The sequence below is a fragment of the Halogeometricum sp. S3BR5-2 genome, from assembly GCF_031624635.1.
GTDB classification, from domain to species: Archaea; Halobacteriota; Halobacteria; order Halobacteriales; family Haloferacaceae; genus Halogeometricum; species Halogeometricum luteum.
In genome coordinates, this window is sequence record NZ_JAMQOQ010000002.1 from 56,855 (window position 1) to 110,759 (window position 53,905).

Annotated in this window: 59 protein-coding genes, 1 tRNA gene and 1 other RNA gene (2 of these 61 cut by a window edge); 34 read left to right on the top strand and 27 right to left on the bottom strand. The window is 69.1% G+C overall.

Translation table 11 applies throughout. The annotated features are described in order from the left end of the window. The 5 genes from katG to NDI79_RS06670 form a co-directional block, all read left to right on the top strand. Positions 1–1,117 carry the 3' portion of a catalase/peroxidase HPI gene (katG, locus tag NDI79_RS06650; protein WP_310927699.1) on the top strand. 1,028 nt of this gene lie to the left of the window's left edge, so 1,117 of the gene's 2,145 nt are visible here — the last part of the coding sequence; its start codon lies beyond the left edge, outside the window; it ends in the stop codon at positions 1,115–1,117. Positions 1,118–1,564: 447 nt separating this feature from the next. Further along, entirely contained in the window at positions 1,565–2,713 is a 1,149-nt protein-coding gene (locus NDI79_RS06655) for a BMP family lipoprotein (RefSeq protein ID WP_310927700.1), read from the top strand. A gap of 42 nt (positions 2,714–2,755) precedes the next feature. Continuing rightward, the gene (locus NDI79_RS06660; RefSeq protein ID WP_310927701.1) at positions 2,756–4,375 is read left to right on the top strand and encodes an ABC transporter ATP-binding protein; all 1,620 of its coding nucleotides are present in this window, start codon (positions 2,756–2,758) and stop codon (positions 4,373–4,375) included. Next, positions 4,372–5,505, top strand: coding sequence for an ABC transporter permease (locus NDI79_RS06665; RefSeq protein WP_310927702.1), 1,134 nt, complete (start codon positions 4,372–4,374; stop codon positions 5,503–5,505). Before NDI79_RS06660 ends, NDI79_RS06665 begins: the two co-directional genes overlap by 4 nt. Further along, complete coding sequence (locus NDI79_RS06670; protein ID WP_310927703.1) at positions 5,502–6,557, top strand: ABC transporter permease; 1,056 nt, start codon at positions 5,502–5,504, stop codon at positions 6,555–6,557. Before NDI79_RS06665 ends, NDI79_RS06670 begins: the two co-directional genes overlap by 4 nt. 85 nt (positions 6,558–6,642) lie before the next feature. On the opposite strand, the gene NDI79_RS06675 is transcribed toward NDI79_RS06670, so the two are convergent. The 3 genes from NDI79_RS06675 to NDI79_RS06685 all read right to left on the bottom strand — a co-directional run bounded on the left by NDI79_RS06675 (position 6,643) and on the right by NDI79_RS06685 (position 8,537). Beyond that, positions 6,643–7,257, bottom strand: a complete 615-nt coding sequence (locus tag NDI79_RS06675; protein ID WP_310927704.1) for a DUF2238 domain-containing protein — start codon at positions 7,255–7,257, stop codon at positions 6,643–6,645. Beyond that, entirely contained in the window at positions 7,254–7,841 is a 588-nt protein-coding gene (locus NDI79_RS06680; protein ID WP_310927705.1) for a hypothetical protein, read from the bottom strand. The genes NDI79_RS06675 and NDI79_RS06680 overlap by 4 nt, the downstream gene beginning before the upstream one ends. Before the next feature lie 171 nt (positions 7,842–8,012). After that, a complete protein-coding gene (locus NDI79_RS06685) occupies positions 8,013–8,537 on the bottom strand; it encodes a hypothetical protein (RefSeq protein WP_310927706.1) in 525 nt (174 codons plus the stop codon). A 154-nt stretch (positions 8,538–8,691) separates the two neighbouring features. Here NDI79_RS06685 and NDI79_RS06690 point away from each other — a divergent pair, with 154 nt between their 5' ends. Continuing rightward, positions 8,692–8,913, top strand: a complete 222-nt coding sequence (locus NDI79_RS06690; RefSeq protein WP_310927707.1) for a helix-turn-helix domain-containing protein — start codon at positions 8,692–8,694, stop codon at positions 8,911–8,913. A 49-nt stretch (positions 8,914–8,962) separates the two neighbouring features. Further along, entirely contained in the window at positions 8,963–10,297 is a 1,335-nt protein-coding gene (locus tag NDI79_RS06695; protein WP_310927708.1) for a hypothetical protein, read from the top strand. A gap of 233 nt (positions 10,298–10,530) precedes the next feature. Here the strand turns inward: NDI79_RS06695 and NDI79_RS06700 are convergent. Both NDI79_RS06700 and NDI79_RS06705 read right to left on the bottom strand, forming a co-directional pair. Next, a tRNA-Arg gene (locus NDI79_RS06700) sits at positions 10,531–10,603 on the bottom strand. 81 nt (positions 10,604–10,684) lie between these two features. Next, positions 10,685–11,683: a hypothetical protein gene (locus NDI79_RS06705; RefSeq protein ID WP_310927709.1), complete on the bottom strand. Its 999-nt coding sequence runs from the start codon at positions 11,681–11,683 to the stop codon at positions 10,685–10,687. Between the two features lie 206 nt (positions 11,684–11,889). Between NDI79_RS06705 and NDI79_RS06710 the strand changes: the two genes are divergently transcribed. Further along, positions 11,890–13,518, top strand: coding sequence for a DNRLRE domain-containing protein (locus NDI79_RS06710; RefSeq protein WP_310927710.1), 1,629 nt, complete (start codon positions 11,890–11,892; stop codon positions 13,516–13,518). A gap of 34 nt (positions 13,519–13,552) precedes the next feature. Here NDI79_RS06710 and NDI79_RS06715 read toward each other — a convergent pair whose 3' ends face one another. The 4 genes from NDI79_RS06715 to NDI79_RS06730 all read right to left on the bottom strand — a co-directional run bounded on the left by NDI79_RS06715 (position 13,553) and on the right by NDI79_RS06730 (position 17,581). Continuing rightward, on the bottom strand, positions 13,553–14,971 hold the full coding sequence (locus NDI79_RS06715; protein ID WP_310928696.1) for an MATE family efflux transporter: 1,419 nt from the start codon (positions 14,969–14,971) through the stop codon (positions 13,553–13,555). 213 nt (positions 14,972–15,184) lie between these two features. Further along, positions 15,185–15,391, bottom strand: coding sequence for a hypothetical protein (locus NDI79_RS06720; protein ID WP_310927711.1), 207 nt, complete (start codon positions 15,389–15,391; stop codon positions 15,185–15,187). Between the two features lie 191 nt (positions 15,392–15,582). Further along, a complete protein-coding gene (locus NDI79_RS06725) occupies positions 15,583–16,170 on the bottom strand; it encodes a 2Fe-2S iron-sulfur cluster-binding protein (RefSeq protein ID WP_310927712.1) in 588 nt (195 codons plus the stop codon). Positions 16,171–16,306: 136 nt separating this feature from the next. Next, positions 16,307–17,581: an Nramp family divalent metal transporter gene (locus NDI79_RS06730; protein WP_310927713.1), complete on the bottom strand. Its 1,275-nt coding sequence runs from the start codon at positions 17,579–17,581 to the stop codon at positions 16,307–16,309. A gap of 280 nt (positions 17,582–17,861) precedes the next feature. On the opposite strand from NDI79_RS06730, the gene NDI79_RS06735 reads away from it, so the two are divergent. Beyond that, a complete protein-coding gene (locus NDI79_RS06735; RefSeq protein WP_310927714.1) occupies positions 17,862–18,638 on the top strand; it encodes a sulfite exporter TauE/SafE family protein in 777 nt (258 codons plus the stop codon). A 36-nt stretch (positions 18,639–18,674) separates the two neighbouring features. After that, positions 18,675–18,902 (top strand): hypothetical protein, encoded by a 228-nt coding sequence (locus NDI79_RS06740; protein ID WP_310927715.1) that lies wholly within the window; start codon positions 18,675–18,677, stop codon positions 18,900–18,902. 27 nt (positions 18,903–18,929) lie between these two features. On the opposite strand, the gene NDI79_RS06745 is transcribed toward NDI79_RS06740, so the two are convergent. Next, a complete protein-coding gene (locus NDI79_RS06745) occupies positions 18,930–19,700 on the bottom strand; it encodes a sulfite exporter TauE/SafE family protein (protein ID WP_310927716.1) in 771 nt (256 codons plus the stop codon). 98 nt (positions 19,701–19,798) lie between these two features. On the opposite strand from NDI79_RS06745, the gene NDI79_RS06750 reads away from it, so the two are divergent. Next, on the top strand, positions 19,799–19,972 hold the full coding sequence (locus NDI79_RS06750) for a hypothetical protein (RefSeq protein WP_310927717.1): 174 nt from the start codon (positions 19,799–19,801) through the stop codon (positions 19,970–19,972). Positions 19,973–20,000: 28 nt separating this feature from the next. On the opposite strand, the gene gnd is transcribed toward NDI79_RS06750, so the two are convergent. Further along, positions 20,001–20,897 (bottom strand): phosphogluconate dehydrogenase (NAD(+)-dependent, decarboxylating), encoded by an 897-nt coding sequence (gene gnd / locus NDI79_RS06755; RefSeq protein ID WP_310927718.1) that lies wholly within the window; start codon positions 20,895–20,897, stop codon positions 20,001–20,003. Positions 20,898–21,045: 148 nt separating this feature from the next. Here gnd and NDI79_RS06760 point away from each other — a divergent pair, with 148 nt between their 5' ends. The 3 genes from NDI79_RS06760 to NDI79_RS06770 all read left to right on the top strand — a co-directional run bounded on the left by NDI79_RS06760 (position 21,046) and on the right by NDI79_RS06770 (position 23,704). Continuing rightward, a complete protein-coding gene (locus tag NDI79_RS06760) occupies positions 21,046–21,444 on the top strand; it encodes a CBS domain-containing protein (protein WP_310927719.1) in 399 nt (132 codons plus the stop codon). Between the two features lie 49 nt (positions 21,445–21,493). Continuing rightward, positions 21,494–22,627 carry an aminopeptidase gene (locus NDI79_RS06765; RefSeq protein WP_310927720.1) on the top strand — a complete coding sequence of 378 codons (1,134 nt, stop codon included), beginning with the start codon at positions 21,494–21,496 and terminating at the stop codon, positions 22,625–22,627. A 180-nt stretch (positions 22,628–22,807) separates the two neighbouring features. Next, positions 22,808–23,704 carry a DUF4397 domain-containing protein gene (locus tag NDI79_RS06770; protein ID WP_310927721.1) on the top strand — a complete coding sequence of 299 codons (897 nt, stop codon included), beginning with the start codon at positions 22,808–22,810 and terminating at the stop codon, positions 23,702–23,704. A 178-nt stretch (positions 23,705–23,882) separates the two neighbouring features. Here the strand turns inward: NDI79_RS06770 and NDI79_RS06775 are convergent, their stop codons facing one another. After that, positions 23,883–24,017: a rubrerythrin-like domain-containing protein gene (locus NDI79_RS06775; protein WP_310927722.1), complete on the bottom strand. Its 135-nt coding sequence runs from the start codon at positions 24,015–24,017 to the stop codon at positions 23,883–23,885. Between the two features lie 133 nt (positions 24,018–24,150). Between NDI79_RS06775 and NDI79_RS06780 the strand changes: the two genes are divergently transcribed. The 3 genes from NDI79_RS06780 (at position 24,151) to NDI79_RS06790 (ending at position 25,574) form a co-directional block, all read left to right on the top strand. Then, positions 24,151–24,561 carry a 30S ribosomal protein S6e gene (locus NDI79_RS06780; RefSeq protein ID WP_310927723.1) on the top strand — a complete coding sequence of 137 codons (411 nt, stop codon included), beginning with the start codon at positions 24,151–24,153 and terminating at the stop codon, positions 24,559–24,561. A gap of 13 nt (positions 24,562–24,574) precedes the next feature. Further along, the gene (locus NDI79_RS06785; RefSeq protein WP_310927724.1) at positions 24,575–25,009 is read left to right on the top strand and encodes a DUF7112 family protein; all 435 of its coding nucleotides are present in this window, start codon (positions 24,575–24,577) and stop codon (positions 25,007–25,009) included. Between the two features lie 73 nt (positions 25,010–25,082). Further along, a complete protein-coding gene (locus tag NDI79_RS06790) occupies positions 25,083–25,574 on the top strand; it encodes a DUF5807 family protein (protein ID WP_310927725.1) in 492 nt (163 codons plus the stop codon). A 16-nt stretch (positions 25,575–25,590) separates the two neighbouring features. Here the strand turns inward: NDI79_RS06790 and NDI79_RS06795 are convergent, their stop codons facing one another. Further along, a complete protein-coding gene (locus tag NDI79_RS06795; RefSeq protein ID WP_310927726.1) occupies positions 25,591–25,800 on the bottom strand; it encodes a DUF4177 domain-containing protein in 210 nt (69 codons plus the stop codon). A gap of 126 nt (positions 25,801–25,926) precedes the next feature. Further along, positions 25,927–26,316: a hypothetical protein gene (locus tag NDI79_RS06800; protein ID WP_310927727.1), complete on the bottom strand. Its 390-nt coding sequence runs from the start codon at positions 26,314–26,316 to the stop codon at positions 25,927–25,929. A gap of 255 nt (positions 26,317–26,571) precedes the next feature. Here NDI79_RS06800 and NDI79_RS06805 point away from each other — a divergent pair, with 255 nt between their 5' ends. Next, positions 26,572–27,648, top strand: coding sequence for a DUF7972 family membrane protein (locus NDI79_RS06805; RefSeq protein WP_310927728.1), 1,077 nt, complete (start codon positions 26,572–26,574; stop codon positions 27,646–27,648). A 27-nt stretch (positions 27,649–27,675) separates the two neighbouring features. Here the strand turns inward: NDI79_RS06805 and NDI79_RS06810 are convergent, their stop codons facing one another. Then, on the bottom strand, positions 27,676–28,923 hold the full coding sequence (locus tag NDI79_RS06810; protein ID WP_310927729.1) for a DHH family phosphoesterase: 1,248 nt from the start codon (positions 28,921–28,923) through the stop codon (positions 27,676–27,678). Positions 28,924–29,151: 228 nt separating this feature from the next. On the opposite strand from NDI79_RS06810, the gene NDI79_RS06815 reads away from it, so the two are divergent. Then, positions 29,152–29,607 carry a hypothetical protein gene (locus tag NDI79_RS06815; RefSeq protein WP_310927730.1) on the top strand — a complete coding sequence of 152 codons (456 nt, stop codon included), beginning with the start codon at positions 29,152–29,154 and terminating at the stop codon, positions 29,605–29,607. Positions 29,608–29,629: 22 nt separating this feature from the next. On the opposite strand, the gene NDI79_RS06820 is transcribed toward NDI79_RS06815, so the two are convergent. Continuing rightward, positions 29,630–30,091 (bottom strand): universal stress protein, encoded by a 462-nt coding sequence (locus NDI79_RS06820; protein ID WP_310927731.1) that lies wholly within the window; start codon positions 30,089–30,091, stop codon positions 29,630–29,632. A gap of 116 nt (positions 30,092–30,207) precedes the next feature. Here NDI79_RS06820 and NDI79_RS06825 point away from each other — a divergent pair, with 116 nt between their 5' ends. Continuing rightward, positions 30,208–30,666, top strand: coding sequence for a universal stress protein (locus tag NDI79_RS06825; RefSeq protein ID WP_310927732.1), 459 nt, complete (start codon positions 30,208–30,210; stop codon positions 30,664–30,666). 56 nt (positions 30,667–30,722) lie between these two features. Here NDI79_RS06825 and NDI79_RS06830 read toward each other — a convergent pair whose 3' ends face one another. After that, the gene (locus NDI79_RS06830) at positions 30,723–31,262 is read right to left on the bottom strand and encodes a GNAT family N-acetyltransferase (RefSeq protein WP_310927733.1); all 540 of its coding nucleotides are present in this window, start codon (positions 31,260–31,262) and stop codon (positions 30,723–30,725) included. Beyond that, on the bottom strand, positions 31,259–31,627 hold the full coding sequence (locus NDI79_RS06835; RefSeq protein WP_310927734.1) for a universal stress protein: 369 nt from the start codon (positions 31,625–31,627) through the stop codon (positions 31,259–31,261). The genes NDI79_RS06830 and NDI79_RS06835 overlap by 4 nt, the downstream gene beginning before the upstream one ends. Positions 31,628–31,748: 121 nt before the next feature. On the opposite strand from NDI79_RS06835, the gene NDI79_RS06840 reads away from it, so the two are divergent. Continuing rightward, positions 31,749–32,528, top strand: coding sequence for a DUF5806 family protein (locus tag NDI79_RS06840; protein WP_310927735.1), 780 nt, complete (start codon positions 31,749–31,751; stop codon positions 32,526–32,528). Positions 32,529–32,544: 16 nt separating this feature from the next. Here NDI79_RS06840 and NDI79_RS06845 read toward each other — a convergent pair whose 3' ends face one another. Continuing rightward, a complete protein-coding gene (locus NDI79_RS06845; protein WP_310927736.1) occupies positions 32,545–33,072 on the bottom strand; it encodes a DUF7529 family protein in 528 nt (175 codons plus the stop codon). A gap of 87 nt (positions 33,073–33,159) precedes the next feature. Between NDI79_RS06845 and NDI79_RS06850 the strand changes: the two genes are divergently transcribed. After that, complete coding sequence (locus NDI79_RS06850) at positions 33,160–33,450, top strand: hypothetical protein (protein ID WP_310927737.1); 291 nt, start codon at positions 33,160–33,162, stop codon at positions 33,448–33,450. Positions 33,451–33,572: 122 nt separating this feature from the next. Here NDI79_RS06850 and NDI79_RS06855 read toward each other — a convergent pair whose 3' ends face one another. Together NDI79_RS06855 and NDI79_RS06860 are read right to left on the bottom strand one after the other, a co-directional pair. Then, positions 33,573–34,871, bottom strand: a complete 1,299-nt coding sequence (locus tag NDI79_RS06855) for a dihydroorotase (RefSeq protein ID WP_425499584.1) — start codon at positions 34,869–34,871, stop codon at positions 33,573–33,575. A 57-nt stretch (positions 34,872–34,928) separates the two neighbouring features. Then, positions 34,929–35,642, bottom strand: a complete 714-nt coding sequence (locus NDI79_RS06860) for a lipoate--protein ligase family protein (protein ID WP_310927738.1) — start codon at positions 35,640–35,642, stop codon at positions 34,929–34,931. 52 nt (positions 35,643–35,694) lie between these two features. Here NDI79_RS06860 and NDI79_RS06865 point away from each other — a divergent pair, with 52 nt between their 5' ends. Further along, positions 35,695–36,627 carry a DUF8155 domain-containing protein gene (locus tag NDI79_RS06865; RefSeq protein ID WP_310927739.1) on the top strand — a complete coding sequence of 311 codons (933 nt, stop codon included), beginning with the start codon at positions 35,695–35,697 and terminating at the stop codon, positions 36,625–36,627. Between the two features lie 17 nt (positions 36,628–36,644). Here the strand turns inward: NDI79_RS06865 and NDI79_RS06870 are convergent, their stop codons facing one another. Further along, on the bottom strand, positions 36,645–37,118 hold the full coding sequence (locus tag NDI79_RS06870; RefSeq protein WP_310927740.1) for a DUF4385 domain-containing protein: 474 nt from the start codon (positions 37,116–37,118) through the stop codon (positions 36,645–36,647). A gap of 150 nt (positions 37,119–37,268) precedes the next feature. On the opposite strand from NDI79_RS06870, the gene NDI79_RS06875 reads away from it, so the two are divergent. Further along, positions 37,269–37,769: a PaaI family thioesterase gene (locus NDI79_RS06875; protein ID WP_310927741.1), complete on the top strand. Its 501-nt coding sequence runs from the start codon at positions 37,269–37,271 to the stop codon at positions 37,767–37,769. 6 nt (positions 37,770–37,775) lie between these two features. Here NDI79_RS06875 and NDI79_RS06880 read toward each other — a convergent pair whose 3' ends face one another. Continuing rightward, the gene (locus tag NDI79_RS06880) at positions 37,776–38,381 is read right to left on the bottom strand and encodes a cysteine hydrolase family protein (protein WP_310927742.1); all 606 of its coding nucleotides are present in this window, start codon (positions 38,379–38,381) and stop codon (positions 37,776–37,778) included. 110 nt (positions 38,382–38,491) lie between these two features. On the opposite strand from NDI79_RS06880, the gene NDI79_RS06885 reads away from it, so the two are divergent. The 4 genes from NDI79_RS06885 (at position 38,492) to NDI79_RS06900 (ending at position 43,080) form a co-directional block, all read left to right on the top strand. Then, positions 38,492–39,958: an Hvo_1808 family surface protein gene (locus NDI79_RS06885; protein WP_310927743.1), complete on the top strand. Its 1,467-nt coding sequence runs from the start codon at positions 38,492–38,494 to the stop codon at positions 39,956–39,958. Positions 39,959–40,031: 73 nt separating this feature from the next. Beyond that, entirely contained in the window at positions 40,032–41,402 is a 1,371-nt protein-coding gene (locus NDI79_RS06890; RefSeq protein WP_310927744.1) for an Hvo_1808 family surface protein, read from the top strand. Between the two features lie 34 nt (positions 41,403–41,436). Continuing rightward, complete coding sequence (locus NDI79_RS06895; RefSeq protein ID WP_310927745.1) at positions 41,437–41,820, top strand: DUF7979 domain-containing protein; 384 nt, start codon at positions 41,437–41,439, stop codon at positions 41,818–41,820. A gap of 102 nt (positions 41,821–41,922) precedes the next feature. Next, positions 41,923–43,080 (top strand): nicotinate phosphoribosyltransferase, encoded by a 1,158-nt coding sequence (locus tag NDI79_RS06900; protein ID WP_310927746.1) that lies wholly within the window; start codon positions 41,923–41,925, stop codon positions 43,078–43,080. A 108-nt stretch (positions 43,081–43,188) separates the two neighbouring features. Here the strand turns inward: NDI79_RS06900 and NDI79_RS06905 are convergent, their stop codons facing one another. Next, positions 43,189–43,791 carry a TIGR00296 family protein gene (locus NDI79_RS06905; protein ID WP_310927747.1) on the bottom strand — a complete coding sequence of 201 codons (603 nt, stop codon included), beginning with the start codon at positions 43,789–43,791 and terminating at the stop codon, positions 43,189–43,191. Between the two features lie 154 nt (positions 43,792–43,945). On the opposite strand from NDI79_RS06905, the gene rnpB reads away from it, so the two are divergent. From rnpB to NDI79_RS06930, 5 genes are all read left to right on the top strand, one after another. Further along, an RNA gene (gene rnpB, locus NDI79_RS06910) (RNase P RNA component) lies at positions 43,946–44,480 on the top strand. 110 nt (positions 44,481–44,590) lie between these two features. Then, the gene (locus NDI79_RS06915) at positions 44,591–47,410 is read left to right on the top strand and encodes a heavy metal translocating P-type ATPase (protein ID WP_310927748.1); all 2,820 of its coding nucleotides are present in this window, start codon (positions 44,591–44,593) and stop codon (positions 47,408–47,410) included. 64 nt (positions 47,411–47,474) lie between these two features. After that, positions 47,475–48,581, top strand: a complete 1,107-nt coding sequence (locus tag NDI79_RS06920) for a matrixin family metalloprotease (protein ID WP_310927749.1) — start codon at positions 47,475–47,477, stop codon at positions 48,579–48,581. A gap of 58 nt (positions 48,582–48,639) precedes the next feature. Further along, positions 48,640–49,509: a hypothetical protein gene (locus tag NDI79_RS06925; RefSeq protein WP_310927750.1), complete on the top strand. Its 870-nt coding sequence runs from the start codon at positions 48,640–48,642 to the stop codon at positions 49,507–49,509. A 49-nt stretch (positions 49,510–49,558) separates the two neighbouring features. Next, on the top strand, positions 49,559–49,867 hold the full coding sequence (locus tag NDI79_RS06930; protein WP_310927751.1) for a WNWW family protein: 309 nt from the start codon (positions 49,559–49,561) through the stop codon (positions 49,865–49,867). On the opposite strand, the gene NDI79_RS06935 is transcribed toward NDI79_RS06930, so the two are convergent. Beyond that, the gene (locus tag NDI79_RS06935) at positions 49,864–50,172 is read right to left on the bottom strand and encodes a DUF8152 family protein (RefSeq protein WP_310927752.1); all 309 of its coding nucleotides are present in this window, start codon (positions 50,170–50,172) and stop codon (positions 49,864–49,866) included. The two genes, NDI79_RS06930 and NDI79_RS06935, sit on opposite strands and share 4 nt — an antisense overlap. Then, positions 50,165–52,057, bottom strand: coding sequence for an ABC transporter ATP-binding protein (locus NDI79_RS06940; RefSeq protein WP_310927753.1), 1,893 nt, complete (start codon positions 52,055–52,057; stop codon positions 50,165–50,167). The genes NDI79_RS06935 and NDI79_RS06940 overlap by 8 nt, the downstream gene beginning before the upstream one ends. 116 nt (positions 52,058–52,173) lie before the next feature. Here NDI79_RS06940 and NDI79_RS06945 point away from each other — a divergent pair, with 116 nt between their 5' ends. Further along, the gene (locus NDI79_RS06945) at positions 52,174–53,406 is read left to right on the top strand and encodes an MBL fold metallo-hydrolase (protein ID WP_310927754.1); all 1,233 of its coding nucleotides are present in this window, start codon (positions 52,174–52,176) and stop codon (positions 53,404–53,406) included. Positions 53,407–53,434: 28 nt separating this feature from the next. On the opposite strand, the gene NDI79_RS06950 is transcribed toward NDI79_RS06945, so the two are convergent. After that, positions 53,435–53,905: the 3' end of a YihY/virulence factor BrkB family protein gene (locus NDI79_RS06950; RefSeq protein WP_310927755.1), read on the bottom strand. Its footprint extends 642 nt past the window's final position; the window shows 471 of its 1,113 coding nt (coding positions 643–1,113); the start codon falls outside the window, past its right edge; its stop codon occupies positions 53,435–53,437.

Below are 53,905 nucleotides of genomic sequence, written 5' to 3' on the forward strand. Positions count from 1 at the left end.
CTCGAAGAAGGTCGACCCGATGATGCTGACCACCGACGTGGCCCTGAAGCACGACGAGGACTACCGCGAGGTCCTCGAGGACTTCCAAGAGAACCCCGAGAAGTTCCAGGAGTCGTTCGCGAAGGCGTGGTACAAGCTCATCCACCGCGACATGGGCCCGCCGTCGCGGCTCCTCGGTCCCGAGGTGCCCGACGAGGAGATGCTGTGGCAGGACCCCATCCCGGACGCCGACTACGACCTCATCGACGAGGAGGACGCCGAGGAGCTCAAATCCGAGATTCTCGACTCCGACCTGACCGTCCCCCAACTCGTCCGGACCGCGTGGGCGTCCGCGTCGACGTACCGCGACAGCGACAAGCGCGGCGGCGCCAACGGCGCCCGCATCCGACTCCGCCCGCAGCGAGACTGGGAGGTCAATAACCCCGAGGAACTCTCGACGGTGCTCGACACGCTCGAAGAGATCCGTTCGGAGTTCAACGACTCGCGGTCCGACGGGACGCAGGTGTCGCTCGCCGACCTCATCGTGCTGGGCGGTAACGCCGCCGTCGAAGAGGCGGCGGCGGACGCCGGCCACGACGTCGACATCCCCTTCGAGCCGGGCCGAACCGACGCCTCGCAGGAGCAGACCGACGTCGAATCCTTCGAGGCCCTCGAACCGATGGCCGACGGCTTCCGCAACTACCGCTCGGAGGAGGCCGACCAGCCCGCGGAGGAACTGCTGGTCGACAAGGCGGACCTGCTCAACCTGACGGCGCCCGAGATGACGGCGCTCGTCGGCGGCATGCGCGTGCTGGACGCGAACTACGACGGCTCCGACTTCGGCGTCTTCACCGACAGCCCGGGGACGCTGACCAACGACTTCTTCGCGAACCTGCTCGGTATGGAGACCGAGTGGGAGTCCGTCTCCGAGGACGACCAGCTCTTCGAGGCGTACGACCGCGACACGGGCGAACTCGTCCGGAAGGGCACGCGCGCGGACCTCGTGTTCGGGTCGAACTCCCGGCTCCGCGCCATCGCCGAGGTGTACGGCGCCGACGGCGGCGAGGAGCGGTTCGTGGACGACTTCGCGGACGCGTGGCACAAGGTCATGACCCACGACCGCTTCGACCTCGAGTAAGCGTCCAATCGGCGCCACTCGAGACGAACGCCCGGATTCCGACCCGGCCGCGCGCCCCGACGTCGCGTCTATCGCCGTCGGTCGGGTTTTGCGGCGACTGTTTCTACCGGGGAGGCGCGCACCGCGTGACCCATCGGCATCGGCGGAACGACGCGACGGCTCCACCGGGGTTTTCGGGCGCGGATTCCGCTCTCCTCCCCCTCCTTAGCGGGTACCGAACGCGGACGAACGGCGTCCGCTCGTAGCCGTATCCGCGTGTCGTCGGGGGTGCTTCGCCCGACGAACAACTCGCCCGTCCGTTTCGGCCCCATCGGCCGCGGCGTTTCCGGCCAGTTACCCGATTGTCCCAGCGAACTACGCTACCGAGAGAAATAAATGTAACTCAAACGGAATAATTTTCCTGGGCACGCGCCAACATAAGACAGGGTGCTGTCAATACCCTCGGACATGTTCGACGAATCACAGGACGGCGCTACCGAGCGGACGATCTGCCGACGCGGGTTCCTCGCGTCCGGTACGGCGCTCGCCGGCGCGGCAGCGCTCGCCGGGTGTCTCGGCGGCGGAGACGACGGCGGTGGTGGCGGCACCGGTGAGACGGACGGCGGTGGCGGGAATGGCGGCGGCACCGAGACGACGAACATCGCCATCGTCTCCAGCCCCGCCGGTTTCGACGACAACGCGTTCAACGACCTCGCGTTGGAAGGCTTGCAGACCGCGAGCGAGGAGTACGATATCGAGATCAATCAGGTCGAAGAGACCGAGCAGGCGCAGTACCAATCGACGCAGGCCAACCTCGCTCAAAGCGGCGACTACGGCCTCATCGTGCTGGTCTCGTACAACCACACCGAGGCGTTGACGCAGAACGCGGCCGACTACCCCGACCAGAACTGGATGCTCATCAACGACCACGTCGACCAGCCGAACGTCGCCGGCTACACGTGGGCGAACCATCAGATGTCGTACCTCGCGGGCGTCCTCGGCGGGACGATGACGACCGAAGAACTGACCGGCGGCGGCGGTTCCACGAATCCCGACAACGCTCAGATCGGGTTCGTCGGAGGCGTAGACGGCTCGCTCATCAACGCGTTCGAGCGCTCGTACGTGGCCGGAGCGGAGTGGGTCAACTCGGACGTGCAGGTCAACGTCGGCTACATCGGCAACTACACCGACACGAGCACGGCCGCTGACATCGCGAGTTCGCAGTACGACGACGGTGCGGACATCGTCTACCACGCCGCCGCCGCCGCGGGTCGCGGCGTCTTCGAGGCCGCACAGGAGAACGAGCGCCTCGCCATCGGCGTCGACGCCGACCAGTCGACGACGCTCCCCGACTTCCAGGACGTCATCATCGGCTCGGCGGTGAAGTACATCAACGAGGGAACCCGCGAAGTCGCCGTCGCCGTCGCGGAGGACGACTTCCAGAGCGTCGCCGGGGCGAACACGCTCGGACTGGAGGACGAGGCGGTCGACTGCGTCATCGGGCAGGCCTACGAGGGCCAACTTCCCGACGCCGTCCAGCAGAACCTCGACGAGGCGAAGCAGGCGATCATGAACGGCGATATCACCGTCCCCTGTACCGCCGCCGGGTGTAACTGACCGTCCATCGTCCCTCTTCGATGGATACCCGTCTCACTTCCCATGCCAGATAACGCACAGCATCCGGCCGTCCGACTCGAGGGTATCACCAAACGCTTCGGCGACGTGGTCGCCAACGACGGCGTCGACTTCGCGCTGGAACGCGGGACGGTTCACGCTCTGCTCGGCGAGAACGGCTCGGGTAAGACGACGCTGATGAGCATCCTCTACGGCCTCTACGAGAAGGACGCGGGCGACATCGTCGTCGACGGCGAGCGACGCGAGTTCGACTCGCCGCGGGACGCGATGGACGCCGGCGTCGGGATGATTCACCAGCACTTCCAACTCGTCGAACCGATGACCGTCCTCCAGAACATCATCTTGGGCCACGAGCCGACCGAGAACGGCCTCGTAGACGAGTCTGTCGCCCGCGAGCGAGTGACTGACATCTGCCGCCGCTACGAGTTCGACGTCGACCGGCACCTCGACACGCCGGTCCGAGACTTCGACCTCGGTTCCCGCCAGCGCGTCGAAATCGTCAAGAGCCTCTATCGAGGTGCCGACATCCTCGTGTTCGACGAGCCGACGGCCGTCCTCACGCCCCAAGAGGTCGACCGCCTCGCGGACGTGATGGCCGAACTCACGGACTCGGGTCGGTCGCTCGTCTTCATCACGCACAAACTCGACGAGGCGTTGACGGTCGCCGACGAGGTGACCGTGCTCCGAGACGGCGAGGCGGTCGGCACCGTCGCCGCCGCCGACACGACCGAGCAGGAACTCGCGCGGATGATGGTCGGCCGCGACGTCCTCACCGAGAGGCGCCCCCGCGAACGCGAGACCGGCCCGCCGAAACTCGGGGTCGAGGGACTGTCCGTGGACGGCGACCGCGGCCGAGAGCGGGTGTCCGACGTCGACCTCACGGTCCACGAGGGCGAAATCCTCGGCGTCGCCGGCGTCCAGGGCAACGGCCAGACCGAACTCGTCGAGGCCGTCACCGGTCTGCGGTCGGCGTCGTCGGGACGTATCACGTTCGACGGCGACGACGTCACCGACGCGAGCCGTCGCCAGCGCATCCGAGCCGGTATCGCCTACGTCCCCGAAGACCGTCAGACGGAGGGGCTGGTCCAATCGTACGACCTCGTCCGAAACGCGTTGCTGGGGAACCAGACCGTCGGTCGGTTCGTCTCCCGGCGGTTCATCGACTGGGCGGCGGTCCGCGACCACGCCGCGGACATCGTCTCCGAGTACGACGTTCAACCGCAGAACCCGGAGGCGCGTGCGCGGTCGCTCTCGGGGGGCAACCAGCAGAAGTTCATCGTCGGTCGCGAAATCGAACACGACCCGGCCGTCATGGTGGCCGCCCACCCGACTCGCGGGGTCGACATCGGCTCCATCGAGTTCATCCACGACCGACTGGTCGCCCTCCGCGAGACGGGCTTGGCCGTCCTGCTCGTCTCCTCGAAACTCGAGGAGATTCGGGCGCTGTCGGACCGAATCGCCGTCATGTACGAGGGCGAGTTCATCGACGTGGTCGACCCCGACGACGTGACCGACGAGGACCTCGGCTTGCTGATGGCGGGTCGTCGCCTCGACGGCGAACGCGCCGCCGAGGGGGACGCCCCCGACTCCGAGCGCTCGGAGGGGTCGGACGACGCGGTCGAGAGCGGGGGCGTCGCGTCGTGAGCGACGCCGATTCGAGCCGCGCGCGCGCCCTGCTCGACCGGGCGGCCGACCGCGTGTTCGACCTGACGGTCCTCGAACGACTCGCGCTCGCCGCGGCGTCGACGGCGCTGGCGCTCCTCATCGGTCTCGTCGTCGTCGCGGCGGCGGGCTACGACCCGGTGCAGTTCCTCCGATTCGTGTTCGTGGGGTCGTTCGGCGACGCCAGCGCGACGGCGCGGACGCTCAAGTTCACGACGATTCTCACGCTGACGGGGGTCGCCGTCGCCATCGCCTTCCGCGCCGGCGTGTTCAACATCGGGGTGCAGGGTCAGTTCGTCGTCGGCGGATTCACCACCGTCGTCACCATTCTGTGGCTCGCACCGATGTTCCCCGCGGGGACGGTCGGCGGCGTTCTCCTGATGGTCTTCGGGACGCTCGCGGCCGTCGTCGCGGCCGGTGCCTACGGCGCGCTTCCGGGGATACTGAAGGCGTACGCCGACGCCAACGAGATCATCACGACCATCATGCTGAACTTCGTCGCCGTCGGCGTCGTCGGCTACCTCGTCGAGGGGGCCTTTCGCGGCGAGGGCAACCGAGCCCCCAACACCGAACGACTGCCCGAGTACGTCTCGCTCCCGCGAATCGTCTACGACAACCCCGACTTCTCGATTCTCGGGTTCGCGGCGGCGCTTCTCGTCGTCGCCCTCGTCGCCGTCGTCATGGCCCGAACCACCGTCGGCTACGACATGGTGACGAGCGGCTTCCAGCAGGCCGCCGCGACGTTCTCCGGGGTCGACGCCGAGCGAACCATCGTCACGACGATGACGCTCTCGGGGATGGTCGCGGGCGTCGCGGGCGCGGTGTTCGCCATCATGATTCAGGGCTACTACAGCGACCCCGCCGGCGTCGGGACGTACGGCTTCGACGCCATCGCGGTGAGTCTGCTCGCCGCGAACAACCCGCTGGGGGTCGTCCCCGCGAGTCTGCTGTTCGGCGGTCTCGACTCCGCGGCGTCCTACATCAGCATCAACAGCGACGTCCCCGTCCAGTTGATCGACGGTATCGTCGGACTCGTCGTGCTGTTCGTCGCCGCGCCGGAACTGTTCCGGATGGCCGCCGAACGAATCGGTCTCGGAGGTGCGGACCGATGAGCGGTGCGACGCTCCGTACCGACGAACGGTCGCGGCTCCTCGTCGGGACTGTCCTCGTCGTCGCCGCGCTGGCGGTCGTCTCCACGACGGTATTCGACCTGCCCGTCGGGGCTATCCTCACGGTCGGATTCGTCGAGAGAGCGCTGCAAGCGGCCTCACCGATCGCTCTCGCGGCCGTCGGCGGACTCTACGCCGAGAAGAGCGGCGTGTTCAACATCGGACTGGAAGGGTTCATGATATTCGGCGCGGTCGCCGCCGCGACGTTCACTTACCTCTTCGGCGGGGACGCACCGAGCCAGACCACCCTCTGGCTCGGCATCCTCGGAGCGACGTTCGTCTGTGGCCTGCTTTCGGTCGCGTTCGCCGTGTTGCTCGTTCGATATCAGGCCAATCAGATCGTCGCGGGGCTCGCCGTCTGGTTCATCGGTCTCGGGTTCGGCCCGTTCACCGCCGTCCTGCTGTGGGGCAACCGGAACAGTCCCGGGTTGACGAGCATGAGCAGCGTGACCGTCCCGGGACTGTCCGAAATCCCGATTCTCGGCCGCGTCCTGTTCGACACGTCGCCGCTGGTGTGGCTGGCCGGCGCCCTCGCCGTCGCCGCGTGGGTCGTCCTCTTCCGCACGAAGTACGGGTACTGGGTACAGGCCGCGGGCGAGAACCCGGAGGCGCTCGACACGGCCGGCATCGACGTCACCCGCATCCGCTACGCGGCCGTCATCTTCTCCGGCGTGATGGCCGGACTCGGCGGAGCCGTGCTGATGGCGCACGCCGGGTCGTTCACCGGAACCGGCGACACGATGGTCAACGGCCGCGGGTGGATCGCCATCGTGGCCTACCTGTTCGGGAACTACAACCCTATCGGCGCGGCGCTCGCGGCGCTCCTGTTCGGCGGTCTCGACATGCTCCAGATTCAGTTCCAGACGGCGGGCATCGAACTCCCGAACCGACTCGTCAACCTGTTCCCGTACGTGGCCGTCATCGTCGTCCTCACCGTCTGGGGGTCGACGCGAATGCCGTCGTCCGTCGGCGAACACTACGAAAGCGAGGAGTGAGCGGCCGAGACTCGCCGGAGCCGTTTCCTCCGCGGTTCGACGCCTCTCCTCGTTCGCTCGCCGGTGACCCCCAGTTCGCGTCGTCTCACCCGTCGTCGCCGTCCCGGAGGCGGTTGCCGAAGAAGCCGACCAGTCCGTCGACGCGGCCGGTTCCGTAGAGCGCGACGAGTATCGCGCCGACGCCGTTGAACATCAAGTCGGTGACGATGTCGTCGATGCCGTAGACGGTGACGAGACCGCCGAGGGCGAACTCCAGCACTTCCCAGAAGACCCCCGCCGCGAGGACGAACACGACGATGAACACCGTTCTGAACTCGGAGGGGACCTCGATGTCGGCCGAGTGGAGTTCCAACGCCCGGAACGCCGCGTAGCCGAGTCCGGCGACGACCGTCGCCGAGAGCGTGTGCGTTATCTCGTCGTACCACTGGTACCTGTCGTAGAACCCGAGGAAGCCGACGACGTGGAGGAGCATCGAGAGCGTGACCCAGACGACGAGGCCGGCGTCCATCCGGTAGCCGTACTCGCGGCGGAGCAGCGCCGGCAGGAACGTCACCCCGAGTCCGACGGCCCCCGACGCGACGAGCGGCGCTCGCAGGGTCGCGAGACCGTAACCGAACAGTCCCGCGAGGACGGCCTGCAGAACCCGCACGAGGGCTCGCTCGTGGGATTCGGACAGTCCCAGCGCGCCGCCGAGAGTCACGACGTCTCCCCCTGGTCCGCCGACTCGCCGACGGCGCCGACCGGTTCGTACCGCGCGAAGTACAACTCGCAGAGGGCGCCCAGAACGGCCCCGACGACGGTGACGGCGACGATATCTCGCTGGAGCTCGGTCTGCGTGCTCAGGAACGCGCTCCCGAGCCACCGGTCGGAGTAGAACTGGGCGACGACCCACACCGCTTGCAGCGCCATCGTGGTCAGGACGCCGAAGACGACGGCGAACCGGCGACTCAGTTCGACCGCGGTGAACACGTCGAGTTCGACGACGAGGGCGAGCGCGAGCGTTGCGAGGGCGAGGTGGCCCGCGATTTCGCTCTGGAACCCCGTCTCTCTGGCGACCACTGCGACGGCGGCGACCACCGGGAGCGGCCACGAGACCATCGCCGTCCACTCGCGGGTCGCGAGCGCAGGAACGGCGAGGACGGCCGCGATGACCAGCGAGAAGACGCCCCAGAGTGCCGCGCCGGCGACGAGGTTCTCGACGCCGCCCGACGCGACGACTCCCGTTGCTACCCATGCGATAGCGGCGTTCGTCCGTCGACCGCGAACGAGTCGATGAAGCGACATCGTGTCACGTTCGTCCGCCGTTCCTCGAAGGCGTGACCGCGGCGACCGGCGACGAACGGGCCGGTCTCTGGGTCTCCCCCGCTCGAACGGAGGGACCCGACCGCGGACGCGGGGCCGAATATTCGCCGCCCCCACGAGCGACGCCCGCTCGGAGACGCGAGGGTCCGCCGGCTATTCCTCGTCCTCGTCCTCGTCCTCTTCGTCTTCGTCGTCGTCGCCGTCGCTTCGCTCGTCCGCCTCCGACGACTCGGCGAACCGGTCTTCCCCCTCGCCGGTCGCCTCTCCGTCCCCATTCTCGTTCTCGTCTTCCTCGTCGTCCTCGTCCGTTCGTCTGGCCTCCACTTCGACCTCGGATTCGACCTCGAGTTCGTTCTCTCCGGTCCGCTCCAGTTCCGTCTCCGCTTCGACCTCCACTTCTACGCCTTCGCCCGTCTCGATTTCTACCTCGGTTTCGACCTCCGTCTCCTCTTCTCGGCCGTCCGCCCCGTCGACGGCCGGAACCGACGCTCCGGACCCCGCGGAGCGAGTGGCGAAGTACGCCAGCGCGGCGCCCCCTCCGACGAGGAGGGCCGTGCGCGCGAGGCCGCACTTGGACGACTCGTCCGACTCGACGGACTGCGCGTTCGTCGCCGGGGCCGACTGTTCGTCGGTTCCCGCTCCGGTTTCCTCGCCGCGGAAGAGCGCTTTCAGACTCATGACATTCCCCGTTGTGCTCGCCCGAGGAAGTGCGTTTGGGCCTCGTCGGGTGGCGTCTCCGCTCTCGTGGGTCGAACGGGGACACTCACTCGACGGGGATTCGGTACCGCCGAGACGGATTTCGCTCGCACGTACATCCCACAAAACGGACCCGATGGGAGTCACGCGAGCGTCAGCGACGGACAGGTTTGCCCGCAAATTACTCGAAGTTCCGTACTTCACAGCGAACGACATCGTGCGAGAACTCGACGTATCACGCGGGACGGCGTACAACGCCATCGAGAACCTCGAAGATGCTGGCCTCATCGAGGGAGTCACCGGGGCGGAGTGGGGCCAAGAGTACAAGGCAGTGGAAGTGTTCGACGTGTTCGAGTAGACCGATTCGGCGCGAAGGTTTAAGTCATAAACCGGGACCATCCCGGTTTATGCACCGTCGAACGTTCCTCACCTCGCTCGCACTCGCATCGACTGCTGGTTGTACGACGACGAAGTCTGACTCGGCCGTTGCATCGTCTGGGGAGGACACGTCTCGTCCCTCCGAGACGACGACTGCGACGAGTGGACCAGTACAACGCTCGGTCGGAGAGTCGTACTCACGGCCCGACGGTGCTACCATTGCGGTTGCATCCGCTCGGTTCACCGGCGCAGCGCGGCTGGACGATGGAACCACAATTACTCCAGAGCAGGGTAACGCTTTGATCTTAGCTGACGTCCGGGCAGCGAATACGGATGAATCGGTCGTCGACCTCCCTTCTCGTGACTCTCTGGCACTTATCACCGGTGGGAGCCAGTACCGGCCTCTCAGACCGAAGGGGAAACCGGGTGGGGAACCGACGCTGTCGTTCCCGCTCGGTGGAGCGCTTTACGAGACAGTCGAAGACGCCCATCCTAACGTCACCGCGCGGGGCTGGGTTTTCTTCGAGGCCCCGGCTGACTCGACGGAGTTCCGTATTTCGCTCTCCGATTCACAGTCGTCGACCTTGGAAGCGTATTGGGATGGAACGGTCGACCCGAGTTCGCTTCCAGACGTGGAACTCACGTCTCTCGACGTTCCGGAAGAACAGATCAACGGTGATCCAATACAGCTCTCGGTGTCCGTGACGAACACCGGCGGGAGTGCTGGATTGTTCAACCAGCGGTTCTCTATCGTACGAAGCAACGAACCGAATACACCGGGCGGCACACTTGATGCGACAGTTGAGCCTGGCGAAACAGTAACAATCGAAAAGACGCTTCCGGCACAAGGGGTTCAAGACGTGACGGTCGCAGTACCTCCCGCGTTCGAGAAAACGACTCACGTCGTTCCCACGAAGGCACAGTTTGGAAGCTCTCACGAGCTACCGAATGGTGTCCAACTTCGGGTAAGCAAACCGACCGTCAGTGATACGGTTTGGGTCGACCAAAACGGAGGTGGATCTGAGATCTACTCGATCGACAGGCGCTCGTTCGCTGTCTTCGAGATAACCGCGTGGAACCCGACGGAGTCGACTATCTCGGAGCCTGACGAGGACTGGTTCGAGGTCGAAGGGAACGGGTTTGTCGATTCGAATTCGAATCGTGGATTTGCACGTGGACTGCGCGAACCAATCGAGATGCCATACTTCCGTGGTTCACGTGAGCTCACCCCCGGAGAAACGACGAATGGTGTCCTCTACTTCGACGTTCCGAAGAACACGAGTGTTGGCGAGATCGCCTGTCGAGTGAAATGGCCTGTGACCGAACGTACGAACCAGGTCTGTGAATGGAAGGTGGGTGAATAATCCAGACACACAGTTGCGTCCCCCGGAACTCACGATGGAATCGGTGGAGAGTGAAGCGAACGAAATCCCCACGAGTTCGTCACGCGTTCATCTCGAGTCGCCGTAGTCTGTCGATTAGAAGCGGAACGGACCCGACGGGATTGAACCACGGTCGCTCGCTTCGCTCGCTCCCCGATTCAAATCCCGCGGCTGTCGCTGATTCGTTCTCCACTTCGTTCCGAACAGAATCGTAGCGGACCCGACGGGATTTGAACCCGCGACATCTTGGTCCGGAACCAAGCACTCTGTCCACTGAGCTACGGGCCCTCGGAGTGAGTTACCGGCCGCCGGCGTATAACGATTGTGAACCGTTCGGACCCACTCGACGCGCCGCCGAGCGGTCTCCGTTCAGGGGGTCCACTGCACGGCGTGCTGTTCCTGGTCGTCGGTGCCGCTCTGTCCGACGACGACGCCGCTGGCGTTTACGGCCGAGGCCCGACTCCGACCGATTCCGTCCGCCCGGAGCGTCCCGAGGTCGCTCAGTCGGCCGTCGGCCCAGTAGCACGCGTGCCCGACGCCCGCGTCGACCTGGCTCTCGCCGACGACCACGTCGCAGGCGACGTCGTACGCGTCGCTGTAGCCCGAGTTGTCGGCGCGGAACGTCCCGAGTTCGACGCGTTCGCCGTCGGTCCACATCGTCGCCGTCCGCGAGGCGAACTCCGCCGACCGCAGACTCCGCCCTACGACCGTCGTCGGGGTGGCGCCGAACGCTGCGCTCGCGTCGTCGCCGTCGAGTGCTCCGAGGTCGGTCATCCCTCCCCGCTCGGTCCACCGGAAGGCGTGGACGGGGCCGTCGTCCGTCTCGCTGTACCCGACGACGCTCCCGTCGTCGACCGCCGCCGTGGCGGCGCTCCGACCCTCGCCGTCCGAGCGGAGCGTCCCGAGTCCGTGCATTCCCTCGGTCTCCGTCCAGCGGAACGCACGGACGACGTCGCCGTCGGCGGCGGCGTGTCCCACGACGGTCCCGCGGTTGTCGACTCCGTGCGCGCGGCTGCTCGTCGGTCCGTCCCCGAGGGACCCGAGAGGTTCGACCGTTTCGTCGTCGACCCAGCGTACCGCCCGCCACTCCCAGTCGTCGTCCTGCGCGCTCCCGACGGCGGTGCCGCGGGCGTCGACGGCGGTCGCCTCGCTGTTGCCCCGCCCGTCGGAACGGAGCGCCGGCAAGGGCGTGGGTACGGGCGTCTCGTCCGGGTCCCGGTCCGCTTCGGCCGCCCAGCGGACCGCCCGCGTGAAGACCGCCCCCTCGACCCGACCCTCGCTCGACCCGACGACGGTTCCGCGTTCGTTCAGGTCGGCCGCGTCGCTGATCTCTCCGCCCTCCAGCGTTCCGAGGTCTACGAGGTCCACCGTGACTCCCGTCTCGTCTTCGGGGCGTCGCTCGGACGTTCCGACCGACTCGACTGGCGTTCGACTCGTCCGCGTGGGTCTCCGCTCATCTCGATAGTGAACTCCGTGCGCGCATATAACGATTGAGAATCTCACGCACGGACGACCGTACAGCACCCCTGAAAAAGAACTTTCCCAGAGAGGAGTCTTCTGGAGAGAGTACGTATATGCGACAACAGCATCACGGGGGCGGTTCGCACTCGGTCTCCAGACGGAACTACCTCCGGGCGGTCGGCGCCGCCGGCGTCGCGGGACTCGGCGTCCGCGCCGGTAGCGCCGAGGCGGCCGCGGCGAGTCCGTGGACGGTTGTCGCCATTCCGGACACGCAGAAGTACGCGGAGAGTTCGTCGCTCATCTCCCGGGCGCACGCCCAGACCGACTGGATTCGAGCCAACAGAAGCGCCGAGAACATCGCCTTCGTCAGCCACGAGGGCGACCTGGTCGAACACGGCAGCAGCACCACCGAGTGGCAGCGGATGGACGCCGTGATGGACAAACTCGACGGGGTGGTGCCGTACGGGACGACCATCGGGAACCACGACTACGCGACCACCAGTAACCGCTCGTCGAGCCTCGCGAACTACAGCAAGTACTTCGGGAAGGCGCGCTACTCCGGCAAGAGTTGGTATCTCGGAGCAGGGCCGGGCGACCGAGCGCACTACCAGCGGTTCTCCGCGGGCGGATACACCTTCCTCCACGTGAACTTGGAGTGGGGCGTCCCCGGCACCGTCTCGGACTCGGGGACGCTGATGGGGTGGGCCGACGACCTGCTCGCGAGGTACGCGAACACGCCGACTATCGTCACCACGCACTCGTATCTCTGGGACAAATCGGGCGCCGAGGGGCACGGCGGACAGCGGAGCGGAGCCAACTCCGGACTGGACATCTACCGGAACCTCGTCCGGCGGCACCCGCAGGTGTTCATGGTGCTCGGCGGGCACTTCCACTACACCGACGGGCAGTGGAAGCAGACCTCGACGAACGCCGCGGGGACGGCGGTGTACGAGATGCTCGCCGACTACCAGCACTACGCCAACGGCGGCGACGGCTGGATGCGACTGATCAAGTTCGTCCCGGACGGCGGGTCGGGGTCGCTGGACCGCGTCTCGGTGCGAACGTACTCGCCGAGTCGGAAGCAGTACAAGACCGACGGCCGCAGCCAGTTCTCCTTCGATTTCGACTTCGCCAGCCGGTTCGGCCAGCCCTCCTCCGGGTCGGACTCGGGGTCCTCGGGCGGGACCACCGGCACCGCGACGTTCCAGCAGGGGTCCGGCGGCTACGCGGGGACCCAGGACACCTACCTCCGGGAGGCCTCCCCGACCACCGGGTACGGCTCCGCGACGACGCTCACCGTCGACACGGACGAACCGTCGAAGTCGGGGAGACGGACGCAGGGGCTGCTCCGATTCGACAGCATCGTCGGCACCGGGTCCGGACAGATTCCGGTCGGGTCGACGGTCACCTCCGCGAAGCTGTCGTTCCAGACCGTCGACCCGGGTAACGGGGCGTCGCTCCACCGCATGCGGACGAAGTGGACCGAGTCGGACACGTGGTCGTCGCTCGGAAGCGGCGTGCAGACCAACGACGTGGAGGCCGCCTCGACCGCCGACGCGAAGACGGGGACGACGACCGCCGGCGCGACCACCGTCGACGTGACCAAGAGCGTCGCCGCGTGGGCCGCCGGAGCGGCGAATCTCGGGTGGGTGCTCGTCCCCTCGGGCAGCAACGGCTGGGACTTCTACTCCTCGGAGGGGTCGACGCCGCCGAAACTGATCGTCACGTACCGGCGTCCGTGAACGTCCGACCTCGACCGAACCTCACGCTCGCTCGTCACTTCGGGGCGGCGTCCGCGCGGTCGATGACGGACTGCTTCCACGTCCCGCGGGTGAACCACGCGGCGGCCGCGACGGCGCCGAGAATCTGCCCGACGGCCATCCCGATCCAGATGCCCGACTCCCCGAAGTCCAGGACGAACGAGAGGTAGTAGACGATGGGGACGCGACCGACCCAGAGAGCGAACAGCGAGAACGCCAGCGCGGTCTTCGTGTTGCCCGCGCCGCGGTAGGCCCCGAGGACGGTCTGGAGGACGCCGATGAAGCCGAACTCGAAGGCGCGGACGCGGACGTACTCGGCGCCGAGTTCGATGGTCCGCGCGGCCGAGTCGGTGCCGGTGCCGATGAAGACGCCGACGATGGGTTCGGCGAAGACGTAGGCGACGACGCCGATGAGGAGCATCACCGCGGCGCCCACCTTCGCGGCTAGCCACACCGCCCGCTCGGCTCGGTCCGGTTTCTGCGCGCCGAGGTTCTGCCCGACGATGGTGTCGGTCGCCCGACCCAGTCCGAGCGCCGGGAGGAAGACTAGCGAGGTGAGTCGGTTGCCGAGGCCGTAGGCGGCGACGACTTCGGGCGTGAACGTGACGACCATGGCGGTCAGGGTGATGAAGCCGAGGGCGCTCGCGGACTGTTCGAGGGCGCTGGGAACGCCGAGGCGGACGATTTTCTCGATGTACTCGCGCCGGGGGACGAAATCGCCCAGCGAGACGTCGGGGCCGGCGTCGGTCCAGAAGATGACGTAGAGACCGACGACCGTCGCCACCAGGCGCGACAGCACCGTCGCCACGGCGGCGCCCGTGACCCCGTAGCCCGCGAAGCCGGTGAGGCCGAACAGCGAGGCTTCGAGGCCGGGGACGCCGAGCATCCCGAACAGGGGGTTGTTCTGAAAGCCGAAGATGAAGATGGGGTCGACGACGACGTTGATGGCGACGCTGATGAACATCACGACCATCGGCGCGCGCGTGTTGCCGTACCCGCGCATGAGCGAGGAGAACACGAAGAAGCCGAACAGGAAGGGGAGGCCGAGGAAGAACACCCGCATGTAGTCGCCGGCCAGCGGGATGACCTGTCCGGCCGTCGCGGCCGAACTCGGCAGGACGCCGAGCATCAGGTCCGTCGCGAAGAAGCCGAGGAGGCCGACGGCGACGGCGATGGCGGTGATGAACGTGAACGTCTGCCCGGCGACGACGCCGGCCGAACCCTCCCGCTTCGCGCCCGTGTACTGCGCGACGAGGATGGTCCCCGCGACGGTGAACCCGCCGCCGACCGAGATGAGAAGGAATATCAGGGGAAACGCGAGGCTGATGGCGGCGACGGCGTCCGTCGAGAGGCGGCCGAGCCAGACGGTGTCGGCCAGGTTGTAGGCGACCTGGAGCAACTCGGTGACGATGATGGGCCACGCGAGCGCGAACATCGGTCGTTTCAGGTCGCCCTCGGTGAGCGACGCACCGTCGGGCGATGTTGGAGGCACTGAACGTGTAGCAGGACGTAACTTCTTGTTAAGCCGTCGAAACGGGAACAGACGGCCGGATATTTCGAATCGAAACGGTATCCTCGCGCGTCGACCGCGCCGCGTCGAGGCGGGCGGTCAGTCGGAAACGACCCGTTCGGAACTAAACTTTCGGTGTCAGAGCGGATGCGTCTCGTCGGCGCCCGTCGCGCCGTCGACGGCCTCGCGAATCGCCTCGACGTCCCCCGCGTGGAGCAGTTCGTCCAGTTCCGCCTCCGACACCCCGTCGGCGAGTCGGGCGACGGTGTCCGCGAACGTCTCCGCGGGACGGTTGCGCGCTTCGATGAACTCGTAGACGTCGTCGTCGAGGCGACCCGAACTCATATTCTCGACAGTCTGAATGTATTCTGTGTACTTAAATCTCTAGGAGAAATTCAGTTTCAGACACGTCGTCGCTCGGTCGGATCAGCTCGGAGGTCACTAGAGTCGAAATCGACGGAGAACGGCCCGAATCTCGAAGCGCTCTTCGAGAAGGCCTCGCACCGCGAGAACGAGCGAATTCGGGAGGCCGATTCTCAGGGCGCTTCGCCGGTTTCGAGCGTGAGGTCGGCCTTGGGGTAGGCGACGCAGGTGAGCGTGTACCCTTCGTCCATCTCGGCGTCGTCGAGCATCTGTTGGTTGTCGTGGACGACGTAGTCCTCGGAGTTGCCGCCGGAGGTGACCTGCCCGGCGCAGGAGACGCACTGACCCTGCCGGCAGGCGTACGGGAGGTCCCAGCCCTCGTCCTCGCCGGCTTCCAAGAGCGTCTGGTTGTTGGCGACTTCGATGGTGCTGCCCTGCTTCGCGTACTCCACCTCGAAGTACTCGACTTCGTCCTCGGGGATGTCGGCGGGACTCGTCGACTCCTCTTCGGCCTCGCCTTCGAGTTCCCCGCCCTCTTCGCCTTCGCCGACGGCGCCCGCGGCGACGCCGCCGCCGCCGATAGAGCGGTTCATCGGTTCGGGGAAGTCCGTCTCGGGGACGGTGCTCGCCCGGCGTTCGAGGACGTCCTGTGAGATGTCCGCCGTCGGCGTCCACGCCGTCCCGCGCGAGAAGTGCAGGGAGACGGCGAGGAGCGTCAGGGTCACGCCGAGACCCAACCCCAAGAGACTGATTTCGACCATGTCGGCGGCTACGGAGTCATGGGTTAAGGGAATTTTGATTGACCTCACTCGAACGGGCGGTCTGCGGGCGTTCGTCGCCGTCTCGGACCGCGACGGAACGCGGCGAGACGCGACGGTCTCGCCTCCCGCCGGCGGGTCAGAACCCGCCGGTGGTGAGCGTCTCGAAGAATCCGGGGGCCGAGGTGGCCGAGAGGAAGAGCGCCAACACCACGAGCACCAGGTTCGCGGCCGTCAGCGCGAGGCTGTTCGTCTCCTCGCCCATCGTCTCGGAGTCGTTGAGCGCCCAGAAGAGGAACAGCACCGTCACCGGGAGCCCGACGATGCCGTTGTACGCCGGGAACAGCAGAATCATGTCGACGACGCTCAGCCCGAAGAGTATCGTGACGAGCGGCGACAGGCAGCCGATTCCCGTCCCGATGGCGTAGATGATCTTGAAGTCGCGGCTCCCGCTGTCGACGTCCTTCCCGCGGGCGTTCTGGATCATGTACGCGGGCGCCCACATGATGGGGATGATGCTGTTGAACGCGGCCGCGACGGCGCCGAGCAGGAACAGCGTCATCGCCCACTGTCCGAGCACGTCGGCGAGCGCGCGGCCGGGGGTGATGAACGTCTCCAGGGACGTGTAGCCGGCCGGCCGGAGCACCGCCGCGGCGGCGATGAGGATGGCGATTGTCGTGACGCCGCCGACGGTGTAGCCGATGCCGAGGTCGCGCCGCATCGTCGAGACGTCGGCCTTCTCCGTCCAGCCCTTCTCGGAGACGAGGTTGGATTCGAGGAAGAAGTTCGGCCACAGCGCCGTCGTACCGACGATGCCGGCGGCGGACGTGAGCACGGCCGCCTCCCCGAACGACCCGAGTGCGGGGACGAACCCGGACGCCAGTGCGCCGACGTCGGGTCCGCTCGCGCCGGCGACGACGAGGTAGATGACGAGGAGGCCGAGCATCATCGCCGTCATGACGCGCTCGATGCCCTCGTAGTTGAGGACGCCCGTGACGATGGCCGCCAGACCGGTGAGGACGGCCAGCGGCATCCAGCCGACGGCGCCGCCCATGAGGATGGAGATTCCCTTCCCGACGGCGGCGGTGAGTTCGAGCGCCCACGCCACGCAGCCGACGGAGAGCAGCACCGCGACGGCGAGCGCGCCGGTCTGCCCGAGTTTCGACCGGATGAACGACATCAGCGACTCGCCGAAGATGCCGAGTCGAGCGCTCATGTCCTGTCCCATGAAGCCCAGCAGCGCCGCCCCGACGACGGCCCACGCGAGGGTGTAGCCGTACCGAACGCCGGCCGAGGAGGCGATGAAGACGGACCCGGACCCGAAGTAGCTCGCAACCATGACGAACGCGAGGCCGTACTCCTGGAAGAAGCCGCTCACGGTGTCCCGTAATCCGCTCTGCGACGTGGCCGCCATCTCAGTTCCCCCGCCGCTTCCGCGCCGTCCCTCGACGGCGTTCGATTCCGCGTCCGCCCGGCGACGACCCTCGACGGATCGGTACTCGCCGGAGCAGACGCTCGGCGCTACGACTGACTAATCGCATATATTCCCGCGAAATCACTACAAAAATATAGTATCTCCTGATACGGTTAAATCCGTGGACTGACGGGCGTGCGAGTGACTCTCAGCCGCTCTCGGCGGATTCGACCGGTCGGCCGCCGCCGGACTTTCCCGACGCACGCCGCAACTCCTCTCGATGGTCGCCTCGCTGTCGCCCGCGGTGCTCGCGTCGCTCGTCGCCGTCGCCTTCCTCGCCGGCGTCGGGAACACCGGCGTCGGCGTCGGCGGCGTCTTCGTCACCGCCGCGCTCTACGCGTTCACGGACCTCCCCTCCGAGGCAGTCGCCGGGACGGCGCTCGCGACGTTCGCGGCGACCGGCGCGCTCGGAAGCTACTCGTACGTTCGCTCGGGCGAACTGCGGGGTGAGGGCCGTCGGCTGGCGGCGCTCCTCGGCGCCGGCGGCGGCGTCGGCGTCCTCGGCGGCGTCGCACTCAACGACCTGCTTCCGACCGCGACGGTCGAGTCGCTGTTCGGCGCGGCGGTCGCAGTCGTCGGGGTCGTCGTCGCCGCCCGCGAACTGGCGGGGCTCCGGCCGGTCGCCGAGTTGGACCCCGAGACGGCGACCGGCGGGGCGTCGTTCGTCGCCATCGGCGCCGGCGTCGGCCTCGTCAGCGGTCTGCTCGGCATCGGCGGCCTCGCGGCCGTCGTCCCCGCTCTCGCGCTGCTGGGGGTTCCGCTCCTCGTCGCCATCGGCGTCGGACAGGTCGTCTCGGGGCTGCTCTCCCTCGTCGGCGCCGCGGGGTTCGCGCTCCGCGGCGCGGTCGAACCCGCCCTCGTCCTCGCCGTCGGCGTCCCGGAACTCGCGGGCGCCCTCGTCGGCTGGCGCCTCGCTCACGTCCTTCCGGAACGCCCGCTCTCGCTCGCGCTCTCGGCCGCTCTCGTGCTGTCGGGGGGATACGTGCTCCTCGGGTGAGCGGTCGGCGGTCCGCCGGTCGTCCGACAGATTCTCGTGGCCGAGGGAGCGACGGTCGGACGAGCGATGGAACTCACCTCGTGGATGCGGTCCGTTCGGAGCGCGCGCTCCGCGCTCGGCCGACACGTTCGAACGCGCCTCCGAGCGCGAACCGCCGACTCTCCCCGCCGCCTCTCGCGGACCGGGCTCCCGCCGAAGCCGTACGACGGGACGGACGCCACCGTGAGCGGGCTCTCCACGGGGGACGACGCCGACGGGGAGTAAACGGAGCGACGTTGGGCCGCCGCGGCGTCAAACCATCAGATAGACCCCCAAGACCACGAGCACGCCGCCGAGCGCGATTTTCAGTATCCGCGGCTCGATGCGCCGAGCGACCCCCCACCCGACGACGATGCCCGCGAGTTCGGGCACGGCGATGAGCGCCACCAGCGGGACGGACACCGCGCCGTCGAGGAGGTAGGCGGCCGTCGCCGGGGCGGCGACGAACACCGACTGCACCTGCGCGGCGGCCACCGCCGGCAGCAGGGGGACGCCGAGCGCTATCAGCAACGGAACGGCCAGCACCGGGCCGCCGACGCCGAGCAGGCCGCCGGGGACGCCGACGGCGAACCCGACGGCGCCGACGGCCAGCGCCCCCCTTCGAGTCGTGGGGTCGACGAGCGTCCGGCCGACGCCGTAGCGCTCGCGGTACCACGTCAGCAGGCCGGCGAAGACGACGAACGCGCCGAGCAGGACGGAGAACTCGTCGGCGGAGACGAGCGCGTTGATTCGCTTGCCGACGAGGGCGCCGACGCCGCCCGGGACGCTGAGCGCGACCGCCATCCGCTTTCCCGCGGCGGTTCGGAGTTCGCCCGAACGGGCGTACACCGCGGTGCCGAGCAGGCCCGCCGCGATGTTCGTCGCGCCGGCCGTCCCCGCCACGACCGCCGGCGACGCGGCCGTCAGTGCGAGCGCGATAGTGATGAAGACGCCGCCCGGGCCGATGGCCGTGATGCCGACGCCGGCGAGGAACCCGACGACGGCGAACAGGAGCACCGCGGACGCGGCGAGACCGAGGAACACGTCTCCTCTCAGACGCTTCCGGCGAAAAGACCCCTCGATTCGCGACGCCGCGGACCCCCCGACCGAACGGTTTTCTCCTCGCTCGTCGTTCCCCCCTCATGGCGAAGATAGTGTACGACGACGGCTCCGGCGTGGTCGAGTACGAAGCGCCGGCTATCGAGTACGACAAGACCCGCCGCGCGTGGGCGATTCGACAGGAGGGGGAGGCGCCCGTCACGGTGTACATCCCCGAGACGCGCGTCTTCCGAGTGGAGAAGCGCGGCGGCGCGTGAATAGGGTAGCTCCGTCGTCTCGCTCCCGCTACTCCTCTCGCACTATCTCGTGTCGGCCGAAGCCGTAGCGCAGACGGTTCGCCAGCCGACGCGAGAACCGGGCGTCGTCGCGGCTTCCGAACCGCTCGGCGAGCGCCTGGTAGATGAGCGGCACCGGCACCTCCCGTTCGAGCGCCTCCTGCACCGTCCACGTGCCCGTCGACCCGCCGGAGACGTGGTCGGCGACGGTTCCGAGGTCGGTCCCCTCCTCCCGGAAGGCCTCCTCGCAGAGTTCCAGCAGCCACGAGCGGATGACCGCGCCGTTGTTCCACGTCTTCGCGACCGATTCGAGGTCGAGGTCGTAGCGGCCGTTCGCCAGCAGGTCGAACCCCTCGCCGTACGCCTGCATGAGGGCGTACTCGACGCCGTTGTGCACCATCTTCACGTAGTGGCCCGACCCGACCGGCCCCATCCGGTCGTGGCCGTCCGGCCCGGTCGCCACGGCGTCGAAGACGGGCGTCATCGCCTCGTAGGCCCACTCGGGGCCGCCGACCATGAGCGAGAAGCCGAGTTCGGCGCCCGCCGGGCCGCCGGAGGTGCCGCAGTCGAGGTAGGCCGCCTCGACCGTCTCCGCGCGGCGGACCGATTCCTCGAAGTGGGAGTTGCCGCCGTCGACGACCACGTCGTCGTCGTCGAGGAGGGGGCCGAGTTCGTCGAGCGTCGCGTCCACGGCGTCGCCCGCCGGCACCATGAGCCAGATTCGCTTCTCCTCGCCGAGTCTGTCCGCGAGGTCTTCGAGGCCGTCGGCGGGCGTCGCACCCGCCCCGGCCGCGGCGGCCGTCGCCTCCTCCGAGAGGTCGAACGCCACCACGTCGTGCCCGGCGTCGAGCACGCGGTTCACCACTATCTGCCCCATCCGCCCGAGTCCGACGACGCCTATCTGCATGCGTGGCCGTCCACCCGCGGGGGAGGTAGTGGTTCCGATTCGACGGACGCGCTCTCCTTCTCGGCCTCCGCTCTGCCCCCGACGCTCCTGTCTCGCCCTCGACACCCCCCGACGCGCCTTTGTACCGTGCCACTGTATCTCACGAACGATGCTCGACGAACTCCTCAGGACCGACGCACCGACCGCAGCACCGGACACGCCCGTCGCGGACGTCGCGGCGGCGATGCGCCGGGGGGACGACGACGCCGTCGTCGTCCTCGCCGAGGACCGTCCGCTCGGCGTCGTCACGCCGGCGACGCTCGGTCGGGCCGTCGTCGCCGGCGACGACCTGAGCGGGGAACTCGTCGGCGAACTCCTGCCCGAGGACCCGGTGACGATTCGGCGCGTCGCGACGCGCGCGGACCTCGTGGCCGTCTTCGGTCGGGAGGGCGTCCGGGAGGCCGTCGTCGTCGACGACGCCGACCAGTACGTCGGCATCGTCACCTTCGACCACGTGCTGGCCGCCTACGCCCGCGAGTTCGACGCCCTCCTCGACTTACTGGAGTGAGCCGGGTCGCAGACGCGACCGTTTTCCGCCTCCCCGCCGAACCGCCGCCATGGACCAGCGAACCCGAGAGCACGCCGAGGTGCTCGTCGACTGGAGCGCCCGCATCGAGGCGGGCGACGACGTGGTCGTGAGCGTCGCGGAGGGCGCGCACGAACTCGCCGTCGCCGTCGCCGAGAAACTGGGCGACCGCGGCGCGAACGTCGTCACCACCTACGCCTCCGAGGAAGTCTCCCGCGCGTACCTCCGCGCGCACGACGGGGAGTTCGAGACGGCCGAACACGAACTCACCCTGTACGAGAACGCCGATTCGGTCCTCTTCCTCGGCGGCGGCCGCAACACGTTCGCCACCGCCGACGTGCCCGGCGAGACGCGGCAGGCCGCCGCGCGCGCGGCCGAATCCGTCCGCGAGGCGCGCATGGCCACCGACTGGGTGTCGACGGTCCACCCGACGCGGTCGCTCGCCCAGCAGGCCGGGATGTCCTACGAGGCGTACCGGGAGTTCGTCTACGAGGCCGTCCTCCGCGACTGGGAGTCGCTGGCCGAGGAGATGGCGAAGATGAAGGAGATTCTCGACGAGGGGTCGGAGGTCAGACTCGTGAAGGGCGAGGACACCGAGCGAGACGGTGGCACCGGACCGTCCCGAGCCACCGACCTCACTATGTCCGTCGAGGGCCGCACGGCGGTGAACTCCGCCGCCTCCGTCGCCTACGACTCGCACAACCTCCCGTCGGGCGAGGTGTTCACCGCGCCGTACGACCCCGAGGGCGAGGTGTTCTTCGACGTGCCGATGACCATCAACGGCACGCGAGTGCGGGACGTGCATCTGACGTTCGAGGGCGGCGAAGTCGTCGACTTCGCGGCCGAGTCGGGCGAGGACGCCCTCGGCGACGTGCTCGACACCGACGCGGGCGCGCGCCGCCTCGGCGAACTCGGAATCGGGATGAACCGCGGCATCGACCGCTTCACCGACAACGTGCTGTTCGACGAGAAGATGGGCGACACCGTCCACCTCGCGGTCGGCCGCGCCTACGACGCCTGCCTCCCGGAGGGCGAGGCGGGCAACGACTCGGCCGTCCACGTCGACATGATCACGGACGTGAGCGAGGACTCGCGGATGGAAGTCGACGGCGAAGTCGTCCAACGGAACGGCGTCTTCCGGTGGGAGGAGGGGTTCGAGGGATAGCCGTCGGAGAGTCGCGTCCGGTGCGGTCGGCCGACGCCCGGACGAGCGTCTTCCGGCCTGTTTCCGCCGCACCTCTTGAACGGCACCGCCACCGAAGTGCTACGGCGTTGTGCGTCGGGCCCCACTAGTCGGTATTCGACGCGGAGCGGGACTTCCCCTCCCGACGTCGAAGGAGATTCCATGAAATCCCACAGATTCCTCGACAACAGGCGAACAGCGCTGGCGCTCGCGGCCATCCTCGTAGCCAGTCTCGTGGCGGTCGGCGGCGCCGTCTCCGCGCAGTCCTCCGACACGGACCCGCAGCACACATCCTATCTCCGAGTCGTCCACGCGTCGCCCGACGCCCCGCCGGTCGACGTGTACGTCGACAACGAGACGGTCCTGACGGACGTGCCGTTCGGCGCCGTCAGCGACTACCTGGCCCTGGAGGCCGGCACGTACAACGTCAGCATCACGGCTGCCGGCGACCCCGACACCGTGGTGTTCGACGACGAGGTCTCCCTTGACCCGCGCACCGTGACCACGCTGGCCGCCAGCGGTGAGATAAGCGAGGACGCGGAGACCGAGTTCGGTCCCGCGTTCTTCCCGGACGACGCGCTGACGCCCGACGAGAACGAGTCGGCGGTCAGTATCGTCCACCTCTCGCCCGACGCGCCCGCCGTCGACGTCACGGCGGCCAACGGGAGCGTCGTGCTGGCCGACAACGTGACCTACGGGAACGCGACGTCGTACGTGACCGTTCCCGCGGGCGACTACAGCGTCGAGATACGCGAGGAGACCGAGGAGAACGACGGTCACGTCGTCACCTCGGTGAACGTCTCGCTGGCCGGCGGCACCGCGTACTCGGCCCTCGCGGTCGGCTACCTGAACCCCGACGACGCGCCGGCCGAGACGCCCTTCGAGGTCGTCCTGACCGAGGACGCGACGTCGACGCTCGAGTTCCCGTCCGACGACGAGGAGGGCACGGCGACCGAGACGGAGACCGAAACGGAAGCGGAGACGGAGACTGAAGCGGAAACCGAGACGGAGACAGAGACAGAGGCCGGAACCGAGACCGAAGTGCCGACGGAGTACTGAGCGCTCCGCCGGTACCCTCCGTTCTTCGACTCGACCGGTCGAGTCGACGGCCGAGACCGCGTTTTTCCACCGCCGACGCGTTCGATTCGCTACCGGCGCGTCCGCTTCCCGGTTCCCGGAGATGCGGGCGCGGGAGCGGTCGCTCTCCCCGACCACGGACGGTCGCGGCGTCTCGCTCTTATTCCTGCGCGCGGGCGACGTTGTGCATCTGTCTGCCGCACCGCGGGCACATCGTCGTCGGGTCGCCGGGTTCGGACCGGAAACTGCACCGCGTGCACTCGTACCACCGCGACCGGTCGAACGGTTCGCTCATACGGATAGTACGCGTCTGCTAGTGTTTAATGTTATCTAGTCCCACACTAGACGTTCACTCGGCCCACGAACCGGGCTGAGAGGGGGCAGGCGCTTTCGACGTACTTTTTACCGGCAGTCGTTTGAATCCACCCATGGCAGAATTCCAGGTTGTCGTCTCCGACCCCGACGCGGGTGACACCCACCAGTTCGAGGTCGACGGACAGGACGCGAACCGATTCCTCGGCCGAGACATCGGCGACGAAGTCGACGGCGGCGCCGTCGGCCTCGACGGCTTCACGCTCGAAATCACGGGCGGGTCCGACGAGGCGGGCCGTCCGATGCGCGAGAACGTCGCCGGGTCAGACCTCAAGGAACTCCTCCTCGAGGGCGGCGTCGGCTACAAGCCCTCCCGCGAGGGCGAGCGAAAGCGCGTCACCGTCCGCGGTCGGCAGGTCTCCGACGAGACGGCGCAGGTCAACGTCAAAGTCGTCGACGGCGGCGACGTGGCCGCGGCCCTCGGCGAGGGCGACGCGGACGAGGCCGCCGAGGACGACGAAGAGTAACACCCCCGCCACCGTGTCGGAACGCGTCCCCAGCGATCACGACTCGGTGTCGTCGTACCGCGCGAAAATCGCGCGTAGCGGCGGCACTCGCCGGCCCTGCCTCCGCCTCCCCGACGAGGCGGCCGTCGCGGACGGCGACCTGATTCGCCTCTCCCTCGGCGGCGACCTCTATCACGCCCGCGTCGTCGCCGACAGTTCCGGCCGCCTTCTCCGCGGCGCCTACGACAACAAGCGCCTCGCGCGGACGCCCGGCGACGGCGAGAACCGCCTCGTCGAGTGGTGCGAGGAGACCGGGCGCGGCCCCGGGTCGGCCGTCGAAGTCGACGAACTCGACGCGGGTTACTGCTACGGCGTGCGCGAACCCGGAAAGCGCGTCGTCTACACCGTGCCCGACCGGCCGAACGAGTCGCTGGCGGACATCGCCGAATCGCTCGGCCGCGACGAGTGAGGCGGGACTCGGAAGGCGAACGGACGAATCGGAGTGCAGGCGACTTTTACCGTTCCGCCGGCATCCTCTCCCCATGAGCAAACTCGACGAGTTCCTCGCGGGCGACCGCCACGAGGACGTGGCGCTGTTTCTGACCGACGAGTACCTCGACAGCGACGGCAAACTCTCCAGTCTGGGCGAGGAAGTCGAGGACGGCTACGTGCTCGTCGTCGACGGCGACGACGGCCGGAGCGCGTTCTCCGCCGGCACCGGCATGGACGCCATGGAGTTCTCGCGCACGGCGATGGAGGAGGACGGGCACGTCCACCGCGACCTCGGCGGCGGCGAGTGCCCGGAGGAAGGGGGCGAAGGAGACGACGGCGAGGACCACCACGTCGAGTTCATCTTCGCCTTCTCGGAGGCGCGCAACGAGGAGGTCGGCGGCCTCTACGCCCGCGGAGAAGTGGTTCACGCCTACGCCCACTGCGCCTGCGGCGCGAACTACTCCGACAAGTGGGTCGTCGGCGAGGAGGTGGAGACGGGTGTGCAACCCGGCGAGTCCGAACCCGCCCACGAGAGCGAGTAGTCGCCGCTCCTCCGCCTCACTCGGACCCGAACGAGGCGGGGGCTCGACGCTCGAAGATGAGGAACTTGGTCCCGCCGCCGGTGTAGTCTATCGTCTCGACGAGTCGCCAGCCGTCGGCCGCCAACTCGTTTATCTCGTCTTTCGGGTTCGCGGACTCCTTTTTCAGCGCTTCGCGCGGCACCCGAAGCGTCTCGTACTCCCAGCGGTCGTCTTCGTGTCGGCTCACATCCGAACGTGCGGCCGGAGGCGGATAGCTACTCCGACCGGGTCGCCGGCCGGCGGTCGGCGGTCCGTCGTGGGTCACCGGTCGCGGCTCACGGTCGGTCGTCAGTTCGGGTTCGCCCGTGACCGACTACGGGTATCTGGTCCCGCGGACGGTCACGTTGTACGTGTCCACGACGGTCCCGTTGACGGTGTTCACCGCCACGATTCGCGACCGGGTCCCGGTCGGAATGGGGAGGGAGACGGACGTCTGACCGGCGTCGACCGACGTCGCGTAGAAGGAGGACCCGTCCTCCCTGATGACGTTGAGGCGGGTGACGCCCATCTCGGTCGTCGCGGCGGGCGTGAGCGTCACCGACCCCTGCACGGACGAAGTTCCCCACTCGCTGACCGTCGAAACCCGCTCGAACACCGGCGAGTCGTCGGCCGAACTGATCGACGGACTCACCGTCAGACATCCCGCGGTGACGACCAGCAACGCGACGGCGGCAACGGCGCACAGTCGCCGGTTCGAATTCATTCGCTCGACGGTTCGAACGGCGCTTATATCACTCCTTCGACCTTAATATAAGGAAAATATATGCGTTAAAAAGCCGGCGAACGATGCCTGAGAGGCAACGATAAAGCCGCCGACCGTCGAGGGGACTACTACTTCTACTGCTATGCCCGAACACAGACGGGAGCGCCGCGAGGCGTTCACCAAGCGCCGCCGGCGGTACCGAGTCCGAACGCCCGGCGAGACGCCGACCGACGCCGTTCGCGGAGTGGCGCCGCGATGACCGACGAGCCGTCGGACACCATCGACACGCGCGAGGAGGACCCGAACCTCGACCAGTCCGGCATCGACGACAACATCGGCACGGAGAACACGATGCGCAAGCGCGGCGGCGAGACGCGCACCAAGACGTGGTTGGTGCTCGACGGCAGTCGCCTCCTCGTCACCGCGATGCTGGGACTGCTCATCTTCGGCGTGTTCGTCTTCGGAGGCACATTCTACTACCAGTACTACCTCACGGACGCCCTGACGGCTGACACCGTCGAGACGGTGTTCTCGACGATGATCAGCGCCATCGTCACCGGCGTCACGCTCACGCTGACCATCTCGCAGATCATCATCTCGCAGGAGAACGGCCCGCTGGGCGACCAGCGCGAGCGGATGAGCAACACGATGGACTTCCGGGAGTACACCAAGGAGATGACCGGGTCGCCGACGCCCGCGGACCCCTCGGCGTTCCTCCGCTCGCTCATCTTGGAGAGTCGAGACTACGCGAAGGACCTCCGCGAGTCGGTCGCCGACAGCGACGACGACGACCTCCGCGCGGAGGTCGACGAGTTCACCGAGAGCCTCGTCGGGAACGCCGACGCCGCCGAGGAGAAACTCGAAGGGCGGAAATTCGGGTCGTACACGGTGGTCTCGGCGGCCCTCGACTACAACTACGGCTACAAGATATTCCAGATCGAACGCATCGCGGACGACTACAAAGACACCATCGGACGGGAGACGGAGGTACTCCTCGACGACCTGAAGACCGTGCTCTCGATGTTCGGACCCGCCCGCGAGCACATCAAGACGCTGTACTTCGAGTGGGAACTCATCAGCCTCTCGCAGAACATCCTCTACCTCGCCGTGCCCGCGCTCATCGTCGCCGGCTTCGTGACGACGTACCTCGGCGGAAGCGCGCTCTCGGGGACGGTGCTCGGCGTCCCGAACCTCATCTGGGTGACCTCCGCGGCGTTCGCAATCACGTCGCTGCCCTTCCTGCTCCTCATCTCCTACATCGCGCGCATCGCGACCATCGCGAAGCGGACGCTCGCCATCGGTCCGTTCATCCTCCGGGAGTCACAGCGATAATCCGCCGCGGACGGGCCGTCCGGCCTGCTACCGCTCCGTGTCGACGCCCTCGTCTTCGTCCTCGGCCGCCTCTTCTTCGGCCGCTTCGGCGACGCGTTCGAACGCCGCGAGGATGACGCGCTTCGTCGCCGCGCCGTTCGTCGTCCAGTGGTGCGCGTAGTCCAGCATGTCGTCGTAGATGTCGGGCTTACAGCCCGCGGCCTTCGGGTGACCGCCGCCGTTCACCTGCCGGGCCACCTCGTGGGCGCGCTCGAAGTCCTCCGAACCGCGGATGCTGGCGCTCCCGGCCGGCTTGACGACGACGGCGGCGTCGGCCCCGCGTTCGCGCAGGCCCTCGGCCACCTCGTTCTGCGAGCACCGGCCGTAGGTGACGCCGACCGTCCACGGGCCGACGCGCTTCAGTTCCGCGCGGTCGAGGGCGGCGTCGATGAGTTCCTCCTTCTCCACGCGCCGGAGTTCGATGAACTGCTCGACTACCTCCGGGAGGTCCACGCCGTAGGCGCCGACGACGGCGACGTACTCCTCGGGGCTGACCCAGTAGGCGTAATCCGAGAGGTCGTCGCTCCGCTCGTCCTCCTTCAGCCACAGGTCGTGGTCGCGGGTCACTTCCGCGAGTTCGGTCCACCGCTCGTCGAACTCGTAGTCCACGGAGCGCAGCGTCACGTCCGTCGAGCACTCCTCGTCGGACTCGCCGACGACGAGGTCGACGCCCGCCTCGCGGACGGCCGCGGCCGTCTCCTCGTCCCACTGGTGGTGGTCGTACCACGCGACGGAGGACGCACGCTCCAGCAGGGCGTCCAACTCGTCTTCGACCCACTCGTACTCGTCGGGACAGAGGTCGCAGACGTAGGCGTCGATACCGTCGGGGGCGTACTCGGCGACCCGTTCGAGCGCCTCGTCCAGCGAGTACGGCCCCGCGCCGACCAGGGCGACGGTCGACCGCGGCGGCTCCTCCTCTTCTTCGTCCGCCTCGGATTCCTCCTCGTCGTCTATCGGCCCCTCCGACTCCCAGCGCTCGACGCGGCGGGCCACGTCGTCCTCGAACGTCGCCACGTCGAGGGCGGCGCCGTACATCTCTCGAATCAGCGCGACGCAGCCGAGTCCGTCCGCGTCGGTGTCGGCGACGACGACGGCCTCGGCGCCCTCGACGGCCTCGGCGACCCTCTCCTCGGCGCGGTCCTCGTCCAGCGAGTCCGGGTAGAAGAAGCCCGCGCCGGGCAACTGCGACTTCCGCGAGAGCGACAGGCGGGAGCTGTCGATGAGTTCGTCTTCCATACCGGGGCGAGGGGAGCGGGGGTGAAAGAGCCGGTGGTCTCCGCCACCGCGGCGGGGCCGCCGACCCGGATTCGAGAGCCGTACGTACCGCTCCGTACCGCTCCTAGAAGCGTTCATCCCCCGCGCCGCCGCGTATCAAGACGAGCGAGGCGACCCGCCGGGGACGACTCCGGAGACCCGCACGCCCGCTTCGCCCATCCCGCTCGCGGCGCCCGTTCACCACCACCCATGACCGAGACAGACGCTCCTCGGACGACCGACGACGACGACTCGGCGGCCCGAATCGACCCGCGCTTCGTCGAGGGGCGGGGCCGCCTGGTCCTGTTCGGCGGGGCGTGCTGGCTCGCCCTCGGGGCGGCCGTCGACATCGGCCCCGTCGTCTGGGGCGGCGTCCTCATCGTCGCGGGGGCGTTCGGCCTCGACACCGCCGGGAAACTCGCCCGCTACCGCGCCCTGCCGATACCGAGCGCCGACCGGTTCACGCTCGGCGCGACGCGGACGCTCCTCGCCCTCGCGGCCGTGGCGGTCCTCGCCGGCTACGCGTACGGCCGGTACGGCGGCGGGGCTCGAATTTTCCGGTCGCTGGCGGCCGTCGGCGTCGGATGCGGACTGCTGCACGTCGCCGCGCGGTCGCTGTGTCTTCCGAACGGGTCGGCCGTCGACGGCGACGCGTCCCCCGAGTGACGCGCGGCCCTCGCGCGCCGACTCAGACCGACTCGGGCGTCCCGGTCGGCCCCTCCTCGTCCTCCGCCAACTGCCGGACGGTCAGCACCGGGACCGGACAGGTGCGGACGACGCGCTCCGCGACCGAACCGATGAGGAACCGGTTCTCGCCGTGTCTGCCGCGCGTCCCCATCGCTACCACGTCGGCGTCCACCTCGCGGGCGTAGTCGCCGACGACGGTGGCGGGCCGCCCCTCGCGAACCGCCGCCGTCACCGGCCGGTCGGTCTCGGTTTCGACCTCCGAGAGGGCGCGTTCGCCGCGTTCGGTGAGGGCCTCGCGCATCTCCTCGCGGAGTCGCTCCGGCGAGGACTCCACCTCGCCCGCGTCGACGACGTACAGGGCGTGAACCGACGCGTCGAACCGGTCGGCGAGGTCCAGTGCGACGCCGACGGCCCGGCGGACGCTCTCGGACCCGTCGGTCGCGATGACGATGGTGTCGAACATGCGCGGCGCTACGGCGGTCGGTGGCTTAAAACCACAGTCACGCTCCCCCGAACCCCCGCCCGAACCGCCAGCCCGCGGGGTGGGTCTTTTTGACGGCGGCCGTCTCATCCTCCCGTATGACTGACCGCCGTCCGTTGGACGTGAATCTCGTCCTCGTTCCCGTCGACCGGAGCGAGGAGTCCACGAACGCCGTCGAACACGCCGCCGCCGTCGCCGCCGAGTACGGCGCCGCGGTCCACGCCGTCCACGTCCTCGGCGAGGACGTGGTCCGCGCCATCGAGAACGGCGCCGTGGACGAGGAGGACGTCGCGGCCGACAGCGCGGCCATCGAACGGACCGCCGACGACTTCGCCGAACGCTACGGCGTCGACATCGCCACATCGGTCGCCTACGGCTTCTCCACGCAGTCGAAACTCCGCCACCCGGGCAGCGTCATCCTCGACACGGCGGACGCGCTGAACGCGGACTTCATCGTCGTCCCGCGCGAACCGATGTCGGGCGACCCCGGCGAGGTGCTGGCGAAGGCGGCCGAGTACGTCCTCCTGTACGCCAGCCAGCCCGTTCTGTCGGTGTAGGCGGCGCGGAACTCCTCGCCTCGCGTTTCGCTTGCCGGCCGCTCGCTCCGCCCGCCTCAGCCCTCGGCGAGGCGGAGCGTCATCTCCAACTCGAAGCTCTCCGAATCGCTCGTCTCGAACCCCATCTTCTTGTAGAGGCCGACGGCGGCGCGGTTCCACCGCTCGACGGTCAGCCACACCTTCTCCACGTCGTTCTCGGCACCGTGGCCCAACAGCACCTCCATGAGGTACGTCCCGATGCCGGCCTCCTGGTACGCCTGCAGCACGAAGATGGCGAGTTCGGAGGCGTCGCCGTCGGGGACGAGCGTCGCGTGCCCGGCGGCGTCCTCGCCGTCCCACGCGACCACGTTCAGACAGCCCTCTCCGAGGATGTTGTCCAACCAATCGCGGATGCGGCGCTCCTGTCCCGGCGGGATGCCCTGCGCCCGGTCGGCCGGGTCGAACGCGGTGTACATCTCCACCAGCGCCTCGAACTCCTCGTCGCTCCCGTCGTGGGGTCGAATCTCTATCTCGCGCCCCTCGCGGTCCTCGAACGAGAACGGCGGAGTCTCGAACGGCCCGGCGACCTCGTCGGGATAGCGGCGTGACTCGCTCATCGGACCAGAGACACCGTCACGTGCGAGTTCAGGAGGACGAACTCCGCGATGCTCCCGAGGTTTATCTTCCCCATCGGACTCGTCTGTCCGCCCCCGATGACGATCTGCTCGAAGCCCTCCTCCTCGGCGGTGTCGACCAGTCTGCTGCCGGGGTCGCCCTCCAGGTGGCGTATCTCGGCGTCGACGCCCGCGTCGGCGAGAATCTCTTCGACTCGGGCTTCGATCTCCTCGCGCGTGCGGTCGGAGTCGTCGTTCTCGACGACGGCGACGGTCAACTCGTCGCCCGCCGCGGCCGCCCGCGAGACGGTCTGTTCGACGGCCCGTATCGAGTCCTCGCTCCCGCCGACGCCCAAGAGCACCTTCATGGGAGGTGGTGTCGCGGCCGCGGTAAAAAACAGTTCCCCGTCTCGGCCGCCGGTTCCGTCCGGCGACGCCCGAGCGCGGTCCGACGGAACGCTTTTCCGCCGCGCAGGGATACCCCGCGGTATGACCGACGAGGACCCGACGGCGGCGGACCGCGAGGACCGGGCCGACGCCGAGGCGGGGGGGACGGAGGAGACGGGGTCGAAGCGCGACGCGGCGGCCGAGTCGGCGTCGACGAGGGACACGGCGGCGTCGACGGAGGCGACGGCGGACGCCGGGAGCGACTCGGCCGACGAGTCCGCATCCGAAGGGACGGCCGACGACCCGACCGACGCGGCTTCCGACCCCGAGATTCCGCGCGACGTGCAGAAGTACGCACGCTTCAAGAAGATGGACGGCGCGCAGTACGACCGGGTGAACGAGTTCCTGCGCGACCGGACGTACATCACCGCCCGCGAGTGGGCCATCGCGCGCCTCTGCTCGGACTTCCGCACCGAGACGGGCGTCGAGATGACGAAGATAGGCGAGAACCTCCCCGAGTTGGTCCCGTTCATGACTGACACCTACTCGCCGCAGGCGGTCAATCAGGCCCGGTCGTCGTTCGAGGGGAAGGTACAGAAGGCGGGCGCGACGTTCCTCTACGGCGCGATGTCGGGCTTCTTCACCGCGGAGGAACTGGACGAGTTGATGTACGAGGTGACCGAGGTGGCGAAGTTCCTCCTCGAAGTCGAGGGCGTCGACCTCTCGGTGGAGGACGAACTCGAAGCCGAGGAGCGAATCTCCAGCGTCATGCGCGAGGTACGCGACGCCAGCGCGGACCTGCGGCGCGAGGAGACGGCCGAGGACAGTGAGGACGCGAATGCGGACGCGGGCGCCGGCGCGGACGCCGACACCGACGACTGACCGAAGCGCTTCTCCCTCACTTCCCGCCGGACAGCAGCGTCTCCGGGTCTGTCAGCGCCAACTCGACCCGCCGGTCGGCCGACGGCGGCCGCACGTACAGGCGCATCTCGCCGCGCGCTTCGACCCGTTCGAGCATCGGCGCCGCGGCCCCTCTCGGGTAGTACACCGGGACCGCGACGGCCTCGGCGTCCGACCCGTTCTTCAGCATGACGACGGCGAACACCGTCTCTCCCTCCTCCGTGCGGGACACGTCGTGAGCGTCGAAATCCCCCGCCTCGACCAGTCGCTCGGCCGCCTCGAACTCCTCGGCGGGAACGAGGATGTCGAGTCCGGCGCGGTCCGTTCCGCCGGTATCGACGTACGCCGGCACCGGCCGCACCTCGCCGGGGTGGAGTTCGGTGACGGCCCACCCGACGTCGCGGTATGCCGCCGCCGTCGCCTCCATCTCGTCGACGACGGCGTCCCAGAACGCCCGCGCGTCGGAACGTGGGGGCGACTCGGAGGAGTTCCGCCCACGTTCGGGTCCTCGATTCGGGTCGCTCACGTCCCGGTTTCGGCCCGCGAGCGGGGAAAACGTTCCCGCCGAGCGCGAAGTGAAACGCTCTTTGCGCGAGGGCGAGCGGTTCGGACCGTGACACCGCTCACCCCTCTCGCGCGCGTCGCCGGCGGGGCGTTCCTCGTCGGCCTCCTCGCCGGCGTCGCGGCCCTCGTCGTCGCCGCCGCGTTCTCCGGCGTCGCCGACGGCGCGGACACGACGCTTCTGTTCGGCGCCCTGTTCTTCGGCGTCGGCCTCCTCGGCCGGTCGTGGTCCGCGCGGACCGGCGCGGACGCACGCCGGGAGATGACCCGCGTCGGCGGATTCGGCGCGGGCGTGATGGTCGCGGCGGCGACGCTCGGGGCGGTTCTGGCTAGGTTCATGTAGGGGGACGGCACCACCCCCGCCGTGACGTAGATTCAGCCCCGAGTCGACCCGCGGCAGTCCGGCGCCCGACTCGGGACTCTCCTCCATGCCGGCAGTTCGCTCTCCCCCTCCGCGCAACTACCTCACTCGCGGACGTTCTCGCCGTCCGCGTCCTCGAACGACCCGTTCTCGTAGACGACGCGTCCGCGGACGACCGTCGTCTCGGGGAAGACGCCGCGCATCCCCTCGAACGGCGTCCATCCGCAGTTCGAGTGCAGGTCCGCGCCGCGAATCTCCCGGCTCTCCTCGGGGTCGAACAGCACGAGGTCCGCGTCCCGTCCGACCTCGATTCGACCCTTCGACGGCAGGTCGAATATCTCGGCGGCGTTGGCGGCGGTCACGTCGCGGACGCGTTCGTACGATATCTCCCCCCGCCGCGCCCGTTCCAACAGGAGCGGCAGCATCGTCTCGACGCCGGGGACGCCGCTCGGCGCCTCCCACAGTCCCACGTCCTTCTCGGCGCGCGTGTGCGGCGCGTGGTCGGTTGCGACGGCGTCTATCTCGCCGTCGACGAGGCGCTCCCACATCGCCGCGCGGCGCTCCTCGCTCCGGAGCGGCGGGTTCATCCGGCCGTACGTCCCCAACTCGGTCGCGTCCTCCCGCGAGAGAAAGAGGTGGTGCGGCGTCACCTCGCACGTCGCGCCGCCGGCCGTCGCGGCGTCGACGCCCTCGGGCGTGCTGGTGTGCGCGATGTGGACGTCCGCGCCCGACTCGGTCCCCACCTCGACGGCGCGTTCGACGGCCGCCGCCTCGGCCTCGGCGGCGCGGTACTGACTCCACACGTCGGCGTCGGCCGCCCGACCCGTCCCGCCGGCGTCTCGCTCTCTGGCCGATTCGTCGAACAGGTCGGCGTCCTCGGCGTGGACGGTGACGGTCACGCCCGCCTCGGCGGCCCGTTCGGCCGCGTCGGCGAACAGGTCCGCCTCGATGCCCATATCGCCGGTCGAGTCGGCCAAGAAGACCTCTCCCAGCGCGAACAGCGGCCGGTCGAACAGCGAGTCCGGGTCCCACTCTGGCGTGACGCCGCCGCTGATTCCGAAGTCGACGACAGATTCGGCCGCCAGCGCCTCCTTGCCGTCGAACGCCTCGCCAGAGACGGTCGGCGGCGTCGTGTTCGGTTGGTCGGCGACGACGGTGACGCCGCCGGCGGCGGCGCTTCGGGACCCGGACGCCCACGTCTCCTTGTGCGAGAAGCCGGGTTCGCGGAAGTGGACGTGCGGGTCGACGGCGCCCGGAAACAGCATCTTTCCCGACGCGTTCAGGACGCGGTCGCCCTCGCGCGGGTCGAGCGACTCCTCGACGGCGGCGATGCGCTCCCCTTCGACTCGAACGTCGCGCACGCGGCCGTCGGCCAGCGTCGCGTCGGTGACGAGCAGTGACATACCAGTCCGTCCCGCGCGGGGGAGCGTAAGCCCCGCGGTTGCCGTCGGGGCCGACGTCTACTCTGCGATGTCGCCCGCCTCCTCGACCCGTCGCTCCGCGTCGCCGACGAAGGCGTCTTCGAGGGCGCGGCAGACGCGTTCCGAGTCGGCCGGGCCGCCGCCGCGCGCGACGCTGCCGACCGACTCGGGGTCGAACGGCACGCCCAGCGCCTCGTAGACGGGGTCCAGCACGGCCGCGAGTTCCTCGTGGTCGGCGACGACGACGACGCCGGAGACGAGGGCGGCGTCGCGGCGGACGCGCTGAGCGATGCCGCATATCTTCCCGTGCGCCTGCACGGAGTGAGCGCCCGGACAGAACGATTCCGGGGGTTCGCCCCGCCGCGCCGCGACGCCGAGTCCCCGGAGGGCGCGGACGACGGCCGTCGTCGCCGCCTCGTAGCGGTCGTCAAGTCCGGCCCGCCCCTCGCCGGCGGGCACCGCGGAGGCGAACGCCACCGTCCGCCCGGTGTAGGCGACGGCGCGGCCGCCGACGCTCCGCTCGACAGTCGGGTAGCCGCGCGACTCGGCCGCTTCGCGGGCCCGGTCGTACCCCTCGGTGCGCGCGTCCCGGCGGCCGAACGCTACCTGCCGGTGCGGCGTCCACGCGCGGAACCCGGGTTCGCCCGTCTCGCCGGCCGCCTCGCGCATCCGTTCGGTCGCCGCTCGGTCGGCCTCCCGCGTCGCCGCGCGTCCGCGGACCACGCGGACGGTCGACCCCTCGTCACCGCTCATGGCCGAGACAGGTCCCGACGCGCCTAAGCCCTCCCGGTCCTCCGGTCCGGGTATGGACGGCGACGAACGGTCCGACGCGTCACCGACCGGCGCTGACGGGGAGGACGGGACCGTGACGCTCCCGGAGTCAGTGCTCCGGCGGTACCGGCGGTTCTCGCTGTACAACTCGCCGTACCCGGCGCACGACCGCGGGCGCGCCGTCGACCTCTACCCGGCGACGAACGAGGGACTCTCGCCCGTCGCCGGCGAGGTGTTGGAGACGCGGACGGTCCGCGCGCCGCCGAAACCGTACGCGCACGAGTCGGAGTACCTGATTCTGGTCGACGCCGGCGACTACGTCGCCCGCATCCTCCACGTCGAACCCGCCGTCGAGGCGGGCGACCGAGTCGAAGCGGGCGACTCGCTCGGTCCGATGGTCCGCTCCGGGTTCTTCGCGCCGTGGGTCGCAAACCACGTCCACGTCGGCTTCCGGCGGCACGACCAGAACCTCCGGCGCGCCTCCGGGTCGCTCCCCGTCGTCGCCGACGTCGCGGTCGAACCGCTGGCGTGGGACGGAACGGGCACCGTCGTCGAGGCGGCCGAGACGTACGCGCTGCTCGACGCGCCCGACCACCCAGCCCCCGGCGAGGCGTTCGCCGGCATCGCGGCCGACGACGGCCGCGTCCTCGACGGCGGGTTCGCCCACTACGCGGGCGGCGGCGTTCTCACCCGCGGTGACGGCGCCTCGTGGAGGACAGGCGAATCCGACGGCCTCGACCCCGTCTCCTTCCTCGGCCACCCGATAGGCGAGGCGACGGGCCGCGACGTGGCGTGGCGCGATATCGAGGTGCTGGCGAACGGCGAGCGAATCACCGGCCTCTCGCTGTTCGCCGCCGTCGACCCCGAGTTCGGTGCGAAACTCGTCTGCCCCGGCCGCGAGTTCGCCGTCGGCGAGGAGGTGCGCGTCGAGGTGCGCGACACCGACGACCCGGTTCGACTGGGCTGAGTCGCGGCGCCGGTCGCCTACCCGCGCCGCTCGCGGTGCTCGTCCTTCATCTCCCGATACTTCTCGTCGTCGCGGACGCGTTCGAGGTACTCCTCGAAGACGACCGCGGCGGCCCGCTTCCCCTCGTCGGCCCACTCCTCGGGTTCGCGCTCCTCGCCGTCGTCGTACTTCTGCCCGCCCGGATACCGCGCGTAGCGCATCGACCGCGTGTACCCCATCTGGAGGTACTTGCGAGCCATGTCCATCCCGACGAAGTCGCCCTCCTCTCGGTAGGACTCGTAGCGCTCGTAGATGGCCCGCGCCGACTCCTCGGCGGACGCCTCGTCGGCGTACGACCAGTGCGGCAGGAGTTCCGACTTGTACGGTTCGACCTTGAAGACGTCCTCCTCGCCGCGGCCGATGTCGTACTCCTCGGGGTGTTCGCGGAAGTCGACGTCGTGCTCGGGGCCGTTCTCTCCCTCTCCGCTTCCGTCGCCGCCGCCCTCGCTCATGCGTTCGCTGCGGACCGGTCGCGGTTGCCTCTGACGGCCGCCCGCCCTGTTCTGGTCCGCTCCGAGGGCGACTCCCCGACGTTCGCGCACCGAAGAAACTGTAAACTCCTCACCGGTGGCTACATACGTTCCGGCGTCGGGGAGGGGTACATGAGCGACGACGCCGAGGGGCTTCCGGACGACGCCGTCTCGTTCGTCCAGCGCTACATCGAGGAGGAGCACGGCTACCTCTCGTGGCTGGGTACGGAGGTGAACGAACTCGAACCGGGGCGGGCCGTGATGACCGTGCCGTACGACGAGAAACTGACGAACACGACGGACCCGCCGACGGTCCACGGCGGCATCGCGGCGACGCTCATCGACACCGCCGGCGGCATCGCCCAGCGGACGATGCTCGACGACCCGCTGACCGGCGGCGTGGCGACGGTGAACCTGAACGTGAACTACCTCCGGCGCGCCGCGGGCGACCTGCGGGCGACGGCCGAAGTGGTGCGTTCGGGCGGCACTATCGGCGTCAGCACCGTCACCGTGGTCAGTCAACTCCCCGACCGGGTGCAGGAGGACGACGAGGCGTTCGAGCGGTGGCAGGGGACGACGGAGGAGGAGGCCGTCGCCACCGGACAGGGCGCGTTCCGCCTCTTCCGGGACTGAATCTCCTTACTCGAACCGAATCTCACCGCGCGTCGCCACCTCGCCGAACAGCCATCCCGCGTGGTCCAGCGCGTACTCCTTGTGGTCGTCTTCGATGGCGCCGATGGCGTCCTCGACGAGCACCGGTCGGTAATCCCTGAGACCGGCGCTCCCGGCGGTGTGGAGGACGCAGACGTTCGCCAGCGTCCCGCAGAACAGCAGGTCTTCGATACCGTGGGCGTTCAGCCACCCGTTCAGCTCCGTCTCGTGGAAGGCGTCGTAGGTGTGCTTGACGACGACGTGATCCTCCTCGAGCACGTCCAGTCCGTCGGCGAGTTCGGCCTCCCACGACCCTTCGAGGACGTGCTCGCCCCAGCGCTCGAACTCGTCGTAGTAGTGCGCGCCGTCGAACTGCTCGGGCGGGTGGACGTCCCGCGTGTACACTATCGACGCGCCCGCCTCGCGCGCGTCGTCGACCAGCGCGGCGGCGTCGTCGACGACCGCCTCGCTCGACGGCGCGTACAGGCTCCCGTCCGGGTCGCAAAAGCCGTTCTGAAGGTCCACGACGACGACGGCGGTGCGGTCGGGGTCGAAGACGTACTCAGTCTCGTTCTCGTTCTCGCTCTCGCTCATACGCGTTCGAACCGGTGCCGACACCAAAACGGTACCTCGACCGGTGGGTTCGCGGGCCCGTCGCCGCGGAAAAAACTACTTCCCCGAGCGGTCCCACCGAACGGTATAACATGTTACCGCGACACGGAATCGCCGCTGTCACCCTCTCTCTGCTCTTGGTCCTCGCGGGCTGTGCGGCGCCGGCGGACGAACCCTCACTCGCCGGAGGCGGCGCCGGCGCCGTCTCGGACACCTCCGACATCGCCTCGCCGGACGCGAACTTCTCGGACCCCGACGGCGACCCCCTGGGCTGGGAGGGGGGCTACTGGTACAACGAGTCCATCGACGTCGACCAGTCCGATGGCCTCTCGGACGCCGAACTGGACGCGTACGTGGCACGGTCGATGGCGCGCGTCGAGTACCTCCGACACGAGGAGTTCACGGAGAACGTCTCCGTCGACGTACTGAGCCGCGCCGAGTACCGTCAGCGGTCGTCGAACCGGTCGGCGAACCAGTCCGCGAACGCCGAGGCGTTCGGCGAGTGGAACAACCAAGTGTGGGAGGCGCTGTTCGTCACCGGCGAGGGGAACGACAGCCAGGAGGCCATCAGCGGAACGCAGGGCAGTTCGGTCGCCGGCTTCTACTCGCCCCGCGACGACGCCATCACGATAATCACGAACTCGCCGGAGTCGCCCACCATCGACAACGCGACGCTGGTCCACGAACTCACCCACGCCCTCCAGGACCAACACTACGACCTGACGAGCGAGAAGTACAGCGCCGAGACGCAGGACGGCGAGTTGGCCGTCGACGGCGCCATCGAGGGCGACGCGAAGTACGTCGAACTCCGCTACGCGAGCATGTGCGGCGGCGAGTGGGCGTGCGTCCCCTCCCCGACGACTGAGGGGGGGTCGAGCGGGTCGGCCGGTTCCGTCAACTACGGTATCTTCCTGACCATCTTCCAGCCCTACTCCGACGGCCCGGTGTACGTCCACGACGTCATCGAACGCGGCGGCTGGGAGGCGCTCGACGAGATGCTGCGGAACCCGCCCGTCTCGACCGAACAGACCATCCACTCCACCGACGAGGAACCCGTCCCCATCGAGTATCAGAGCAGGGCGACGAACGGTTGGTCGACGTTCGCCGAACAGGGACAGGGCGGCTCCGACACGGTCGGCGAGGCGTCGATATTCACGATGTTCTGGTATCAGGCGCGCACCGCGAACGCCGACACCGTCCCGGTTCGGAGCATCGCGGAGACCGAGAGCCGGTACGACACGTACAACTACGACGGCGTGCCGTCGAACGGGTGGGCCAACGACCGCCTGTTCCCGTACGAGAAGTCGACCGGCGGCGGCGAGGAGTACGGCTACGTCTGGGTGACCGAGTGGGACACCGAGGGCGACGCCCAGGAGTTCCGCGACGCGTATCTGAACATCCTCGCCGCGCACGACGCGGTCGAGCGAGGTGAGAACACGTGGGTCGTCGAGGACGGGCCGTTCGCGGACGCCTTCCGCGTCCGGATGGACGGCACCCGCGTCGTCGTCGTCAACGGACCCACCGTCGACGCCGTGAACGACATCCGATCGCGGAACTGAGCGGTTTCGCCCGGGTTCCTTCTTCCATCCTCCCCGCCGAGACTGTTTTCTACGACCGTTCCCACTCTCCCGTGTGAACGATTCGCAGCCCGCTCTCGCCCCGGTCGCGCTCGCGGTTCTCCTCGTCGCGTCCGGTTGTGCCGCGCCCGTCGCCGACCCCTCGGCGCTGCCGCCGTCGTGGTCGTGGCCCGACGACCCGCCGACCGACCGCATCGGCTGGGAGGCGGGCTACTGGTACAACGAGTCCATCGACGTCGACCAGTCCGACGGCCTGAACGAGAGCGAACGCGAGGCGTTCGTCGCGCGGACGATGGCCCGCGTCGAACACATTCGAGAATTGGAGTTCCGGCAGTCGGTGCCCGTCGACGTCGTGACCCGCGAGCAGTACCGCAGCGAGTCAGGCGTCTTCCGGAGCGACCCCGACCCGTGGCGCGAACAGGTGTACGAGGCGGCGTTCCTCGTCGGCGAGAACGAGTCGGTGGCGGACGTGCTCAACCAACTGTACGGCGGGGCCATCGCGGGCTACTACACCCCGAGCGACGACCGAATCGTCGTCGTCAGCGACGGCGAGACGCCGACGATGAGTCGGGCGACGCTGGCGCACGAACTCGTTCACGCCCTCCAAGACCAACACTTCGGCTTCGCGTCGACGCCGCCGACGCACGACGGGCGCATCGCGGAGAACGGCCTCTCCGAGGGCGACGCCAACTACGTCGAGGCGCTGTACGCCGAGCGCTGTTCGGCCGAGTGGGACTGCGTCCCGACGCCCGACACCGAGGCCGGCGGCGGGTCGGACTTCGACTTCGGCGTCTACCTCACTATCTACGCGCCGTACAGCGAGGGGCCGGAGTTCGTCCACGCCCTCCGCGAACGCGGCGGGTGGGACGCCGTGAACGCCGCCTACGACGACGCGCCGACCACCTCGGAACAGATTCTCCACCCGGAGGCGTACCCCGACGAGGGGCCGGCGGACGTGACCGTCCGGGACCGCTCCTCGGCGGCGTGGTCGCGGTTCGACCGCGACCGGCCGACCGACCGACTCGGCGAGGTGTTCCTGTACACCGCCTTCTGGGACACCGGCGCGGTAGACAGAACGTCGCTCCGGCGGCAGGTCGGTCGGTACTCGCGGTACAACTACACGTCGAACGCGACGGCCGGGTGGGGGGGCGACGAACTCGTCCCGTACCGGAGCGGCGACGGCGAGTTCGGCTACGTCTGGGCGACCGAGTGGGACACCGAACGCGACGCGCGGGAGTTCCGGACCGGGTACGCGGAGTCGCTCCTCGTGGGGAGCCTCAACGCGACGCGCGTCGAACCGGACGTCTACGTCGTCGAGGACGGGCCGTTCGCGGACGCCTTCCGCGTCCGCCGGTCCGGCACGCGCGTCACTATCGTCAACGCGCCCACCGTCGGGCGGTTGGACGGGGTTCACGCCGATTCGTGACAAAGCACTTACTCTCCCGACGAAATCGACGTATATGGACCCGCGAAGACCCGCCCTCGCGACCCTCCTGACGCTCGTCGTCCTCGCCGGCTGTCTCGGCGGACCGGGAACGACGCCGACGCCCGACCCGTCCGCGACTGCGACGGCGACGCCGACATCGACGCCGACCGAACGACCGCCCTCGACCGAGGACTGCCCCGCCTACGTCTCCGTCGACCCCGTCGACGAGGTGCCCGGGGATGCAACGGTGACTCCGTATGGGGACCTCTCCGAGGAGCGGCGAAGCGAGTTCGAGACGGCGCTGTCGGAGGGCAACGCCGAGGTCGAGGACGGCGGCGAAGCCTACTCGTTCTGGGTGGACCGCCCGTACGTCCGGTACGAGGGGACCGTCTATCGGGCGGTCGTCGCCGTCTGCTGACTCGTCTCCGGGCCGAGTTCGACCCGACTTCGAAGAGGAATTCTCTCCGGCACCCCCGCCTGAACGAACGCGCTTTTCACGACGCCGCCGAAACGGCCGGACATGGACTTCGACATCGTCGGCGCCGACGCCATCCGCGAGGGGTCGGCCACCGACGCCTACTTCGAGCGGACGGAGACGACGCTCCGGCACGCCGGGAAGAACCCGCACGTGGTCGCCGAGGTGACGGCCGACCAGTTCCCCGACGGCGAGTACGAACTGCTCGCGGGAGTGAGAGACGCCGCCGCCCTCCTCGAAGGCCGCGACGTGGACGTGGACGCCGTCCCCGAGGGTCGCCTGTTCGACGGCGGTCCCGTGATGCGCATCGAGGGGTCCTACCTCGATTTCGCCCGTCTGGAGACGTCCCTCCTCGGCTTCCTCTCGCACGCCTCCGGCGTCGCCACCGCCGCCCTCGACGTCCGCCGCGCGGCCCCCGACTCGATGGTGCTCTCCTTCGGCGCCCGGCACGTCCACCCGTCCGTCGCGGCGATGGTCGAACGGAGCGCCCTCGTCGGCGGCCTCGACGGTATCTCGCACGTCGCCGCCGGCGAGGTTCTCGGACGCGAGGCGTCCGGGACGATGCCGCACGCCCTCGTCATCTGCTTCGGCCGCGGCAACCAGGAGGAGGCGTGGCGGGCGTTCGACGAGGCGGTCGACGAATCGGTCCCGCGGGTCGCCCTCTGCGACACCTACAGCGACGAGACCGACGAGGTGCTCCGGGCCGTCGAGGCCCTCGGCGACGACTTGGACAGCGTCCGCCTTGACACCACCTCCTCGCGGCGCGGCGACTTCAGACACATCGTCCGCGAGGTGCAGTGGACGCTCGCGGCCGAGGGGCACGAGGACGTGGACGTGTTCGTCTCCGGCGGCCTCGGCCCCGCGGACCTGCGACACCTCCGCGACGCGGCCGACGGCTTCGGCGTCGGCGGCTACGTCTCGAACGCCGACCCGGTCGACTTCGCCCTCGACATCGTCGAAATCGAGGGCGAACCGGCGGCCAAGCGGGGCAAACTCGCCGGCGTGAAGGAGGTCTATCGAACAGTCGACGGCGGCCACCACGTCGCCCTGCGGGGGACCGACGCCCCGGACGACGCCGAGCGACTGCTCGAACCGCTGATTCGGGACGGGGAAGTGGTCGCCGACGACTTCGACATCGACGCGGCCGCGGCGCGGGCGGCCGACGACGCCGAGGCCTGCGGCTACGGCGCGGACGAAGAGTAACTCGGGAGGCGCGTCGCTCCCCGAGCGAGAGGCGCAGAAGGTCGTTTGCGGTCGGTCGATACGGGAAACCGTTCGTTCGGGCGCGTGCGGTCGCGGTCGTTCTACAGTTTACAGTTCCTCGACGCTGCCGCCGTCGGAGCGCTCGCGGAACACCTGTCCCTCGAACAGGGTCACCATCGCGTCCTCGTCCTGCCACGCCAGCGGCGGCAGGCCGGCCTTCCGGCAGGCGTGGGTGAGGAACTGCTCTTTGGACCAGCCGTTCTCGAGCGGAATCGTCGGGTAGAGCCAGCCGTGGCTGCCGTCTTTGTCTATCGCGACGCCGTGGGTGCCGAGTTCGAGGTCGGCGACGGGGTCGTTGGTGAGAACGTGATTGCAGACGATGCAGACCGAGATGTTGAGATTGGGGAGTTCGGGCGGTTCGATTTCGGAGCCACAGGAGTCGCCGGACGCGGCCTGAATCGCCGCGTCGACGATTGCGTGGCCGAGTTGGTCTTTCCCCCGATACGCCCCGGCGCACCCTCGCAGGCGGCCGCGGCCACGTGTCGATTGGATTCGGACGAACGCCCCGGTGCGAGCGTAGAACGCGTCTCGCATGCTTCCGGGCTGTTCTCGTTGACCGTGGAGAACGTACGATTCGACCGATTCACGCGCCAGTTCGACCGCTCGTGACCCGTCGTCGTACGAGAGCCGAACGGTTTGCGCCTCGGACATAACTCTGTTCAGGCACTCGCTAAACTTGAACGCTTCCCTTATCACCGGCCTGATTAGTCTTTGATTTACGCCTTCTGGCGGTGAATCGGGTCGGATTCCCCCTCGAATCGACCAAATCGAACTCCTTATGCGACCGTCCCAACTAGGTGAATCCGGCAGAGAGAGCCCGGTTCCCGTGTCCCGCCGGTTCCGCCGGCCGCGGACATGAGGAAAGTCCCCCCACCGTCCGAACGGGTGACCGGGCGCAAGCCCGGAGTCGGAGACGACTGGCTCTGGAACAGAAACGAGACCCCTCGGTCCGACCGATGAGACGCGCAGGTGGACGTCCGTCCACCGGCGGCGCGAGCGGGGTGACCCGCGAGCGTGCGAACCGACCCGCAAGGGGAGGGAGTTGACCCGTCGAGGGTAGCGGGGCCGCTCTGCGGCCGCGGACGGTAAACGGCGTCGGCCGTGAACCGCGAGACGGCGGCAGCCGTCTCGGAGGCATCTCGCCTCTTCCCGCGCGGTTTCCACCGCGCGGAGACGACCGAGAACGGGTGGAACGGCGAAACCTCACCGGTGCAAGTCCGCGCCGCTAAGGTAGTTCGGACAGCGCGTTCGGGTTCGCCCGGCGCGCCCCCGAGAGGGGAGGACGCGGACGCTCAGCCGAATGCCGGGTAAAAACAGAAGGGGGCTTACTCCTCTCAGCCGCTCCGCGCGACGAGATATTATCTCGCGGGCGCATAGTTAATAATCTCTTGCACCAAATGGGGCTCTATTCGCAGGTGGATTAATAAACGCGAGTCGACTACAGTCTCGTATGAACCGGGACGGCCACGACCACGACGACGCGAGTCACGGTCACGACGGTGACCACGACCACGACGCGAGTGGCCACTCCCGCGGCGGCGGGAGCGACCGCGGTCACGATCACAGTCACGACCACGCCGACCACGACGACACCGCCACCTGCGGGTGCGACGACGGATGCGACACCGCCACCGCTCCGGACTCCGTCTCCGACGGGCCGTCTGCGTCGGCGTCCCCCGACGGAAGCGACGAGGGCCGGACCCTCCGGCTTTCAGTCCCGGAGATGGACTGCGCCTCCTGCGCGGAGAAGGTGACGAAGAGCGTCCGCGGCGACGCGGGCGTCCGCGAGGTGGACGCGCAACCGACCACGGGAACGCTGTACGTCCGCTTCGACGGGGCCGAGACGGACGACGACGCCGTCCGGTCGCGTGTCGAGAGGGCCGGCTACGCCGTCGCCGACACCGAGACGGCGACGTTCTCCGTCCCCGAGATGGACTGCGCCTCCTGCGCCGGCAAGGTGGAGAACGCCTTGGACGGCGTGGCCGGCGTCACCGAACGGCAGACCCAACCGACGACGGGCGAGGTGACGGTCACGTTCGACCCCGGCACGGCCTCGCGCGGCGAACTGGTCGCGGCCATCGAGGGTGCGGGCTACGCCGTCGAGGACGGCGACGGCGGCGACTCCCCGCGCGACGTGTGGCGCACCCCGCGCGCGCGGAAGACGGGGGTCGGCGCCGTCTTCCTCGCCGGCGGCCTCGTCTTGGAGTTCCTCCTGCCCGGCTTGGACGCCCTCCTGGCCGCGCCGGCCGGCTACGAGATACACGCCGCGTGGGTCCTCTACACCCTCGCCGTCCTCCTCGCGGGGATTCCCGTCCTGCGGAACGGCTACTACTCCGCGAAGAACGCCAGCCTCGACATCGACCTCCTGATGTCCGCCGGCATCCTCGGCGCGATGGCGGTGAACATGCCGTTCGAGGCGGCGACGCTCGCGGTCCTGTTCAGCGTCGCCGAACTGCTGGAGCGGTTCTCCATGGACCGCGCGCGCAACTCGATGCGCGAGTTGATGGAACTGTCACCGGACACGGCGACGGTTCGCAGGGACGGCGAGGAGACGGTCGTCCCCGCCGAGGACGTGGCCGTCGGCGAGACGGTGCTCGTCCGCCCCGGCGACCGCATCCCCCTCGACGGCGTCGTGACGGAGGGAACCTCGGCGGTGGACGAGTCGCCCATCACCGGCGAGTCCGTCCCCGTCGACAAATCGCCCGGCGAGGAGGTGTTCGCCGGCAGCATCGTCGAGGAGGGCTACCTCGAAGTGGAGGCCACGTCGGCCGCGAGCGACTCGACCCTGTCGAAGGTCGTCGAGATGGTCGAGGACGCCAACCGCGAGAAGACCGAGGCCGAGCGGTTCATCGACCGCTTCGCGCGCTACTACACGCCGGTCATCGTCGTCGGCGCGGTGCTCACGGCGGCGGTGCCACCCCTCCTGTTCGGCGACCCGTTCCGCGAGTGGTTCGTCCGCGGCCTGACGCTCCTCGTGGTCGCCTGCCCCTGCGCGTTCGTCATCTCGACGCCCGTCTCCGTCGTCTCGGGCATCACGTCCGCGGCGCGCAACGGCGTCCTCGTGAAGGGCGGCCAGCACCTCGAAGCGATGAGCGACGTCGAGGTGGTCGCCGTCGACAAGACGGGGACGCTCACGACGGGCGAACTCGGCGTCACCGACGTGGTCGCCCTCAACGGCAACGACTCGACCGAGGTGCTCGGCTGTGCCGCCGCCATCGAGTCGCGCAGCGAACACCCCATCGCGCAGGCCGTTACGGCCCACGCCGCCGACCGCGACGTGCCGGAGCGAGAGATTCGCGACTTCGAGTCCATCACCGGCAAGGGCGTGAAGGCGACCCTCGACGGGGAAGTGCACTACGCGGGCAAGCCCGGCCTGTTCGCGGACCTCGGGTTCGACCTCGAACACGCGCACGTGGCGACGGATGGGGGTGAGCGAACCGACGGTTCGCGAGTCTCGTCGGACCCGCGGTCCGACGGCGGACAGATGGTCGAAGACGCCCGAGACTGCGACCACGGAAGCTACCTCGACCTGACGAACGAGGTCATCCCGCGCCTCCAGTCGGAGGGCAAATCCGTCGTCCTCGTCGGCACCGAAGACGAGATAGAGGGCGTCGTCGCCGTCGCGGACACCGTCCGCCCCGAGGCCGAGTGGACCGTCTCGCGCCTCCGCGAACTCGGCGTCTCGCGGGTCGTGATGCTCACCGGCGACAACGAGCGCACGGCGAACGTCATCGGCAAGCGCGTCGGCGTCGACGAGGTGCGGGCGGACCTCCTCCCCGAGGAGAAGGTCGAGGCCGTCCGCGAACTCACCGACGAGCACGAGTCGGTGGCGATGGTCGGCGACGGCGTCAACGACGCGCCCGCCCTCGCCGCCGCGACGGTCGGAATCGCCATGGGCGCGGCGGGCACGGACACGGCGCTGGAGACGGCCGACGTGGCCCTGCTCTCGGACGACCTGACGCGCCTGCCGTACCTCGTCGACCTCTCATCGAAGACCGCCGGCGTCATCCGGCAGAACGTCTGGGCGTCGCTCGCCGTGAAGGGCGTCCTGACCGTGGCCGCGCCCCTCGGTCTCATCACCGTCGCCACCGCCATCGTCGTCGGCGACATGGGGATGAGCCTCGGCGTCACCTCGAACGCCCTGCGCCTCGCGGGCGTCGAACCCGACGCGGCCGCCTCCGACGACTGGGGCGGGAGCGGAAGCGAAGACGGGAACGAGGGCACGAACGGGAACGCGGACGGAGACGACCTCCGAGACGCGGCGGCCTGACCGCTCGGTCCGACCGCTCGACCGGGGCAAACGTTCTTTCCCCCGGGGGGCGTCACCCGAACCGATGCCGTCTCGAAGGTCCTCGGCGGTGGCGCTCGCGTTCGCCCTCCTCCTGGTGTTCGCCGGCTGCATCGCCCCGGTGTCGGACCGGCCGCCCGAATCCGCCGACGGCGGGACCGCGGCGACGTCGAACGCCGCCCAACGGGAACGCGCCGAACGGGTGACCGGCACCGGCGCGGTCGCCGCCGACCGGGAGAGCCCGTGGGGGTCGGAGCCCATCGTCGTCGCCGTCGAGGACGACGCGGGCACCGGTCGCGACTGGACGCCCGTCGTCCGCGAGGCGACGGCCTACTGGGAGGAGAACGCCGGGCGCTACGCGGGGTACGACGTCGACTACGAGGTGCGGCCGAACGCGACGGACCCGGACCTCGTGCTACGCTTCGTCTCCGAAGTCCCCGAGTGCGACGGCGCCGACGACGCCGCCGGATGCGCGCCGCTCATCACCGACCGGCGGCAGGTGGACCGCCCCGAGACGGTGTACGTCCGCACGGCCTTCTCCGACGAGTCCACCGTGCTCGTCGTCCAACACGAACTCGGCCACACGCTCGGTCTCGACCACGCGAACGCCCCCCGCGAGGTGATGGCCAGCGAGTCCGTCCTCCACACGACGGCGCGACCGAACGCCACCGAGCGCGAGTTCCCGTGGAACGACGCCGAGTTCTCGGTGTACGTCGACGCGGCGAACGCCTCCGACCCCGAGGGGGCGCGCGAACAGGTGGGACACGCCCTCGACTACTACGAACGCGGCGCGCCGGGGATGCCCGACAACCTCTCCTTCGCGGTCGTCGACGACCCCGCCGACGCCGACGTGGTCGTCGAGTTCGCCGAGGAACCGCCGTGTTCGCGGAACGCCGCCTCCTGCGGCGCCACGCGCGGGTGGGACCCCGACGGCGACGGCGCCGTCGAGACGTACTCGGACCTCGAAATCGTCCTCGTGGACCTCGACACCGACGCCGTCGGCTGGCACGTCGGCTACTGGCTGGCGTTCGCCCTCGGCGCGGAGGGCCCCGCGGAGATGCCCGACCCGTTCCGCGACGCTTCCTACCGCGACCGGCGGAGCGAGTGGTGGGCGACGGAGGACGAGGGGGACGACGGGAACGAGACCGAGTGAGGACCGTCGCGACTGTCACGGACTGACGTTGATATAGTCGGCGAGCGTACACGAACCCATGATGTCCGCAACCGGCGACCGCGCCCTCGACGCCGCGGTCGTCCGCTGGGAGGGGGAGGCCGACCCACGCCTCCGGACCGCCTTCCGCCACCTCGTCGCCGGAGTGTTCCTCGCCGTCGGCGTCGCTCTGCTCGCCCTTATCGGGCTCACGACCTACCGGAGCCTCGCCGTCGGAGACGGGAGCGCCGCGGTTCTCCTCGCCGTGTCGCTGCTCTTCGGCGGCCCGTTCGCGCTGTTCTACCTCGTGGCGGTTCGGAAACGGGTGTCGTTCTCCGGGATGCTCCCGTACGAACTGAACCTGAACCCGTGGTACGTCCTCTGCTCGGTCCCCGCGGCTCTCTTCCTCCTCTTCACCGTGGGGCTGTTTCCGCCCCTCGCGTACGTCTACCTCCTCGGCGCGCCCCTCGTCTGGTCGGCCATCGCCGCCCGCGACTCCGCGGGCGAAATCGACGTCGAAACGGGGACGATTCGGCGGGACTACGGTACCGCGAGCGTCGCGGATTTCGGACCGCGGGACGTGCGGCGACTCCGCGCGCATTCCTCGCGGGGCCTCGGCGGCTACCGCCTCGTCCGCCTCCGGTACGACGGGCCGATGGTGCTCTCTCGGCCGACACTGCTCCTCGTCCCGGCGGACGACTACCCGGCGGTCGAGTTGGCGCTCTCGGACGTCGAGTCCCGCGACTACGGCGTCGAGGGTCGAGAGACCTCCCGCGCGGCGAAGACGTTCCTCGTCGGCTTCGGTCTCCTGTTCGTCGCCGTCGCCGCCGGCCTCGTGACGGCGGCGGGCGAGGCGCCGCGCGCGCTGATGCCGGCGGTGCTGATCGCCTCTTTCGGCCTGCTGTTCGTCGCGCTGGCGTGGCTGGCGTGAGACGGACGTCTGCCGGCGCCTTCTTGCGGTTCGAGCGCGAACGGCGGACATGAACAGTGCCGCCCCGTCGTTCGACCCCGAGGTGCTGATGACGTCGCTGAAACAGGAGTTCGGCGGCAGGGAACCCGAGCGACGCGTGGTCGCCCGACAGGCCCGCGACCTCGCCGACTCCGGGAAGCCGCAACGCGACCGCGGCGAACCGCTCACCGTCGAAGAAGTGGTGCGGCAGATGGCCGACGCGCCCGACGGATCGACGCTCGCCGAGCGCTGGAACTGGTGGCTCGGGGCGCTCGAAGCGGCCCACGGCGGCTACCGGGACTTCCAAGTGACGCGCATCCCGACCGGCGACCGGGATTAGGAGAGAACCTCTCCGGCCAACTCCCGCGCCCGTTCGACGTGGTCGTCGGCCTCGTCGTCGCCCGTGCCGTCGACGTGCGAGAGCAGGTCCGCCACCGTCTCCACGCGCGACCGGACGACCGACGGCGAGACGTCGGGGTCTTCGGCCACGTCGCCCGCGACGGCCTCCGCCTCGCCGAGGTGCGCGCTCGCGGTGCGCTCGACCGGTCGCTCGGCCGTCGCCGCGAGGTGCTCGTGGAGCGACCGGAGTCGCTCCCGCGTCTCCTCGTCTACCTTCTCTCCGTCGCCTCCGTTCGCGTCAGTCATCGTCCTCCCCCCAGCCCGTCTCCTCGCCGGTCTGCGCGCGCCAGAGCGCCGCGTACGCGCCGTCGGCGTCGACGAGTTCGTCGTGGCTTCCCTGTTCGACGACGTCGCCGTCGTCCAACACGAGAATCTCGTCGGCGTCGACGACGGTGGAGAGGCGGTGGGCGACGACGAGCGTCGTCCGGTCCTCCGAGAGGCGGTCCAAGGAGCGCTGGATGGCGCGTTCGGTCTCCGTGTCGACGGCGGAGGTGGCCTCGTCGAGGACGAGCACCGGCGGGTCCCGGAGGACGGCGCGGGCGAGGGCGATGCGCTGACGCTGGCCGCCCGAGAGTTTCACGCCGCGTTCGCCGACGCGCGTCTCGTAGCCGTTCGTCAGGTCCGTGATGAACCCGTGCGCCTCGGCGGCCCGCGCGGCGCGACGGACCGTCTCGTCGTCCGCGTCGAATCGCCCGTAGCGGACGTTCTCCGCGATGGTGCCGTCGAACAGGTGAGTGTCCTGGGAGACGTAGCCGACGGCGTCCCGGAGGCTCCCCAAGGTGAGGTCCTCCACGTCGTGGCCGTCGAGACGCACCGTCCCCTCGGTCGGTTCGTACAGGCGGAGCAGGAGTTTCAGCAGGGTGGACTTGCCGGCGCCCGTCTCGCCGACGACGGCAACCGTCTCGCCGGGTTCGGCGTCGAACGACACGTCGTTCAGAATCGGCTCGCTCGCCACCTCGCCGAACACGTCGCGGTAGGCGAAGGAGACGCGGTCGTAGGAGACGACGCCCTCGGGGTCTTCGAGGACGACGGCGTCCGCGTCGTCCTCGATGTTCACCGGGATGTCCGAGAGGCCGAACACCCGTTCCGCGGAGGCGCGCGCGTTCTGGAACTGGTCGACGATGTTCGACACCTCCGCGAGGGGGGCGACGAACCGCTGGGTCATGAAGATGAACGTGACGAACGTGCCGACTTCGAGCGTGCCGGTGAGCGGACCGGGCGCGGTACCCGTGAACAGCCAGTAGCCGCCGACGAGGAACGTCGCGGTGAACGAGAGGCCGGCGAGCAGTTCCATCCCGGGGCGGTAGAAGTAGCTGAGCCGCAGCACGGACATCGTCGTCTCGAAGAGGTCCCGCGAGGCGTCCCGGACGCGCCCCCGTTCGTACCGCTCGCTGTTGGTCGTCTTCACGAGTTCGATGCCGCCGATGCCGTTCTCGATGCGGGTGTTGAAGCCGGCGACGGCCGACTGGCGCGCGCGGTAGCGCGGCGCGACGACGCGCATGAACCACCACGTGAAGAGGACGATGACGGGCACGGCGACGAGGGTGACGAGCGCCAACTGCCAGTTCAGGGCGAAGAGGACGAACGCGATGCCGCCGACCATGATGAGGAGACGCAGGGAGTTCATCAGGGCGTTGTCGAGGAACAGTTCCAGGTTCCCGGCGTCGTTGTTGAGGATGGCCATCACCTCGCCGGTCTGCTTGTCGTCGAAGAACGTCATGTCGAGCCGCATCAGCTTCGTGAAACTGTCCGTGCGCACCGCGTGCATCACGTCGTGGGCGAAGAGGTTCGCGGAGATGCCGTACACCCACGTGAACACGCCGGTGACGACGAACGACCCGGCGATGAGTGAGACGGAGAACCAGAACTGCCCCTCGGGGGTCGCCGGAACCCACGCGGCGGGGACGAACGGGAGTTCGTACCCCGTCCCGCCCTCGCGGAACATCGCGTCGATGGCCGTCCCGAGGACGACGGGCGGGAGCAGCGAGGCGGCCTGCGCGACGACGTTGGCGAGGAGGCCGACGACCAGCCACCGCACGCGCGACGTGCCGTACTCGCGAAACAGGCGGGCGAGCGGACGCGTCACGTCGGCGCGGTAGCGGTCGAAGGCGCTCTCGTCGGCGTGGCTCATTGGTTCCGAGAGCGTCCCTCGTGACATGAAGGCGACGGAAACGGCGAATCGGGAGCCGACGGGGTCCGTCGGCCGGGACCGACGAGGAAAAGCGTCTCGGGCGGGAAAGAGCCCGCATGAAACTCCAGTTCCTCGGGGGCGTCGGCGAGGTGGGGCGCTCGGCGATTCTCGTGGACGACTCGCTGCTGCTGGACTACGGGATGCTGACGGGCAACCCCCCGCAGTTCCCCGTCTCGACGCCCGAACCCGACGCCGTCGTCGTCTCGCACGGCCACCTCGACCACGTCGGGACGGTCCCCGCCCTCCTCGCCGGCGACCGGCGGCCGCCGATTCACTGGACGCCGCCGACGGCGGAACTCGCCGGGACGCTGGCGCGCGACACGCTGAAGCTCCAAGGCGGCAGGTACGACTGCCCGTTCACCGAGACGCACGTCCGGCGGATGACGCAGGTGTCGGAACCGCACGGCTACGGCGAGACGTTCGAGGCGGCGGGCTACGAGGTGACGCTGTACGACGCCGGGCACATCCCCGGCAGCGCGCACGTCCTCGTCGACGACGGCGAGACGCGACTGCTGTACACGGCCGACTTCCACACCGACGACCAGCGAATCGTCGGCGCGAGCACCGCCCGCCCGGACGCGGACGTGGTGATATGCGAGTCCACCTACGCCGACGTGGAACACGAGGACAGGGCGGCGGTCGAAGAGCGGTTCGCCGAATCGGTTCAGCGGACCATCTGGGAGGGCGGCACCGTCGTCGTGCCCGCCTTCGCCATCGGCCGCACGCAGGAGATGCTGCTCGTCCTCGACGCCCACGACGTGGAGTGCTACGTCGACGGGATGGGGAAGGGCGTGACGGAGATGCTCCTGCGACACCCCGAGTTCGTCCGCGACGGCGACGCCCTCCGACGGGCGAAGTCGCACGCGCGGTTCGTGACCGGGCGGAACGGCCAGCGGCGGCGCATCGCCTCGCAGAACACCGCCATCGTCACGACCAGCGGGATGCTCTCGGGCGGGCCGGCGATGACGTACGTGCCCGAAATCAGCGGCGACCCGACGAACAAGATAGCGCTCACCGGCTACCAGGTGGAGGGGACGCCCGGACGCGACCTGATAGAGCGCGGCCGCGCCGAGATAGACGGGCGGGTGATGCCCGTCGCCGCCCGCGCGGAGATGTACGACTTCTCGGCGCACGCCGACCGGGAGGGACTCCGCGCGTTCCTGAGCGAGTACGAGGGAAGCGAGGTGCTGGTCAACCACGGCGACGACTGCGCCGGGTTCGCCGAGACGCTTCGAACGGACGGGTTCGACGCCCGCGCGCCCGGACTCGGCGAGACGGTCGAGGTCTGAGGGGGGTCGAACGACGGACGGGTCGGAGTCAGCGGGCGAGGCGGACCGCGGCGGCGGTCACGGCCACGAACCCGACGACGATGCCGGCGGCGAACGCCGCGCCGACGCGCCGGAGCGACCCGCGCGACCCCCCGGACGACGGCGTCTCGCTCCGTCCGGGTTCCCGGCGCCCGTCGGACACGTCGCCTCCCGGTTCGACCGCGTCCCCCTCGCTTTCGAGTCCGCTCCGACCGGTCGGCGCCGACGTCCCGGCGGCCGAACCGGATTCGGGCGCCGGGTCGCTTCCGGGCGCCGCGGCCGTCTCCGCCTCGTCGCTCGCCGCCGCGGCGTCGTCCGTCTCGGCGGCGCGTAGGCGTTCGTGCTCCCGTTCGCGGATGACCGCGTTGACCGCCGCGCCGACGAGGAGGACGAAGCCGCCGAAGTACAGCCACGTCAGGACGAGGAGGATACCGCCGATGACGCCGTACGCCTCGTACTGGGAGGCGTTGGCGGCGTACAC

Bases quoted from the DNA above. Each gene is read 5' to 3' on its own strand.
- NDI79_RS06655 (WP_310927700.1), top strand. From the start codon at position 1,565: ATGTTCGACGAATCACAGGACGGCGCTACCGAGCGGACGATCTGCCGA.
- NDI79_RS06660 (WP_310927701.1), top strand. From the start codon at position 2,756: ATGCCAGATAACGCACAGCATCCGGCCGTCCGACTCGAGGGTATCACC.
- NDI79_RS06670 (WP_310927703.1), top strand. From the start codon at position 5,502: ATGAGCGGTGCGACGCTCCGTACCGACGAACGGTCGCGGCTCCTCGTC.
- NDI79_RS06680 (WP_310927705.1), bottom strand. From the start codon at position 7,841: ATGTCGCTTCATCGACTCGTTCGCGGTCGACGGACGAACGCCGCTATC.
- NDI79_RS06685 (WP_310927706.1), bottom strand. From the start codon at position 8,537: ATGAGTCTGAAAGCGCTCTTCCGCGGCGAGGAAACCGGAGCGGGAACC.
- NDI79_RS06690 (WP_310927707.1), top strand. From the start codon at position 8,692: ATGGGAGTCACGCGAGCGTCAGCGACGGACAGGTTTGCCCGCAAATTA.
- NDI79_RS06695 (WP_310927708.1), top strand. From the start codon at position 8,963: ATGCACCGTCGAACGTTCCTCACCTCGCTCGCACTCGCATCGACTGCT.
- NDI79_RS06710 (WP_310927710.1), top strand. From the start codon at position 11,890: ATGCGACAACAGCATCACGGGGGCGGTTCGCACTCGGTCTCCAGACGG.
- NDI79_RS06715 (WP_310928696.1), bottom strand. From the start codon at position 14,971: ATGTTCGCGCTCGCGTGGCCCATCATCGTCACCGAGTTGCTCCAGGTC.
- NDI79_RS06720 (WP_310927711.1), bottom strand. From the start codon at position 15,391: ATGAGTTCGGGTCGCCTCGACGACGACGTCTACGAGTTCATCGAAGCG.
- NDI79_RS06725 (WP_310927712.1), bottom strand. From the start codon at position 16,170: ATGGTCGAAATCAGTCTCTTGGGGTTGGGTCTCGGCGTGACCCTGACG.
- NDI79_RS06730 (WP_310927713.1), bottom strand. From the start codon at position 17,581: ATGGCGGCCACGTCGCAGAGCGGATTACGGGACACCGTGAGCGGCTTC.
- NDI79_RS06735 (WP_310927714.1), top strand. From the start codon at position 17,862: ATGGTCGCCTCGCTGTCGCCCGCGGTGCTCGCGTCGCTCGTCGCCGTC.
- NDI79_RS06750 (WP_310927717.1), top strand. From the start codon at position 19,799: ATGGCGAAGATAGTGTACGACGACGGCTCCGGCGTGGTCGAGTACGAA.
- gnd (WP_310927718.1), bottom strand. From the start codon at position 20,897: ATGCAGATAGGCGTCGTCGGACTCGGGCGGATGGGGCAGATAGTGGTG.
- NDI79_RS06760 (WP_310927719.1), top strand. From the start codon at position 21,046: ATGCTCGACGAACTCCTCAGGACCGACGCACCGACCGCAGCACCGGAC.
- NDI79_RS06765 (WP_310927720.1), top strand. From the start codon at position 21,494: ATGGACCAGCGAACCCGAGAGCACGCCGAGGTGCTCGTCGACTGGAGC.
- NDI79_RS06770 (WP_310927721.1), top strand. From the start codon at position 22,808: ATGAAATCCCACAGATTCCTCGACAACAGGCGAACAGCGCTGGCGCTC.
- NDI79_RS06775 (WP_310927722.1), bottom strand. From the start codon at position 24,017: ATGAGCGAACCGTTCGACCGGTCGCGGTGGTACGAGTGCACGCGGTGC.
- NDI79_RS06780 (WP_310927723.1), top strand. From the start codon at position 24,151: ATGGCAGAATTCCAGGTTGTCGTCTCCGACCCCGACGCGGGTGACACC.
- NDI79_RS06790 (WP_310927725.1), top strand. From the start codon at position 25,083: ATGAGCAAACTCGACGAGTTCCTCGCGGGCGACCGCCACGAGGACGTG.
- NDI79_RS06800 (WP_310927727.1), bottom strand. From the start codon at position 26,316: ATGAATTCGAACCGGCGACTGTGCGCCGTTGCCGCCGTCGCGTTGCTG.
- NDI79_RS06805 (WP_310927728.1), top strand. From the start codon at position 26,572: ATGACCGACGAGCCGTCGGACACCATCGACACGCGCGAGGAGGACCCG.
- NDI79_RS06810 (WP_310927729.1), bottom strand. From the start codon at position 28,923: ATGGAAGACGAACTCATCGACAGCTCCCGCCTGTCGCTCTCGCGGAAG.
- NDI79_RS06815 (WP_310927730.1), top strand. From the start codon at position 29,152: ATGACCGAGACAGACGCTCCTCGGACGACCGACGACGACGACTCGGCG.
- NDI79_RS06820 (WP_310927731.1), bottom strand. From the start codon at position 30,091: ATGTTCGACACCATCGTCATCGCGACCGACGGGTCCGAGAGCGTCCGC.
- NDI79_RS06825 (WP_310927732.1), top strand. From the start codon at position 30,208: ATGACTGACCGCCGTCCGTTGGACGTGAATCTCGTCCTCGTTCCCGTC.
- NDI79_RS06830 (WP_310927733.1), bottom strand. From the start codon at position 31,262: ATGAGCGAGTCACGCCGCTATCCCGACGAGGTCGCCGGGCCGTTCGAG.
- NDI79_RS06835 (WP_310927734.1), bottom strand. From the start codon at position 31,627: ATGAAGGTGCTCTTGGGCGTCGGCGGGAGCGAGGACTCGATACGGGCC.
- NDI79_RS06840 (WP_310927735.1), top strand. From the start codon at position 31,749: ATGACCGACGAGGACCCGACGGCGGCGGACCGCGAGGACCGGGCCGAC.
- NDI79_RS06855 (WP_425499584.1), bottom strand. From the start codon at position 34,871: ATGTCACTGCTCGTCACCGACGCGACGCTGGCCGACGGCCGCGTGCGC.
- NDI79_RS06860 (WP_310927738.1), bottom strand. From the start codon at position 35,642: ATGAGCGGTGACGAGGGGTCGACCGTCCGCGTGGTCCGCGGACGCGCG.
- NDI79_RS06865 (WP_310927739.1), top strand. From the start codon at position 35,695: ATGGACGGCGACGAACGGTCCGACGCGTCACCGACCGGCGCTGACGGG.
- NDI79_RS06870 (WP_310927740.1), bottom strand. From the start codon at position 37,118: ATGAGCGAGGGCGGCGGCGACGGAAGCGGAGAGGGAGAGAACGGCCCC.
- NDI79_RS06875 (WP_310927741.1), top strand. From the start codon at position 37,269: ATGAGCGACGACGCCGAGGGGCTTCCGGACGACGCCGTCTCGTTCGTC.
- NDI79_RS06880 (WP_310927742.1), bottom strand. From the start codon at position 38,381: ATGAGCGAGAGCGAGAACGAGAACGAGACTGAGTACGTCTTCGACCCC.
- NDI79_RS06885 (WP_310927743.1), top strand. From the start codon at position 38,492: ATGTTACCGCGACACGGAATCGCCGCTGTCACCCTCTCTCTGCTCTTG.
- NDI79_RS06895 (WP_310927745.1), top strand. From the start codon at position 41,437: ATGGACCCGCGAAGACCCGCCCTCGCGACCCTCCTGACGCTCGTCGTC.
- NDI79_RS06900 (WP_310927746.1), top strand. From the start codon at position 41,923: ATGGACTTCGACATCGTCGGCGCCGACGCCATCCGCGAGGGGTCGGCC.
- NDI79_RS06905 (WP_310927747.1), bottom strand. From the start codon at position 43,791: ATGTCCGAGGCGCAAACCGTTCGGCTCTCGTACGACGACGGGTCACGA.
- NDI79_RS06915 (WP_310927748.1), top strand. From the start codon at position 44,591: ATGAACCGGGACGGCCACGACCACGACGACGCGAGTCACGGTCACGAC.
- NDI79_RS06920 (WP_310927749.1), top strand. From the start codon at position 47,475: ATGCCGTCTCGAAGGTCCTCGGCGGTGGCGCTCGCGTTCGCCCTCCTC.
- NDI79_RS06925 (WP_310927750.1), top strand. From the start codon at position 48,640: ATGATGTCCGCAACCGGCGACCGCGCCCTCGACGCCGCGGTCGTCCGC.
- NDI79_RS06930 (WP_310927751.1), top strand. From the start codon at position 49,559: ATGAACAGTGCCGCCCCGTCGTTCGACCCCGAGGTGCTGATGACGTCG.
- NDI79_RS06935 (WP_310927752.1), bottom strand. From the start codon at position 50,172: ATGACTGACGCGAACGGAGGCGACGGAGAGAAGGTAGACGAGGAGACG.
- NDI79_RS06940 (WP_310927753.1), bottom strand. From the start codon at position 52,057: ATGAGCCACGCCGACGAGAGCGCCTTCGACCGCTACCGCGCCGACGTG.
- NDI79_RS06945 (WP_310927754.1), top strand. From the start codon at position 52,174: ATGAAACTCCAGTTCCTCGGGGGCGTCGGCGAGGTGGGGCGCTCGGCG.